The 54,738-nt window shown below is 49.4% G+C and carries 68 protein-coding genes (2 of these 68 cut by a window edge); 30 read left to right on the forward strand and 38 right to left on the reverse strand.

Annotated elements, in window-relative coordinates; genetic code table 11:
* Both P402_RS0109430 and P402_RS0109435 read right to left on the reverse strand, forming a co-directional pair.
* Nucleotides 1–1,028: the 5' portion of a M20/M25/M40 family metallo-hydrolase gene (locus P402_RS0109430; protein ID WP_026828449.1), read on the reverse strand. It extends 103 nt beyond the left edge of the window; the window shows 1,028 of its 1,131 coding nt (coding positions 1–1,028); it begins with the start codon at nt 1,026–1,028; its stop codon lies beyond the left edge, outside the window.
* A gap of 15 nt (nt 1,029–1,043) precedes the next feature.
* Nucleotides 1,044–1,964, reverse strand: a complete 921-nt coding sequence (locus tag P402_RS0109435; RefSeq protein ID WP_026828450.1) for a cation transporter — start codon at nt 1,962–1,964, stop codon at nt 1,044–1,046.
* 224 nt (nt 1,965–2,188) lie between these two features.
* Here P402_RS0109435 and P402_RS0109440 point away from each other — a divergent pair, with 224 nt between their 5' ends.
* The gene (locus P402_RS0109440) at nt 2,189–3,331 is read left to right on the forward strand and encodes an AI-2E family transporter (protein WP_026828451.1); all 1,143 of its coding nucleotides are present in this window, start codon (nt 2,189–2,191) and stop codon (nt 3,329–3,331) included.
* On the opposite strand, the gene P402_RS0109445 is transcribed toward P402_RS0109440, so the two are convergent.
* Entirely contained in the window at nt 3,281–3,847 is a 567-nt protein-coding gene (locus P402_RS0109445) for a DedA family protein (RefSeq protein ID WP_026828452.1), read from the reverse strand. The two genes, P402_RS0109440 and P402_RS0109445, sit on opposite strands and share 51 nt — an antisense overlap.
* Nucleotides 3,848–3,901: 54 nt before the next feature.
* Between P402_RS0109445 and cls the strand changes: the two genes are divergently transcribed.
* Together cls and P402_RS0109460 are read left to right on the forward strand one after the other, a co-directional pair.
* On the forward strand, nt 3,902–5,341 hold the full coding sequence (gene cls, locus P402_RS0109450; protein WP_026828453.1) for a cardiolipin synthase: 1,440 nt from the start codon (nt 3,902–3,904) through the stop codon (nt 5,339–5,341).
* A 497-nt stretch (nt 5,342–5,838) separates the two neighbouring features.
* On the forward strand, nt 5,839–6,348 hold the full coding sequence (locus P402_RS0109460; protein ID WP_026828454.1) for a MepB family protein: 510 nt from the start codon (nt 5,839–5,841) through the stop codon (nt 6,346–6,348).
* 120 nt (nt 6,349–6,468) lie between these two features.
* Here the strand turns inward: P402_RS0109460 and P402_RS0109465 are convergent, their stop codons facing one another.
* The 4 genes from P402_RS0109465 to P402_RS0109480 are packed head-to-tail and all read right to left on the reverse strand — an operon-like array spanning nt 6,469 to nt 9,711.
* Nucleotides 6,469–6,777 carry a PTS sugar transporter subunit IIB gene (locus tag P402_RS0109465; RefSeq protein WP_026828455.1) on the reverse strand — a complete coding sequence of 103 codons (309 nt, stop codon included), beginning with the start codon at nt 6,775–6,777 and terminating at the stop codon, nt 6,469–6,471.
* Nucleotides 6,774–7,103, reverse strand: a complete 330-nt coding sequence (locus P402_RS0109470) for a PTS lactose/cellobiose transporter subunit IIA (protein WP_034769897.1) — start codon at nt 7,101–7,103, stop codon at nt 6,774–6,776. Before P402_RS0109470 ends, P402_RS0109465 begins: the two co-directional genes overlap by 4 nt.
* Nucleotides 7,103–8,386, reverse strand: coding sequence for a PTS sugar transporter subunit IIC (locus P402_RS0109475; RefSeq protein ID WP_026828457.1), 1,284 nt, complete (start codon nt 8,384–8,386; stop codon nt 7,103–7,105). The genes P402_RS0109470 and P402_RS0109475 overlap by 1 nt, the downstream gene beginning before the upstream one ends.
* Complete coding sequence (locus P402_RS0109480) at nt 8,383–9,711, reverse strand: 6-phospho-beta-glucosidase (RefSeq protein WP_026828458.1); 1,329 nt, start codon at nt 9,709–9,711, stop codon at nt 8,383–8,385. The genes P402_RS0109475 and P402_RS0109480 overlap by 4 nt, the downstream gene beginning before the upstream one ends.
* A 188-nt stretch (nt 9,712–9,899) precedes the next feature.
* Here P402_RS0109480 and P402_RS0109485 point away from each other — a divergent pair, with 188 nt between their 5' ends.
* The 5 genes from P402_RS0109485 to P402_RS0109505 all read left to right on the forward strand — a co-directional run bounded on the left by P402_RS0109485 (nt 9,900) and on the right by P402_RS0109505 (nt 14,129).
* Nucleotides 9,900–10,634, forward strand: a complete 735-nt coding sequence (locus P402_RS0109485; protein ID WP_026828459.1) for a GntR family transcriptional regulator — start codon at nt 9,900–9,902, stop codon at nt 10,632–10,634.
* The gene (gene chbG, locus P402_RS0109490; protein WP_026828460.1) at nt 10,631–11,335 is read left to right on the forward strand and encodes a chitin disaccharide deacetylase; all 705 of its coding nucleotides are present in this window, start codon (nt 10,631–10,633) and stop codon (nt 11,333–11,335) included. Before P402_RS0109485 ends, chbG begins: the two co-directional genes overlap by 4 nt.
* Nucleotides 11,336–11,531: 196 nt before the next feature.
* Nucleotides 11,532–12,548 (forward strand): ROK family transcriptional regulator, encoded by a 1,017-nt coding sequence (locus P402_RS0109495; protein WP_026828461.1) that lies wholly within the window; start codon nt 11,532–11,534, stop codon nt 12,546–12,548.
* Nucleotides 12,545–13,723: an MFS transporter gene (locus P402_RS0109500; protein WP_026828462.1), complete on the forward strand. Its 1,179-nt coding sequence runs from the start codon at nt 12,545–12,547 to the stop codon at nt 13,721–13,723. Before P402_RS0109495 ends, P402_RS0109500 begins: the two co-directional genes overlap by 4 nt.
* Nucleotides 13,724–13,748: 25 nt before the next feature.
* Entirely contained in the window at nt 13,749–14,129 is a 381-nt protein-coding gene (locus P402_RS0109505; RefSeq protein WP_026828463.1) for a VOC family protein, read from the forward strand.
* 86 nt (nt 14,130–14,215) lie between these two features.
* On the opposite strand, the gene P402_RS0109510 is transcribed toward P402_RS0109505, so the two are convergent.
* The 4 genes from P402_RS0109510 to P402_RS0109525 form a co-directional block, all read right to left on the reverse strand.
* Complete coding sequence (locus P402_RS0109510; RefSeq protein WP_026828464.1) at nt 14,216–15,166, reverse strand: sensor domain-containing diguanylate cyclase; 951 nt, start codon at nt 15,164–15,166, stop codon at nt 14,216–14,218.
* A gap of 179 nt (nt 15,167–15,345) precedes the next feature.
* The gene (locus P402_RS0109515) at nt 15,346–16,329 is read right to left on the reverse strand and encodes a FecCD family ABC transporter permease (RefSeq protein WP_026828465.1); all 984 of its coding nucleotides are present in this window, start codon (nt 16,327–16,329) and stop codon (nt 15,346–15,348) included.
* Nucleotides 16,330–17,322 carry a FecCD family ABC transporter permease gene (locus tag P402_RS0109520; protein ID WP_026828466.1) on the reverse strand — a complete coding sequence of 331 codons (993 nt, stop codon included), beginning with the start codon at nt 17,320–17,322 and terminating at the stop codon, nt 16,330–16,332.
* A gap of 55 nt (nt 17,323–17,377) precedes the next feature.
* Nucleotides 17,378–18,304 carry an ABC transporter substrate-binding protein gene (locus P402_RS0109525; RefSeq protein WP_026828467.1) on the reverse strand — a complete coding sequence of 309 codons (927 nt, stop codon included), beginning with the start codon at nt 18,302–18,304 and terminating at the stop codon, nt 17,378–17,380.
* Nucleotides 18,305–18,474: 170 nt separating this feature from the next.
* Between P402_RS0109525 and P402_RS0109530 the strand changes: the two genes are divergently transcribed.
* Both P402_RS0109530 and P402_RS0109535 read left to right on the forward strand, forming a co-directional pair.
* The gene (locus P402_RS0109530; RefSeq protein ID WP_026828468.1) at nt 18,475–19,236 is read left to right on the forward strand and encodes an arylamine N-acetyltransferase family protein; all 762 of its coding nucleotides are present in this window, start codon (nt 18,475–18,477) and stop codon (nt 19,234–19,236) included.
* Nucleotides 19,237–19,250: 14 nt separating this feature from the next.
* Nucleotides 19,251–19,730 carry an NUDIX hydrolase gene (locus P402_RS0109535; RefSeq protein WP_026828469.1) on the forward strand — a complete coding sequence of 160 codons (480 nt, stop codon included), beginning with the start codon at nt 19,251–19,253 and terminating at the stop codon, nt 19,728–19,730.
* Nucleotides 19,731–19,790: 60 nt separating this feature from the next.
* Here P402_RS0109535 and P402_RS0109540 read toward each other — a convergent pair whose 3' ends face one another.
* From P402_RS0109540 to P402_RS0109550, 3 genes are read right to left on the reverse strand one after another with little or no spacing between them, the layout of a single operon-like run.
* Nucleotides 19,791–20,501, reverse strand: a complete 711-nt coding sequence (locus P402_RS0109540) for a DUF554 domain-containing protein (protein ID WP_026828470.1) — start codon at nt 20,499–20,501, stop codon at nt 19,791–19,793.
* Nucleotides 20,502–20,554: 53 nt separating this feature from the next.
* Nucleotides 20,555–21,472 carry a DMT family transporter gene (locus tag P402_RS0109545; RefSeq protein ID WP_026828471.1) on the reverse strand — a complete coding sequence of 306 codons (918 nt, stop codon included), beginning with the start codon at nt 21,470–21,472 and terminating at the stop codon, nt 20,555–20,557.
* Nucleotides 21,457–22,125: a GntR family transcriptional regulator gene (locus tag P402_RS0109550; RefSeq protein ID WP_026828472.1), complete on the reverse strand. Its 669-nt coding sequence runs from the start codon at nt 22,123–22,125 to the stop codon at nt 21,457–21,459. Before P402_RS0109550 ends, P402_RS0109545 begins: the two co-directional genes overlap by 16 nt.
* Before the next feature lie 165 nt (nt 22,126–22,290).
* Between P402_RS0109550 and P402_RS17060 the strand changes: the two genes are divergently transcribed.
* Together P402_RS17060 and P402_RS0109560 are read left to right on the forward strand one after the other, a co-directional pair.
* Nucleotides 22,291–22,464, forward strand: a complete 174-nt coding sequence (locus P402_RS17060) for a hypothetical protein (RefSeq protein ID WP_200868720.1) — start codon at nt 22,291–22,293, stop codon at nt 22,462–22,464.
* A gap of 57 nt (nt 22,465–22,521) precedes the next feature.
* Nucleotides 22,522–22,764: a hypothetical protein gene (locus tag P402_RS0109560; RefSeq protein ID WP_026828473.1), complete on the forward strand. Its 243-nt coding sequence runs from the start codon at nt 22,522–22,524 to the stop codon at nt 22,762–22,764.
* 74 nt (nt 22,765–22,838) lie between these two features.
* Here the strand turns inward: P402_RS0109560 and P402_RS0109565 are convergent, their stop codons facing one another.
* The gene (locus tag P402_RS0109565) at nt 22,839–24,074 is read right to left on the reverse strand and encodes an MDR family MFS transporter (RefSeq protein WP_026828474.1); all 1,236 of its coding nucleotides are present in this window, start codon (nt 24,072–24,074) and stop codon (nt 22,839–22,841) included.
* 102 nt (nt 24,075–24,176) lie between these two features.
* Here P402_RS0109565 and P402_RS0109570 point away from each other — a divergent pair, with 102 nt between their 5' ends.
* Together P402_RS0109570 and P402_RS0109575 are read left to right on the forward strand one after the other, a co-directional pair.
* Entirely contained in the window at nt 24,177–25,802 is a 1,626-nt protein-coding gene (locus P402_RS0109570; protein WP_026828475.1) for an ABC transporter substrate-binding protein, read from the forward strand.
* Nucleotides 25,803–25,979: 177 nt separating this feature from the next.
* On the forward strand, nt 25,980–27,134 hold the full coding sequence (locus tag P402_RS0109575; protein WP_026828476.1) for a globin domain-containing protein: 1,155 nt from the start codon (nt 25,980–25,982) through the stop codon (nt 27,132–27,134).
* A 298-nt stretch (nt 27,135–27,432) separates the two neighbouring features.
* Here P402_RS0109575 and P402_RS0109585 read toward each other — a convergent pair whose 3' ends face one another.
* Complete coding sequence (locus tag P402_RS0109585; RefSeq protein ID WP_026828477.1) at nt 27,433–28,632, reverse strand: MFS transporter; 1,200 nt, start codon at nt 28,630–28,632, stop codon at nt 27,433–27,435.
* Between the two features lie 230 nt (nt 28,633–28,862).
* Between P402_RS0109585 and P402_RS0109590 the strand changes: the two genes are divergently transcribed.
* Nucleotides 28,863–29,159 (forward strand): hypothetical protein, encoded by a 297-nt coding sequence (locus tag P402_RS0109590; RefSeq protein WP_235188857.1) that lies wholly within the window; start codon nt 28,863–28,865, stop codon nt 29,157–29,159.
* Nucleotides 29,160–29,240: 81 nt separating this feature from the next.
* Here the strand turns inward: P402_RS0109590 and P402_RS0109595 are convergent, their stop codons facing one another.
* Nucleotides 29,241–29,999 (reverse strand): SDR family NAD(P)-dependent oxidoreductase, encoded by a 759-nt coding sequence (locus P402_RS0109595; RefSeq protein WP_026828479.1) that lies wholly within the window; start codon nt 29,997–29,999, stop codon nt 29,241–29,243.
* 83 nt (nt 30,000–30,082) lie between these two features.
* On the opposite strand from P402_RS0109595, the gene P402_RS0109600 reads away from it, so the two are divergent.
* Nucleotides 30,083–30,463, forward strand: coding sequence for a MerR family transcriptional regulator (locus P402_RS0109600; protein WP_026828480.1), 381 nt, complete (start codon nt 30,083–30,085; stop codon nt 30,461–30,463).
* Here P402_RS0109600 and P402_RS0109605 read toward each other — a convergent pair.
* On the reverse strand, nt 30,460–31,530 hold the full coding sequence (locus P402_RS0109605; RefSeq protein WP_026828481.1) for a threonine aldolase family protein: 1,071 nt from the start codon (nt 31,528–31,530) through the stop codon (nt 30,460–30,462). The two genes, P402_RS0109600 and P402_RS0109605, sit on opposite strands and share 4 nt — an antisense overlap.
* A 131-nt stretch (nt 31,531–31,661) precedes the next feature.
* Between P402_RS0109605 and P402_RS0109610 the strand changes: the two genes are divergently transcribed.
* Nucleotides 31,662–32,333 carry a hypothetical protein gene (locus P402_RS0109610; RefSeq protein WP_026828482.1) on the forward strand — a complete coding sequence of 224 codons (672 nt, stop codon included), beginning with the start codon at nt 31,662–31,664 and terminating at the stop codon, nt 32,331–32,333.
* Between the two features lie 207 nt (nt 32,334–32,540).
* On the forward strand, nt 32,541–32,837 hold the full coding sequence (locus P402_RS0109615) for a hypothetical protein (RefSeq protein ID WP_026828483.1): 297 nt from the start codon (nt 32,541–32,543) through the stop codon (nt 32,835–32,837).
* An 82-nt stretch (nt 32,838–32,919) separates the two neighbouring features.
* Here the strand turns inward: P402_RS0109615 and P402_RS0109620 are convergent, their stop codons facing one another.
* The 5 genes from P402_RS0109620 to P402_RS0109640 all read right to left on the reverse strand — a co-directional run bounded on the left by P402_RS0109620 (nt 32,920) and on the right by P402_RS0109640 (nt 36,324).
* Nucleotides 32,920–34,107 (reverse strand): GGDEF domain-containing protein, encoded by a 1,188-nt coding sequence (locus P402_RS0109620; protein ID WP_235188858.1) that lies wholly within the window; start codon nt 34,105–34,107, stop codon nt 32,920–32,922.
* A gap of 129 nt (nt 34,108–34,236) precedes the next feature.
* A complete protein-coding gene (locus P402_RS16425; RefSeq protein WP_026828485.1) occupies nt 34,237–34,521 on the reverse strand; it encodes a holin in 285 nt (94 codons plus the stop codon).
* A complete protein-coding gene (locus P402_RS0109630; RefSeq protein ID WP_026828486.1) occupies nt 34,491–35,153 on the reverse strand; it encodes a M15 family metallopeptidase in 663 nt (220 codons plus the stop codon). Before P402_RS0109630 ends, P402_RS16425 begins: the two co-directional genes overlap by 31 nt.
* Before the next feature lie 14 nt (nt 35,154–35,167).
* Entirely contained in the window at nt 35,168–35,977 is an 810-nt protein-coding gene (locus P402_RS0109635; protein ID WP_026828487.1) for a helix-turn-helix domain-containing protein, read from the reverse strand.
* 149 nt (nt 35,978–36,126) lie between these two features.
* On the reverse strand, nt 36,127–36,324 hold the full coding sequence (locus P402_RS0109640) for a hypothetical protein (protein WP_026828488.1): 198 nt from the start codon (nt 36,322–36,324) through the stop codon (nt 36,127–36,129).
* Nucleotides 36,325–36,437: 113 nt separating this feature from the next.
* Between P402_RS0109640 and P402_RS0109645 the strand changes: the two genes are divergently transcribed.
* Nucleotides 36,438–37,223 carry a hypothetical protein gene (locus P402_RS0109645; protein WP_034769900.1) on the forward strand — a complete coding sequence of 262 codons (786 nt, stop codon included), beginning with the start codon at nt 36,438–36,440 and terminating at the stop codon, nt 37,221–37,223.
* A gap of 21 nt (nt 37,224–37,244) precedes the next feature.
* Here the strand turns inward: P402_RS0109645 and P402_RS0109650 are convergent, their stop codons facing one another.
* Together P402_RS0109650 and arr are read right to left on the reverse strand one after the other, a co-directional pair.
* A complete protein-coding gene (locus P402_RS0109650) occupies nt 37,245–37,598 on the reverse strand; it encodes a DUF402 domain-containing protein (RefSeq protein ID WP_081776639.1) in 354 nt (117 codons plus the stop codon).
* A 196-nt stretch (nt 37,599–37,794) separates the two neighbouring features.
* Nucleotides 37,795–38,211, reverse strand: coding sequence for an NAD(+)--rifampin ADP-ribosyltransferase (gene arr / locus P402_RS0109655; protein WP_026828491.1), 417 nt, complete (start codon nt 38,209–38,211; stop codon nt 37,795–37,797).
* A 352-nt stretch (nt 38,212–38,563) separates the two neighbouring features.
* Here arr and P402_RS0109660 point away from each other — a divergent pair, with 352 nt between their 5' ends.
* Nucleotides 38,564–39,688: a GGDEF domain-containing protein gene (locus P402_RS0109660; RefSeq protein ID WP_026828492.1), complete on the forward strand. Its 1,125-nt coding sequence runs from the start codon at nt 38,564–38,566 to the stop codon at nt 39,686–39,688.
* Between the two features lie 25 nt (nt 39,689–39,713).
* A complete protein-coding gene (locus tag P402_RS0109665; RefSeq protein ID WP_026828493.1) occupies nt 39,714–39,950 on the forward strand; it encodes a hypothetical protein in 237 nt (78 codons plus the stop codon).
* A 58-nt stretch (nt 39,951–40,008) separates the two neighbouring features.
* Here P402_RS0109665 and P402_RS0109670 read toward each other — a convergent pair whose 3' ends face one another.
* Nucleotides 40,009–40,557, reverse strand: coding sequence for a GNAT family N-acetyltransferase (locus P402_RS0109670; RefSeq protein ID WP_026828494.1), 549 nt, complete (start codon nt 40,555–40,557; stop codon nt 40,009–40,011).
* A 112-nt stretch (nt 40,558–40,669) separates the two neighbouring features.
* On the opposite strand from P402_RS0109670, the gene P402_RS0109675 reads away from it, so the two are divergent.
* The 8 genes from P402_RS0109675 (at nt 40,670) to P402_RS0109710 (ending at nt 45,378) form a co-directional block, all read left to right on the forward strand.
* On the forward strand, nt 40,670–40,864 hold the full coding sequence (locus tag P402_RS0109675) for a DUF4177 domain-containing protein (protein WP_026828495.1): 195 nt from the start codon (nt 40,670–40,672) through the stop codon (nt 40,862–40,864).
* A 154-nt stretch (nt 40,865–41,018) separates the two neighbouring features.
* A complete protein-coding gene (locus P402_RS0109680; protein WP_026828496.1) occupies nt 41,019–41,306 on the forward strand; it encodes a hypothetical protein in 288 nt (95 codons plus the stop codon).
* Nucleotides 41,307–41,433: 127 nt separating this feature from the next.
* The gene (locus P402_RS0109685; protein WP_026828497.1) at nt 41,434–42,669 is read left to right on the forward strand and encodes an MFS transporter; all 1,236 of its coding nucleotides are present in this window, start codon (nt 41,434–41,436) and stop codon (nt 42,667–42,669) included.
* Nucleotides 42,670–42,780: 111 nt separating this feature from the next.
* Entirely contained in the window at nt 42,781–43,281 is a 501-nt protein-coding gene (locus tag P402_RS0109690; RefSeq protein WP_026828498.1) for a DinB family protein, read from the forward strand.
* Between the two features lie 318 nt (nt 43,282–43,599).
* Nucleotides 43,600–44,142 carry a hypothetical protein gene (locus P402_RS0109695; protein WP_026828499.1) on the forward strand — a complete coding sequence of 181 codons (543 nt, stop codon included), beginning with the start codon at nt 43,600–43,602 and terminating at the stop codon, nt 44,140–44,142.
* 23 nt (nt 44,143–44,165) lie between these two features.
* Nucleotides 44,166–44,387: a PLD nuclease N-terminal domain-containing protein gene (locus P402_RS16430; RefSeq protein ID WP_012370247.1), complete on the forward strand. Its 222-nt coding sequence runs from the start codon at nt 44,166–44,168 to the stop codon at nt 44,385–44,387.
* Nucleotides 44,388–44,561: 174 nt separating this feature from the next.
* Nucleotides 44,562–44,987 (forward strand): MarR family winged helix-turn-helix transcriptional regulator, encoded by a 426-nt coding sequence (locus P402_RS0109705; protein WP_160168613.1) that lies wholly within the window; start codon nt 44,562–44,564, stop codon nt 44,985–44,987.
* A 19-nt stretch (nt 44,988–45,006) separates the two neighbouring features.
* The gene (locus P402_RS0109710; RefSeq protein WP_026828501.1) at nt 45,007–45,378 is read left to right on the forward strand and encodes a hypothetical protein; all 372 of its coding nucleotides are present in this window, start codon (nt 45,007–45,009) and stop codon (nt 45,376–45,378) included.
* A 40-nt stretch (nt 45,379–45,418) separates the two neighbouring features.
* Here the strand turns inward: P402_RS0109710 and P402_RS0109715 are convergent, their stop codons facing one another.
* The 11 genes from P402_RS0109715 to P402_RS0109765 form a co-directional block, all read right to left on the reverse strand.
* Nucleotides 45,419–45,763, reverse strand: a complete 345-nt coding sequence (locus P402_RS0109715; RefSeq protein WP_235188859.1) for a hypothetical protein — start codon at nt 45,761–45,763, stop codon at nt 45,419–45,421.
* Between the two features lie 14 nt (nt 45,764–45,777).
* On the reverse strand, nt 45,778–45,993 hold the full coding sequence (locus tag P402_RS0109720; RefSeq protein WP_026828503.1) for a helix-turn-helix transcriptional regulator: 216 nt from the start codon (nt 45,991–45,993) through the stop codon (nt 45,778–45,780).
* 113 nt (nt 45,994–46,106) lie between these two features.
* A complete protein-coding gene (locus tag P402_RS0109725) occupies nt 46,107–46,346 on the reverse strand; it encodes a hypothetical protein (protein ID WP_026828504.1) in 240 nt (79 codons plus the stop codon).
* A 105-nt stretch (nt 46,347–46,451) separates the two neighbouring features.
* On the reverse strand, nt 46,452–47,246 hold the full coding sequence (locus P402_RS0109730; protein ID WP_026828505.1) for an ATP-binding cassette domain-containing protein: 795 nt from the start codon (nt 47,244–47,246) through the stop codon (nt 46,452–46,454).
* Nucleotides 47,243–48,037 (reverse strand): ABC transporter ATP-binding protein, encoded by a 795-nt coding sequence (locus tag P402_RS0109735; protein WP_026828506.1) that lies wholly within the window; start codon nt 48,035–48,037, stop codon nt 47,243–47,245. The genes P402_RS0109730 and P402_RS0109735 overlap by 4 nt, the downstream gene beginning before the upstream one ends.
* Before the next feature lie 23 nt (nt 48,038–48,060).
* Nucleotides 48,061–48,906, reverse strand: coding sequence for a nickel ABC transporter permease subunit NikC (nikC, locus tag P402_RS0109740; RefSeq protein ID WP_051525147.1), 846 nt, complete (start codon nt 48,904–48,906; stop codon nt 48,061–48,063).
* Complete coding sequence (locus P402_RS0109745; protein WP_026828508.1) at nt 48,903–49,847, reverse strand: ABC transporter permease; 945 nt, start codon at nt 49,845–49,847, stop codon at nt 48,903–48,905. Before P402_RS0109745 ends, nikC begins: the two co-directional genes overlap by 4 nt.
* A gap of 15 nt (nt 49,848–49,862) precedes the next feature.
* Complete coding sequence (gene nikA, locus P402_RS0109750) at nt 49,863–51,476, reverse strand: nickel ABC transporter substrate-binding protein (protein ID WP_026828509.1); 1,614 nt, start codon at nt 51,474–51,476, stop codon at nt 49,863–49,865.
* Between the two features lie 104 nt (nt 51,477–51,580).
* Entirely contained in the window at nt 51,581–52,426 is an 846-nt protein-coding gene (locus P402_RS0109755) for a hypothetical protein (RefSeq protein WP_026828510.1), read from the reverse strand.
* Between the two features lie 71 nt (nt 52,427–52,497).
* The gene (locus P402_RS0109760; protein WP_026828511.1) at nt 52,498–53,061 is read right to left on the reverse strand and encodes a DUF1349 domain-containing protein; all 564 of its coding nucleotides are present in this window, start codon (nt 53,059–53,061) and stop codon (nt 52,498–52,500) included.
* Between the two features lie 40 nt (nt 53,062–53,101).
* Nucleotides 53,102–53,488 (reverse strand): hypothetical protein, encoded by a 387-nt coding sequence (locus P402_RS0109765; RefSeq protein WP_026828512.1) that lies wholly within the window; start codon nt 53,486–53,488, stop codon nt 53,102–53,104.
* Nucleotides 53,489–53,575: 87 nt separating this feature from the next.
* Here P402_RS0109765 and P402_RS0109770 point away from each other — a divergent pair, with 87 nt between their 5' ends.
* On the forward strand, nt 53,576–54,058 hold the full coding sequence (locus tag P402_RS0109770; RefSeq protein ID WP_235188906.1) for a hypothetical protein: 483 nt from the start codon (nt 53,576–53,578) through the stop codon (nt 54,056–54,058).
* Between the two features lie 25 nt (nt 54,059–54,083).
* Here P402_RS0109770 and P402_RS0109775 read toward each other — a convergent pair whose 3' ends face one another.
* Nucleotides 54,084–54,738, reverse strand: the 3' portion of a protein-coding gene (locus P402_RS0109775) for a VOC family protein (RefSeq protein WP_026828514.1). It continues 26 nt past the right edge of the window; the window shows 655 of its 681 coding nt (coding positions 27–681); the start codon falls outside the window, past its right edge; its stop codon occupies nt 54,084–54,086.

Here is a 54,738-nt window from a genome sequence, read left to right on the forward strand (position 1 = left end):
TGAATCTCTTCATAACCGATCGACACATTGACGACGACTTTGCCTTGTTCATTAAAAACGTTAGCATCCGTGCCACCACCACTCCGTTCAAACCGGGCAGGACGACCGATGGTTTCCAGACAGTGTTTGGCATGTGCGAGCAACGGATGGTCGTCTTCAAAATGATAGCCGGTGATGAGCGGTGTCGCCTTGAAGTCGAGTTTAGCGCCGAATCGTGTCACCTCCTCGTTTAAAATCGTTTCGATTGCTTCGACCTGATCGAGACACTTTTGATGATTAAACGAGCGGACTTCCGCGACGAGCTCGAGGTGTTCCATGACGACATTCATCGCCGTCCCACCCTTCACCTGACCGATGTTCGCCGTCGTTTCGTGATCGATTCGCCCCAGTTTCATCCGGCTGATCGCTTGGGCCGCGACTTCAATCGCCGAAATCCCTTTTTCCGGCTCAAGTCCGGCATGGGCAGCGCGACCGGTCAGACGGATATCCAAGCGATACATCGACGGGCTCGTCGTGATAATGCCGCCGACCGGTCCGCCGTTATCGAGGACGTAACCAAATTTCGCCTGCAGCATCGACATATCGACCGCCTTGGCACCAAGGAGCCCGACTTCTTCTCCGGCTGTCAGGATAAATTCGATCGGACCGTGCCGAATCTGCTGTTCTTTTAAACGTTTGACCAACTCCAGCATGATAGCGATTCCGGCCTTATCGTCCGCGCCAAGGATCGTCGTTTGATCGGACTGAATCCGTCCGTCCCGTTCAAGCGGATGAATGCCTTGACCGGGAGACACCGTATCCATATGTGACGAGAAAAAGACCGGTTCGATCGACGTGTCTCCGTCGAGCCGAGCAACGAAGTTATTGGCGCCCAGTCCCGTCTTTTCTTTCGTCGCATCTTCGTCGATGGTCAGACCAAGCGCCTGAAAACGCCCGATCAAGTCCTGTTGAAACGGACCTTCCGCATAAGATACGGAGTCGATTTTAACCAGTTCCATGAATTCTTGGATCAGTCGTGTCGTTGACATCGGAGTCCCTCCTATTCATTCCGCCCATTTACGATTAGCCGTAAACGCGACGGTGAGCCACTTGGTTTGCGGCAACCATTCAAGTGCCGCGTCGATTTGTTCACGTATCAAATCTTGTTCCAGAATCGAATCGTAGCGGTAGTTTTTGGCGACAATCAGATCAATTTCGATGAAAATCAGACTGCCTGTTTTGGAAATCCGGAGGTACATATCGTCGACTTCGTATTCATCGACGATTTTGGCGACACTCTGTTTGATGTCAATCATCAACCGTTCACTCGTCGACATCCCAAGCATTTCCCGCATCGCTTGAACCATCTCCTTGACCGGATAACGAATCAGAAACAAGACGATCAGCATCAGCATGACCGGATCGACGTACCGGGCGACGTTTTCAAAAGACAACCAAGTCGCAATTCCAGCGATTCCGTAACCGGCGACTGCACCGATTCCCATGATGACGGTCAGACGCCACTGTTCGACTTCCGCTGTCGCTAAAATCGAACGTGCGGACCGATTGAGTTGCTTCAGGTGGCGGTATACGACAAGCGCAATCAAGGCACTGATTGTCAGATAGCCGATGACAAATCCCAGTTCGACCGGATCACCACCCGACCGAATCGTGTCGATGGCAGCGACAAATGCGTAAATAAGTAGGAGAAAGACGATGAGATATTGAAAGAAAACAAGAATGGGTTCCAATGATTCTTTGCCAAACGGGAAGTGGACATCATCCTTGACGGTGATGAACCGACCACCTCGAAGCGAAAAAACACTTAAGACGACACTCAGCAAGGCATAAAGTCCGTCAAACAGAACAAATGAGGAAGAAAGAAGGAATCCGGCGGCAATGCCAAACACCGATAAGAAAAGAGAACTAAAGATGGAACGTTGCAACAACCGGTCTTCGATGACCGGATCTTTTACTTGCGCCAACCGCTTCACCTCCCATAACGGAAGTGGCTATCAGGTCTGCTAAACGATGACAGCATGACACATCTCTGAACAATGAATCGAAGTTAGTTTATGATTACCCCATTTTTTAAGCAAATAACATTTAAATGTGAAAAAGCACATATCTTTCAGAATTTTCACGCTATTTTCAGCAATTTCGGGGAAAGGATACAACATGCCACTTATTTTCGAGGGAGGAGATTGCCTTGTCCGGATTGATTTCCAATCGTTCCTTTCGTATCGGTCTGTTCATCCTGCTTGTCCTTGGCATCATCTATATGGCACGACAGGTCGACTTTCTCTTTTACCCGTTACTCGTCCTGTTTACGACGATTTTCACCCCGTTCATCATCGCCGGGATTTTATTTTACCTCTCCGTCGGTTTCGTCGATTCACTCGAACGTCGTCTGCGTTCGCGCAAACTGGCAATTTTCATCGTCTTGATTTTGTTGCTTGCGCTCATCATCGTATTTCTTTTGACGTTATTCCCGCTGATCACGAAACAGCTTTTTGCGTTCATCAGTGCCGTACCCGGTTTTGCTGAACGTCTGTACACACAATCCCTGTCGCTTTATGCCAAATACGGGACGTCGATTCCGTCACTCGAGAGCCAGTTTTCATCGGTCGAAAGTTCGATGAAAAGCGCGACTACACTCCTCGGGAACGTCTTTTCCTCGATTGCCGGCTCTGTGCTTTGGCTGATTCAGTTGATTGCCTCGACCGTTTTCACGTTATTCATCGCACTTTTTTTATACGTCTTCATGTTGGTCGACGGAAAAAAATTACCGAATGCGCTGGTCCAGTTCATCCCGATCAGTTACCGCAAGGAAGCCCTGCTGATTTTAAAAGACATGAACGGGACGATCCGCTCTTACGTCCGGGCGCAACTGATCGTCTGTACATTCGTCGGGAGTCTCGCGACACTTGTCCTATGGTGGCTTGATGTCCCGTACTTCTTACCGCTTGGTCTGTTCATCTTCGCGACGAATATCATCCCGTACCTCGGACCGTTCCTTGGCGCTGCGCCGGCTGTCTTGATCGGCTTCTTGGATGAACCAATCAAAGGCTTATATGTCATCATCGGCATCACGATCGTCCAGCAACTTGATGCTAATGTCATCTCCCCGCTCGTTCAGGGAAAATCCTTGAAGGTACATCCGATTACGATTACGGTCGTCCTGCTCGTCGCCGGGCAACTGGCGGGAATTCTCGGTATGTTGCTGGCCGTCCCGTTTTACGCCGTCGCGAAGGTCACGGTGCTCAACATCATTAAACTCGCGCAACTTCGGAAAATGGCGTTACGGACGGACAAACCAGTTCCGGATCGTGTCCCGGAAGATCCAACCTAACAAGCAAGAAAGGATTACTAGTCCGGGCAACAAGATGACACCGCCATGGGTCGCCCACCATGTCGAAAACCGATTCAACAGACCATAGACGCCGAGACGATTAACGAGAATCGTCCAGAGCAACGCATAGACGCCGGTTCCGGCTAGCGTCACGAGCACGTAGGGTCGAAACGGATAGGCGAGCAGTCCTGCCATGTAATGAATCGGACGCCGGACACCCGGCAGAAAAAACGACATGGCAATGGCGACCGTTCCTTTCTCCTGCAGAATCACTTCGGCTTTCGCAAGATGTTTATTGGTCAATAACTTTTGAAAGAAGGGAAGTTCGCGAAAAATACGGGGAATGCCGTAAAACAGATTAAAACACACGAAACAAGCGGACCAGACGGATAAAAAAATCAGGATGAGTGCTTGATCCTGGCGTAACCAGCTACTGATTTGGCGGATGACCAACAAATCATCCGAAATCGGGATGAACAAGATACTCGAGATGAACCGGATCCATTCCGAAAACATGCTGTCTTCCCTCCCATCGAAGTCATTCTTTCTGAAAACGAGGTGTTCGTATTGATGGACTATACCCTAATCTTGCCGGTTTTGCTCTATGTTGTCCTATTTGCTAACGTCGCTGCGGCAATCGCCATCCTGTTTTTCGAACGGCGTGACGTCAGTGCAACCTGGGCCTGGCTGATGATTCTCTTTTTCTTACCTGTCATCGGCTTTTTGATTTACTTATTGTTTGGCCGGTCGTTGAAACAAGAGACGTTTTATCACGTCCCGGAAGCACGCCGGTTGGCGCGCGAAGAAGAGCTTTTGGTGCAAGCAAACGACGAAGTCTCCCGCGAAGCACCGCTTTACCCGTATCGGAAGTTGATTCAAGCGAATCGCTCGTCAGGAGCCCTGTTGACGGAAGCAACCGATGTCCGGACGCTGTTCGACGGTCATCAAAAATTTGATACGTTGCTCGCTGACATACAGAGTGCCCAAGTCGAAATCAACATTCAATACTTCATTTTAAAACGCGATCCGCTCGGCGACCGTCTACTGAACGCTTTGTTCGAACAGGCAAAACGTGGCGTCAAAGTCCGTATTCTGTATGACGCCGTCGGCTCGTGGAAACTAAAAGCGAAGGACTTCGCGACGTTCAAACAAGACGGCGGTGAAGTCCGCTCCTTCTTCTCTTCGCCGCTCGGTATCTTAAACCTGCGGATCAACAACCGGAATCACCGGAAACTCTGTACGATCGACCGGCAAATCGGGTATATCGGCGGCTTTAACGTCGGATCGGAATACCTCGGAGAAGACGAACAGTTCGGCTACTGGCGGGATACACACCTCCGGGTCCTCGGCCCCGTCGTCGAAGAACTCGAGTTCTATTTTGAACAGGACTGGGACGCCGCAAGCAACGAGCGGACGGACTGGTCGACTGCCCCGATTCCGCCGCTTGAAGTCGCGACGGACCGAGTGCCGGTTCAAATCGTGACGTCCGGTCCAACGTCGGAGACGGAATACTTGAAAAACATGCTGATTCAGATGATCCACACGGCGGAAAAATCAATCTACATCCAGTCGCCCTACTTTATTCCCGATGCCAGCTTCATGGATGCCTGCCAGATTGCCTTGGCTTCCGGTGTCTCCCTCAAAATCATGATTCCGAACCAGCCGGATCATCCGTTTGTCTACTGGGCGACATATGCGGCGGTCGGCGAATTGATTCAACATGGGGCTGAAGTCTACACGTATGAGATTGGCTTCATGCATGCGAAGACAATTGTCGTCGACGGGAAGATCGCATCGGTCGGGACGACGAACATCGACGCCCGCAGTTTCCGGTTAAATTTCGAGATGAATGCAATTTTGTACGATGCGACGATTGCGGAAGAACTGGAGCTGCTCTTTTTGTCCGATGTTGCCGACAGTGCCTTGCTGACCCGGGAAAAATATGCCGCCCGTCCGCGGATGATCCGCTTTAAGGAAAGTATTTCGCGCCTGTTGTCGCCAATCTTATGATGTTTTGAAAAGCAACATCCTTTTAATAACTGACAAGATGGACGACGAATCATAAACTAACTCATTTATCGCTAAACATACTCATTTTGCATGATTTTGAGTATGTCTAGCGCATTTGACTATGTTTAATGCGTTCATTTTCCTGTTAAACATGTTCATTTGCTATAAAAATGAACATATTTAATGGAAAGAATCATAAACATCTTAAACCAAGAAGAACAACCTTTTTATGTCGCTTTTTAAGAATCGCTTTCACCTCACAGTTCCGACAGGACAGCATGGAAATGCAAAACGCATTCCAACAAAGAGCATCAATCGTCCCGGAAACCTCCGCCCGAAAGTCGGTATTTCTTTTTTTGAATTCGTTTTAGAAAGTCTCATCGATAATCTCCTTTATACTTGAAACGTTATTTTATAATAAATTCAAACATGATTCATGATATGTAACTCTATACTAACTACAGACTACTCAAATCCGTTTAGAGGTGAACTTAAAAGTGCAGGATTTTTTTGAAATATTGAATTATGTAAATAAAATCATTTATGAACCAAATCGTTTACCATTAGATATGGTTCAAGAAGAACCACAAAATTCGAACTATGGTGCTGGAACTTTTAAAATATTTTCCAAAACAGTTCGTTTTCGGGTAGCACATGTAACGCCTACAAAACTAGGGCAGTTTGTTGTTTTTTGGGAAAAAGACAACAACAATAAGAATCAGCCCTATCCATATGATGAAGCCTCTGATTTATTAGTCATCACGACTTTTAAAAATGATACTGAATTCGGGCAATTTATTTTTCCAAAAGAAGTGCTTCTTAAACAAAATATCCTTGCATCTGATTCAACAAAAGGGAAGATGGCGATACGCGTATATCCGAGCTGGGATACACCAACTAGTAAACAAGCAATAGCAACTCAAAAATGGCAGATACCTTACTTTATTGATATGCATGACGCTGGTGATTTGTTGAACGATGAAATAGTTAAACGTTATTCGCTTTAATTTCCCAACAAACTTGAAGCACTCACCTATACGTATTTGTAATGCGTTTATTTCACAAAAAAATACGTTAGCAAATCGACAGGTAGGTCAAACCCAGTCTAATTGCTAACGCCGTTAAAATTATGCTTCAGTCAGTAGTGCTTGTGCCTGTTCGAGGACCAAGTCCCCTTTCATCAGACCATAGGCCATCTGATTGATGATCGCGACGCGAACCCCTTTTGGTTCTGCTACTTGGCGAATCTTTGTTTCTAAATACCGGACTTGTGGTCCGATTAAAATCACATCCGTCTGATCCAAATGATGCGATAATTCACTTTCAGGAATGGCTTCGATCGTCACATCAAGAGCTTGTGCCTCAGCTTGTTCACGCATTTTCCGAACTAAGATGGATGTCGACATACCGGCCGAGCAAACGAGTAAAATATTCATGATTTTTCCTCCAGTCGTGTGAGTCGCGTATACAGTTCGACCATCTCAGATGCTAAATCTCTGACGGTCATCGCTGTCATCAAATGGTCTTGGGCATGAATCAATAGAATCGATAACGGTGTTTCAAGCCCTTTTGCTTCGTCCTGCAGTAAGGTCGTTTGGGCACGATGCGCCTGTAGACTTTCTTGATTGGCTTCTTCCAGTTTGGTTTGTGCTAACGAGAGGTCTCCTTTTTTAGCAGCCTGAATGGATTCCATTGCTGCCGAACGGGCATTACCTGCATGAAGAATCATCGTAAACGATAGGATTTGCAGTTCTTCTGTCATCAGCTTGCCATCTTCCCTTCTGTTTGTTTTTTCATCGCCCGGACACCTGCTGCGACGAACGGGACATAAATCGCTGTCGCAAGCGCCAAGTTGACGACTTGTAGTGCGATTCCGCGCCAACTCCCGCCTGTCACGAGATAGCCGCTGATTAAAGGCGGTGTCGTCCATGGTAAAATCGCGACGGTTTTTGGAACCAGTCCGGTCGACAACGCGACATAGGACACGATTGTTAATGTGACCGGTACCAAGATGAATGGAATCAACATGATCGGGTTCAAGACGATTGGTAAGCCGAAAATCACCGGTTCGTTGATATTAAACAATCCAGCGGGTGTCGATAACTTGGCGACTTCGCGGTAGGGATGATTTTTCTGTTCACGGATGACAAAGAAAATGGCAAAGAGAAGAGCCAGCGTCGTACCGGAACCCCCTATGAATACGAAGGAGTCGAGGAAAGGTTTCGTCACCGTATTTGGGACGTCGTAAGCAGAAGTTCCGCCCTGGAATGCTTCCAGGTTCTGCTGAATCAATGGCAGATAAATCGGTTCGATGACGGCTCCGATGATGTTTGTTCCATGTAAGCCGAAGAACCAGAGGATATGGTTTAAAAAGGCAATCGCAATCGCAGCCGGAAGTGTGTCTCCAAACCCTTGTAACGGTTTTTGGATACTGTTGAAGATGACTTCAAACAGGCTCGATTCAATGGCAAGTGTCATGAATAATTGGAATCCGCCGACGAGGATCAAAATCAACGTTGCCGGAATCAATGCTTGGAACGAGCGGACGACACCATCCGGAACCCCATCCGGCATCGAGATCGTCAACCGTGTCTTCAGTAAGATGCGAAACAGCTCGGTCGTCAAAAGAGAAAGAATGATGGCAACGAATAGTCCTTGCGCGCCGAGCCAGGCAAAACTGAGTCCCCAGTCTTTCGTGACCGGAACGAGAATGATATAGGAGGCGACGGAAATCAGCCCTGCCGACAACGGGTCGACATCGTAACTTTTAGCCAGGCTGTAGGCGATCGAAAAAGCCACCAGCAATCCTAAAACTGCAAACGATCCGTTCCAGATGTTCCCCCCTAACCCCTGCCAGTTTCCTTCTCCAAACAGCCCGTTCATCCAACCGACGAAATCAAGACTGCCGATGGCGGGAAAGTTATTGATTAGTATCGCGAGAGACCCGACGATGATCAGGGGCATAATGGCGACGAATCCATCCCGTATCGCGACGAGATGGCGTTGGGCCCCGATTCTTCCTGCGATTTCAATGAATTTATTCATGTCCGTTGCGCCTCCTTGGATTGAAATTGTGGTAACCATGCTGCGTGCGCAAGCAACATCTCCTCGAGTAGCGGTTGCGCCCGCTTTTCATCTTGAATCAATGGATTCATCAAAAAGGCTAAGTAAGCGTCTTTGGTTGATCCGCTTAACGCGGCTTGAATCGTCAGTTCTTCCATCTGCTTCATCTGCAGAATCAATCCTTTGACGGATAATGGTAATGGTCCGACCGCGATCGGGAGCGGACCTTCTTTCGTAATGACGGCGTTGACTTCGATGACGGCATCGACCGGTAAGTCGGAAATCGCCCCACGGTTTAATGTATTGACGGTCTGGATGTCTCCTCGGTTATTGTGAATCGAATCCATCAAATAGCAGGCAGCATCACTGTAATACGCGCCACCGCGTAATTCGAGTTCAGCCGGTTTTTCGTCCAACTGTTCATCCTGATAGGCTTCGAACAATGTCCGTTCGACTTCCTGGACAATCTCGGCTCGTGTGCCGTTCGTGTTGTAGGTGGCGAGGTCCTTCTCGAGTGTCTCGGCGGTTTGGAAATAGTACTGGTGGTAGGGATTTGGCAACATGTTGACGGCTTGCAAGAAGGCATCGGACCAACCAAGACTGACGATATTCGCCGGTGAAAAATCAAGCTGTTTCGACATCAGTCGCTGCATCACCTCTTCTGTTCGGTCGCTTCCGTCGACAAAAACCCGGCGTCCAAAGACGAAATGGTTTAAACCGATAAACTCGATCGAGACGCGCTTGACATCGACGTGTAAGACTTCGGCAGTCGAGTTCCGCATGTTAAACGGAATGTTGCAGACGCCGATGACTTTCTGATGCGGACCGTGCTTCAATAACGCTTCCGTCACGATGCCGGCTGGATTCGTAAAGTTAATCAGCCAAGCATTGGGACAGATTTCGTGCATCTCTTTCGACAGCTCGAGCAGGACGGGAATCGTCCGGAATGCTTTGAAAATCCCGCCCGCGCCATTCGTTTCCTGACCGATAAAACCGTGTTTCAAAGGAATCCGTTCATCGAGTGCCCGTGCCTCCAACCCCCCGACGCGGATTTGTGTGGATACGAAGTCTGCTCCTTCCAGTGCGTGGCGCCGATTCAAGGTGGCGCTTAAACGAATTGGCAAGCCGGACCGGCGCAGCATCCGCTCCGCAAGCCGGGTAATGATGTCCAACTTGTCTGTTCCGGATTCAATGTCACATAAGACGATTTCAGAAACCGGAAAGGATTCATACCGTTTGATGAACCCTTCGATTAATTCAGGTGTATAACTTGATCCACCTCCGATGATGACGACTTTGATACCCATGATAACAACCTCCCGTTTTTTTGTAACCGCTTCCTCTTTTTCTTGATTGTAATGTATCATACAAAAAGAACAAATGTAAATACAAATTTAAAATGTATTAATACAAATACATTCAATTTGTTATAACATTTGCATTCAGTTGTTTGTTATCGGTACAATAAAAGAAAACTCGTGAAGGAAGGTTCGTCATGGAAACCAACCAATCGCTACATTCTTATATCAAAGAAGAATTGTTAGATCGCATCAAATCGGGACTCTATCAAGCCGGTCAGCAATTACCGACCGAATATGAGCTTTGTGAAGACTTTGATGTCAGCCGGACGACAGTTCGTGCTGCCTTGAATCAACTGACCCTCGAAGGGTACTTGATTCGTCAGCAAGGGAAAGGGACGTTCGTCGCCGATCAAAAAGTACGCCAAACCTTATCCGATACACCGGACACCTATACCGAACAACTTGCCGTCCAAGGCAAACGAGGGCATGTTGCAGCCGTCGATTTAACAGTCGTTCCGGCAAATGCTGCAATCGTCGCAAAATTGCATGTCACGCTCAATGATCCGATTCAACGGATCGAGCGGATTCGCCGGGCCAATGACGAACCCACACAATATGAAATTTCCTATATCCCCTGGCACATTGCGCCAGGCATCACAAAAAAACAATCGGAACATTCTCTCTACACGACACTGCGAGAAACGTTTTCGATTTCCGTCGCCAAAACGACCGAATCCCTAGAAATCACGTTGGCAGATGAACGCATCAGTGCCCATTTGGATTGTGAGCTCGGCATGCCGTGTTTTTATATTGAAACCGTTGCCGAGAACAAGGACGGACAGCCAATCGAATATTCCCGCTCTTATTTCAGAGGCGACAAGACGAACTTCGTCATCGAACGGCATTATGCTGCGGGTGACGCCTTATGAACATTCTCATCAATGCCGATGATTTCGGATTAACACAGGGCATAACAGACGGCATCATTCAAGCACATCAAAGCGGAATCGTGCATGCAACGACGATGATGATGAATGGACGGGTCGTCCCCTATGCCGTGCAACAAGCGAAACGATTCCCGGAACTGAAGGTCGGGGTTCACCTTGTGCTGTCTTACGGACGACCACTGACGACGACCACCACGACATTAACAGATGCGTCCGGTCAGTTCCGCTTTACAAACCAGTACACGGAACAGACCCCACCGGCAGCAGAGGATGTCTTGACGGAATGGTCTGCCCAAATCGATGCTTTTTTGGCAACTGGTCTGCCGCTGCATCATATCGACAGCCACCACCACATCCACGGCTGGGAACCGTTGCAGGAGGTCGTGTTAGAATTGGCGCGTCGTTACGATGTCCCGGTCCGATTTGTTTCAACACTTGAAGACCATCCCGAACATGCGCTGACCAAAACGTTGTATACCGGTTTTTATGGCGCAGGGATTTATCTGGATTTGTGGGAGGAATTGCGTTCACTCGATGCCGATTCGGTCGAAATCATGGTCCATCCGGCTTACGTCGATGCCGATCTTCAAGACGTCAGTTCTTATACGGATTACCGCGAAAAGGAGCTTGCCCTATTGACTGCCCTCACGTTACCGGACGATATGACGCCGCTTACGCGATGATAGATGGTAAGGCGAAGCAAAAATCATTTTCTACACACGAGGGTGGCAGATCACAAGTCTGCCACCCTCATTGTGTTCAAAAAGAATCAGTTGGTTGTCCGATCGTTTCAAAAGCATTTGCCATTTTTCTCTCCGCTTGCTACACTCAATTCGACCACTTATTAAAATATTTTAAAAAGTAGAAAGGAGACTACCTATGGCTGGAACCAATACCGATTTAGTAAGACAACTCCGGCAAGCGATCCTGTTTCAAAGAATCCGGACGATTCCTGAACTGAGTCGTATGTTGTCGGCCAGTTTTCCGACGGTCAAAAAGCATTTGGATCTCTTGATCGCACACGGTGAAATCGACGAACAGGTATCGGAGCTTTCGAATGGCGGACGTCCAGCGAAACAATACCAGTACCGGGCGGAATACGCCGAGGGACTTGCCCTCTACCTTGAACTCGATGCGATCGGCTTTCAGATCTTCGATGCGATCGGGACAAACCTATCGTTTGGCACGGAACCGGTCGAAAAAAATCAACCGCACGTTCCGGCTTTAATCCGCTTGATTCACCGATTACTTGAACAGAATCCGCGTATCAGCTTTTTGAGTGTCGGCGTCGCGGCATCCGTCGAAAACGGACAGGTCTTTTTTGCACCGGATTATCCGTCCCTGCAACAAGTCAATCTGAAACAGACGCTTGAATCCGAGTTCCGGCTACCGGTCGTTGTCGAAAATGACATGAATGCGGCTGTGATCGGATTTCACGAAGCACATCAGCGCAGTCAACAGTCATTGATCTATTTGTACTTAGGGAAAAATGGTCCCGGTTCCGGGATTTTAATCAACGGACAGCTCGTCCGCGGCAGCAGTCATTTTGCCGGTGAAATTTCCGTCGTCCCGCAATACGACAAGAAAACATTCGGACAGGCGATCGCTAAGCGGCAAACCGCCTTGGACACCCAGACGATTGATGCCATCAGCCGCTTGACGACGACGTTCGCTGCGACGCTGAATCCGCATCTGTTGATCTTTAACGGGGAAGAACTGACGGAACACGATCTGGAACAGATCCGAATCAAGACAGCCGAGTATATCCCGGAAGCGCATATCCCGCTTTTGATCCGGAGTAACTGGGAAACCGATTATCTGAACGGTTTGACTAGACTCGGCTTGCAGCTTCTGACCGAACAACCTTTATCAGCGAACAGGAGGACATCTTCATGAGTGGTATCTTGTTACTCAGCATCATCTATCTTGCCTTCATCAGTTTAGGATTACCGGACTCCTTGCTCGGCGTCGCCTGGCCCGTCATGCGGACGGAATTCGGTGCCGATCTCGAAGTCGCCGGTTGGTTGTTCATGACGATTGCCGGCGGAACGATTATCTCGAGCCTGTTCAGCGGTAAGATTCTCAACCGGTTTGAGACGAGTCATGTTACAGCGTTTTGTGCCGCGATCACAGCGAGTAGCCTGCTCGGTTTTTATTTCGCTCCGTCGTTGATCTGGCTGTTTCTGCTCTCGATTCCGCTTGGACTCGGAGCCGGCGTCGTCGATGCTGCCCTCAATCATTTTGTCGCGACCCGCTACAAAGCCCATCATATGAACTGGCTGCATTGTTTTTGGGGCGTTGGCGCAACGACCGGTCCGTTGATCATGGCGGCGATGATGAGTGAATCCGGTGACTGGCGCAGCGGGTATTTGACCGTCGCCTTGACCCAGTTTGGACTTGCCCTCGTGCTCCTTCTCAGTCTACCGCTTTGGAGACAGGCACCGGTCGCTGTTTCGGACGTACCGGACGATTTGTCGTTAACTGATACTGCGTCCAAACGATTGGTTGGTCTGCCGTTCGCACTCGCTTCATTTGTCCTCTATTGCGGCGCGGAAGCCTTGATTGGTTTATGGGGCAGCAGTTATCTCGTCCAAGTAAAGTCGTTTTCGGTTCAGACGGCCGCGACCTGGATTTCCGTCTATTACGGCAGTATTACAGTCGGGCGATTTTTAAGTGGTTTCTTATCGCTCCGTTTAACGAACCGTCAGTTGATCCGGACCGGACAAGGAACTGCCTTAGTCGGCAGTCTGTTGTTTTTCCTCCCACTGGATGGTTTGATGTTTACCGGTTTCATCTTGATTGGACTTGGACTCGCTCCGATTTACCCGGCGATGTTACATGAGACACCGGTCCGGTTCGGACGGGATGCAGCAAAACGCTTGATGGGGATTCAGATGGCGTTCGCTTACAGCGGCAGTACGTTTTTACCGCCCTTGTTCGGTGTCCTCGCTTCGCTCTTGACGCTGAAGCTGTTCCCGGTGACAGGATTCCTGATGATTTTGTTCCTGCTGCTCTGTTCCGAACGTCTCAATCGTGTTCTTGCCAAACGGGCGTTGTCCCGCGCTTCCTAATTCTTCAGAAAAGGAGTTTGCTCTCATGAAAATTGAACATATCGCCCTCTGGGTTAAGGATCTTGAACAAATGAGAACCTTTTACGAAACGTACTTTGATGCTCAAGCCAATGCGTTGTACCATAATCCGACAAAAGGTTTTTCGTCTTATTTCCTGCACTTTAAATCAGGAGCCCGGCTTGAGTTGATGCACCGGACGGATATCGACCACGAGGCACCGCGCGACCGATTTGGTTATGCGCATATTGCCTTTTCACTCGGCAGCCGGTTCGCCGTCGATCAGTTGACGAACCGACTCGAACAAGACGGCTACACTCGCCTCGATGGTCCCCGTCTGACAGGAGACGGGTATTATGAAAGTGTCTTTCTGGATCCGGAAGGGCTGACGATTGAGCTGACTGTCTGATGCCATACAAAAAAACACCATCTGTCTGACGCCCTTCTCGCGAAGCGGACGTGAAGACGGATGGTGTTTTTGATCTGTCCTGAAGGTCAATCGGTCAGTGCCTCAAACACCTTGTACCTGTTCTTGCCGGACGACTTGGCCTCGTATAACGCGATATCGGCCTGCCGCAGGAGATTTTTCAAACTGGTTTCCTCCGCCGTATACGAAACAATCCCGATACTCGTCGACAATTCATATTCGTTCCACTGGCTCAGACAGGCGAGGACTTCGTCTGCTTGACGAAGCAATACTTCCTGACTGATGCCGTAAGAAAAGTGGAGCACGAACTCATCTCCCCCCAACCTAACGGCGCACGCTGCTTTTTGTCCTGCAATCAGCGTTTGCAGACGTCTTGCCACTTCTAGTAACACCACATCACCCGCGTCATGTCCATAAACATCGTTGATTTTCTTGAAACCATCCAAATCAAGGAAAAAGAGCGCACCCGCCTCGCGAGGTTGCGTATCGAAGCGGTTCATCAAATACCGTCTATTGTAGAGATCGGTCAATGGATCGCGCCAAACGAACCGTTCCAACTCCAAATAATACGAGAACAGACGAACAATCCGTTGTAACAGTTTGATACTTTTGCCTTCAAACAGACTGGCTTCATCATTGATGGCACATAACGTCCCAAATTTTTCACCGTTCGTCAGCGAAATCGGAATCCCTAAATAAGACTGGACGTTAGCCCCTTTAAGGATCTCTCTCATCCCGTCGAGACTCGGCTCTTTCGTTACATCTTCGTATACTAGAGGTTGCTTGGTTGTAAAATCGATTCGGTTGCAAAGGGAATGATTCAAATCGATGACCATCCCTTCCGCAACACGCATACTAGTCTCCTCATCCGAGAGTTTCAGGATCAGTTGCTCCCCATTCTCGATGGCGGATAGATAAAACAGTTGCTCCGGTAGAATTTCTTTTGCCAAATCCAGTAAATCATCCGCTAAATCGTCAAATTTTGTGTACATCTTCAATTCTTCAAATTGTATGTTCATTCGGCACCTCGACATGACATAGTTTTCAAATACTCCATTTGCGTCGTTAAATGCAAGTTATAAAGTCATTTTACCATAAAAAGGATGACAAGACAGAATAGGCGTGAAAATCGGATTGCAACAAAGAACCCCCGAACGGATGACATGTGACCGTTTGGAGGTTCTTACATTGGATAGCGTCACGCCCGTTCTTTCCGCAACAGGTACAAGAAGTACGGCACACCGATGATTGCCGTGATTAATCCGGCTGGAATCTCAAGCGGCGGATGGATGCCGCGTCCGAGCGCGTCCGCAACGACAAGCAGTCCACCCCCGACGAGGACAGCCATCGGAATCAACAGATGATGCCGGTGTCCGATCAAACGTCGTGCCATATGCGGGGCGACAAGACCAAGAAAGCCGATCGACCCGACCATCGCGACCGCGACACCCGCTAAGGCGACGGCAAAGGCGAGGAATACATACCGTGTTCCCTTCATCCGTAATCCGAGACCAATCGCTGCGTCTTCACTGAGCGATAAAATGTCGAGTTGCCGGTGACCGGACCAGATGACGAGTCCAAGCAACAGGAAGACCGGTGCCAGAACGTACACTTCCGTCCAACCTTTGCCGAACAAGCTGCCGGCCAGCCAGACGAGCGAATCATTGGTCTGGAGAGGAAACTTGATCAACAGGTATTCCGTTCCCGATGCACAAATCGCACTGACGGCGATGCCGAGCAAGGCAAAGGAACTGTTTTGCAGTTTCCCGTGATCCGCAAGCAGCATCAACGCGACCATCACAAGCGTTGCTCCTATTAAGGCGGCAAGTGGCGTCAAGACAAGCGGACCATCAGGGATCAAGGCAATCGTCAAGACGGCGAATAACGCGGCCCCATTCGTCACCCCGATGACATCGGGCGAGACGAGCGGATTGCGGATAATCGCCTGTAACAAGACACCGGACAAGGCAAAACAACCACCGGCGAGGAACGCGAGGAGCGTCCGCGGCAAACGATAGTTCCAGACGATGAAGGAACCGGCGCCGTCTCCTTGAAGAGCCGCGACGATTTCACCCGGCTTCAGAAACACGGAACCGATGCCAAGCAACAGGAAACTGAGCACGGTGACAAGGAGTGACATGAGGCCTAGACCGAGCCATGGTTTTTGACGGAGTCTGTTCATTTAGGCAATCCCCCTTGTCTGCCGTTTCGCTAAATACAAAAAGAACGGCGCTCCGAGTAATGCGGTCACGATCCCGACCGGTGATTCATACGGATAGGCGATGAACCGGGCGAGGACATCAGCATATGTCAGCAACAGACCGCCGCACAATGCCGAAATCGGTAAGACATAGCGGTAATCCTCACCGACCAACCGCCGGACGATATGCGGAACCATCAGACCGATGAAGCCGATTGCTCCGGCGACCGCGACCGTCACCCCGGCCAGCAGGACAACAGCGACGGCTGCCATCATCCGGATCCGGGTGATGTTCTGCCCCAGTCCGACGGCTACATCTTGACCGAGTTGGAAAATCGCCAGCGACTTGGCCAAGCTGAATGCTAAGATCAAGCCGATGATCGACCAGGGTAGAATCAACTGCACTTCGATCCATCCACTGTCACTGATTGAACCGGATAACCAGTACAGGACATTGGTAATCCGGTCGTTGAATAAAATCAACCCTTTCGTCAAGGACGTCAGCAACAAGTGGATCGCCATCCCGACGAGGGCCAGCTTCAGACTCGTCATGCCGCGGACGGAGGCAAACGAGAAAACCAGTAATCCGCCAATCATTGCACCGAAAAAGGCGAAATAGACCAGATTCGCTGTCCCGAGTGCCGGGAACAGCAACAAAGCGAGGACGACAAACAGCGACGCCCCGGCGTTGACGCCGAACACTTGCGGCGAAGCCAGCGGATTACGTGTGACCGCCTGCATCAAGGCACCGGCGACGGCTAAGTTTGCCCCGAGTAATAAACCGAGTAACAACCGCGGCAAGCGGAGTGTCGTCAAGACCAATGTTTCTTTCGAAAGATTGCCGGATGACCATTCCCGAATTGCTTCGAACGGTTGAATCGTCGTGACACCAAGAAACAGACTGAGGTAGGATCCGAGTCCGATCAGGACAAGGAGTACGACGAGCAAGCGGATCAATCGTGTGTGTCGGATCATCAACTGATCCTCCTTTCATCAACAAAAGCCAGATTGCTCTGGCTTTGTCTGTCGTTTACTTGTTTTTTTGATTCAGCAGTTGAATCGCTTCATCGACGATTTGTTCCGCGGCGTCGAGTCCACGGTAACGGGTCCATAAGTCCCGATTGACTTCGTAGACTTCCCCTTTTTTGACGGCTGTGATCTGATTCCACAGCGGATTCTTTTTCCACTCATCGAGCAGCTTTGGATCCGCTTCTGCCATGAAGATGACGTCCGGATCCCATTTGACGATCTGTTCGAGCGTGATCGTCACGGTTGGTTCCGCTGTTTTCGTAATGGCATTGTCAATCCCCATTTTTTCGAGCAATTCGCCGTCAAACGATGTTTCACCGTGTGCCGTCAACGAATCCGACCGGAAGACACCAACCATGATCTGGCGTTGATCGTTCGGATCGACTTTTTGTTTGGCTGCTGCGAGACGCTCCTCGTGTAGCTGGAGACGTTGATCCATCTTGTCCGTCTGACCAACCGCTTCCGCGATGCTCTTAAACGACGCGATGTTTTCCTGATAGGTCGCGTTCCGGCTCTTTAAAATGATCGTCGGTGCGATTTGCTGCAACTGTTTGTAGATTCCTTTATGCCGGTTGAAATCACCGATGATCAAGTCCGGTTTCAGAGAACTGATGACTTCGAGATTCGGTTGTTGGCGTGTTCCGACTTCCGTAAAGGAAATTTTCTTGCCGAGCAGACCCGACACATCATCTTTATTTTCTTGCGCGATGCCGACCGGTTCGATCCCCAGTTCGTCAAGCGCGTCGACGAATGAGAATTCCAGGGCGACGACGCGTTTCGGATTGTCCGGAACGTTTGTTGTCCCCGCTTCGTGCGTGACTTTATGCGTCTGTTTCGTCTCTTCTTTCGCTTGTCCGGCGCATGCCGCAAGCATCAGACAACTGACCATCAAGACGGCTAATGCCCATGATGTGCGTGTACGTGACATGGTAATGCCTCCTTTTAAGTTCGGAATGAGAATCATTCTTAATTAATCCTGTTTCAGCATAACAAAGATTTATTCGAAACAAAAGACCAAATCTTATTTCCAGATAACATATGTCATTTTTTGGACGGATTGTGCGATAATGAAAAGACGAAACAAAGGAGGAATTTCCGTTGTCATCACTCATAAAAGAGATTGCCGTTCAGATCAAGTATCCGCTCGGACATATCATCTCGTTTGACGATTTACCCGCGTTACTCGAAGCGTTTGCTTATCATCTTCCGTTTGATAACCAGGCGGTCCTGTCGAAACGGACTGCCCCGTTTAATCCGGATCGTCTCGAGCAGACATTCGTGACGGATCGGACTGGGGGCGTCTGCTACGACTTGAATTATCTACTATACGAAATCTTGCGGATCAAAGGGTTTGATGTCGCGCTCGTCAAGGCGACCGTCTTCGATCAGGAAAATGACAGCTGGTCCGCGACGGGTCCGACACATGTCGCTGTTTTGCTCCGGCATCAAGGAGACACGTATATTGTCGACACCGGCTTTGGCGTTAACCTCGCGTTACGTCCGATTCCGTTGACCGGCGAAACAATCAGTTCAGCAAGCGGCAGCTTCCGGATTGCGCCGAATGGTGCCGGCTATCAACTCGAGATGTTGCGGACCGGCCAGGACGACGAGTTTGTCATCGGTTACCACTTCTATACGCAACAGACCGTATTGCCGGAACAATTGTCGTCTATCGAACAAGTCATCCAGGACCATCCGGCATCTCCGTTCAATAAACGTAGTCTGCTCGCGATCCGGACACCGGACGGACACCGCATCCTGACGCAGCAGGCCTTGACGACGTGGACGGACGGCAAAAAAACGATTCAACCGGTCACCTCAGACGACCAGTACGTTGCTTGGAAACACGACTTCTTTTAAGGGAGAGATGATGCTTGTACCGTTATACATTGTGTTTGATCCGGAAAGCCGATCAGTGGTTGTTGCTAAACCGTCAAAAACAGCCTGCGATGGGCATGTGGAACGGGGTCGGCGGAAAAATCGAAGCCGGTGAATCGCCGGCGGAGTCGGTCATCCGGGAAACATATGAAGAGACCGGCATCCGCTTGACCGATGTCCACTTAGCCGGAACGATCCTTTTACGGGCGGATGAGACGGTCGGGATTTACCTGTTCCTCGCCGACATGCCGGATGAGCAGATGATCACGACGCCGCTCGCGACCCGTGAAGGCATTCTTGACTGGAAACAAACGGACTGGATTCTTGACCCGGAAAATACCGGTGTCATCAGCAACCTGAAAGCGTACTTGCCGTATGTCATAAAACAAAAGACAGCACAGCTCCACACGTTCGATTACGCCGGTCATCAACTGCTGGATCATCAGATTTCGCCGCTCGAACATGTTATTCAGTAAAAAAAGACGTCCGACTGCTTACTGACAACACCTGTCAATAAAGCAGTCGGACGTTTTCAATTAATTCAAACCAAACCATTCCAATCCGGTCACGATCAAAGCGACCATCACAATACCGGGCAAGAGATTCGCGACCCGGATTTTCGTGATTCCGGCGAGATTTAAGCCGATTGCTAAAATCATCACCCCGCCGGTCGCTGTCATCTCGACGATGAACTGTTGCAGGATGGCATCCGGAACGAATTGGGTAATCGCAACAGCGCCGAGTGCAATCGCCCCTTGATACACAAGTACCGGAATGGCGGAGAATATGACGCCGATCCCGAGCGTCGAACTGAGGACAAGTGCCGTGAAGCCGTCAATCAGTCCTTTTGTATAGAGGACGTCGTGATCTTGGCGCAGCCCACCGTCCAATGCTCCGAGCACCCCCATCGCCCCGATGACGAAGATTAATGTCGCGGTGACGAATCCTTCGGCGATGTTTGACGGTCGCCCCCGTCCGATTTTGAGCTCAAGCCATTCACCGACCCGATTGAGTTTTTCGTCAATCCGTAACCATTCACCAATCGCGCCGCCTAAGACGAGACTGCCGATGACGATTAAAAAGTTTTCGCTTTTCAGCCCCATCTGGACACCGAGCACGACGACGGCGAGACCAATCGCTTGGACAACGGTTTCTTTCATCCGTTCGGGAATTTTATGGAACAGCAAGCCAAGTAATGTTCCGACAATGATTAATCCTGTATTGACGAGTGTTCCGGTTAAGACCATACTTTTCCTTCTTCCTGTATAAAAAATTTAAATAAATTTGGTAATTGAAATAATTATACTTCGGGTAATTCTTTTGACTGGGCCTGCTTTAAACTGTGAATCGTCATCCCGAGCATCACGAGCAGCATCCCGAACAACGCGAGACCGGTCGGAAACATGGCGTGTAAAAACACCATTTCCCCGAGGACGGTGAACAGGATTTCAAACGACTGCGTTGCTTCGACGGCTGCGAGACGGACCGGTTCCGTCCGGACGAGTGTCGTCGCATAAAAGAACAACGATGTCGCGATGACGCCGGAGAACAATGCGACCAGTCCCGACTGACCGACTTGTCCCGCGGACGGTAAGCCGACCTGCATGTAGGCAATCCCGGATAACACGAGCCAAAACGGCAGACTGGCCACCGTCATCCCGAGAATCCGGTCAAAGACATCGAGTTCGTCCCCGTACCGTTCCATCATCTTCCGGTTGCCGAGCGGATACGCGATCGCGGCACAGATGACTGGAAGGACGCCAAGCAACAACGTCGTCAGCGACACCCCTTCCGCGACCGACAGTTGCATCAGGCAGACACCAATGACGATTAACAGCGAATAGCGGAGCGATCCCCACGGAATCGTCTGTTTAAACAGCGGTGCCAGCAACGGTCCGGCCAGAATCGTCACTTGCCACGTTCCGGCAATCAGCCAGCCGGGTGAATAATCCGCGGCCAGGCAAATCCCGCTGTAAAAAATGCCGAAGCCGATCGTCCCGTAGGTCAGCCAAAACTGTGGCGCTTCCCGGAGCGCCGACCAGACACGACCGAGCCGGCGCCGGTAGGCGACAATCAGAATCAATAACGGCAACATCAGATAAAACCGTAAAGCGGCACTGTAGATCCAGTGTCCCCCACTCCCTTGCATCGATTGATTCAAAATGAAGGTGACGGCAAAAAACATCGCCGCGAAAATCCCGATTATGATGGGTCGCATGGGGTGTCCTCCTCCAAGGAAGCAATCAGGTGACGTCCGAGACCGTTCCAGTTGTGTTCGGTCGCACGGACGAGTGCTTCGATCTTCCCGTTTTGACAGGCTTCGATGATTGTTTGATGATCCGTGACCGAATCATGTCCGTGGCGGCTGAACTGGGCATATTCAAGCCGGCGGATCAGCGGGGTCAAGCGGTTTAACGTGTCCGTCAGTTGACCGTTTTGACTCCGTTCAAGGAACAGCCCGTGAAAGGCGTCATCAAGTTGCAACGCCGTTTCAGCATCTTCGTGCGTAATCGCGTCCTGAAACGCTTGATTGAGTTCAATTAGACGGGTGATATCCGCTTCCGATAAGGGAAACGCGAGACGTGCAGCAAGCGCATGCAGTGTCGCGACGATCGGAAACGTCTGCCGTACCTGCGTCGCGTCAAGCATCGTGACGTTCGTCCGTGATCCCCGTTTCGTAACGACGAGTCCCTCCTCCTCCAGTTTCTTCAACGCTTCACGGACCGGTGTCCGGCTGACGCCAAACGTCTCCGCGAGTTGCTGATCGTTCAGTTTTTGACCCGGTGACAAGGTCAAGGTGATGATTTGCTGTTGCAGTCGTTGATACACTTCTTCACTTAAGGAAGTTCGTTGAATCGGTTGATTTTTCATACAACTAATATATTACATATCAATTAGTAATGTACAGATTTTTCCTGCTAATGTGATGAACGATTATTTGGAGTGCCGTTACAATATTTAAACCGCCTTGAAGTCACACCCCATTTAATTTACAATTATTTGGTAGCTGATTCTTGTCATATGGAGGGTTAATCGATGTCTAGTCTCGGATTATTTCTAATCATTATCATCTCAATTGCCATCTGGATTACCGTCTCCAAAGAAGTCACAAAGGATTCTGAGGACATCAGTCGTCCGAAGCTGTTGACGTTGCTGACTGCAGGATCGATTTCGACCATCATTCTAGTCATCACACTTGTTCAGTCTTGAAAATCTTCTGACCTTAAAATAGTTGTAGCAACGCTTTAAGAAACGGGGCATATCATAATGAACGTGAAATCCTTTCTTCTCAGCTTCATCCTGATTTATCTGCTGCTCAGTCTCCCTGCTGTCTTCGGAATCGGCTACGTGATTGACTGGGTGCCGGAAGCGACGCTCGGTCAAAAGTTCAACGGTTATGTGATCGAAGGGCTGGGAAACCAGTTCCTGCTGAAAAGCTTATGTGCCGTGATTGCAAGTCTGGTCCTGAGTCGTCTGCTGTCTAACCGAAGAGCAGGAAAACGTATGTAATGCCACAAAAAGACGTCCCGCTCTGTTTGAGCAGGACGCCTTTTGCTATATTTCTTCCTTAGGGACAGCGCCGCTTAGGAAGCCTGTTGTTTCTCAACGACTTTTTCTTTTCGGAACAAGCCGAGGTAGACCAGTCCGAGTCCGAGACAGACAATCAGTCCAATGTAGACACTCATCATGAACGGCGCGAGGATCGCTCCGAGAATGAGCGTCGAGCGGGACAACAGATCGGCACCGGCATGTGATGTTCCGGCAAAGGCCGAGTAGGCACCGCGTTGGTCGGCCGGCATCATGTTGGCTTTTTCCGCGTTCAGCGTCGGGGAATAGAGCAGCTCCCCCATCGTCGCGATGAAGATGAATGTCAATAACAGTGTCAGCGAATTGGCACTCGTCACGGTGGCGTAGCCGATGATGTAGAGGACCAGTCCGCCGACCAGTGCCTGTTTATTCGTAAAGCGATTTGAGAACCGTTGAATGAAGAACGTCAAACAGACGACAAGGATTGTATTTTCAATGTTGATCAAACTGAGCATCCGGACGCCGTTGACGGTCAGGTCACCGATCGTAATTGTGTCGAATTCGTCCGCCAAGCGGACGGCGACGTAACTGCTTATCGAAAATTCGGCGGCGAGAATACACATCGAACCGAAGACCACTTTAACGAACGGCCGGTCACGCCAGGCGATCTGATAACTTTTTCCGAGATCCAAAAATACATTCCGGAGCGGTTGTTTCTGCCAGACGTGTTTCGATTCGTCGAGCAAAAAATGATAAGCGACCGGTAACAGCAAGGACGTACACGTCAACAGACTGAATAAAAACAGCCGGTTGCTGACGTAAAGCCAACCGCCGAGCGCCGTTCCGAGGGCAATCGACAGATTGATCAGCCAGTAGTCGATCGCATAGACCGCGCGCCGGTTTTCCGGCGTCGTCGCATCGATGATGATTGCACTCATCGCCGGCCGGCCGATATTGCTTGTCACCGTGAAGATCGCATAAGCAATCGTAAAGAGCAGCATTTGATCGCTGGCGAGACTGATCGTCATCACTAAAAACATCAATCCGGTCGCCGTCGTCGACAGGACGAGCAGGCGTTTCCGGGGAAACCGATCGGCGAGATAGCCGCCGATCAAGCCAATCAGGAAGCTGATAACCACTGTCCCGATCAAAAAGATTCCGGCAAACACTTTGTTGTAGGCTTGGACGAACAGCAATGCCATAAACGGCATGATGGCGAAGGAAATCGTCCGGTTAAAAAACGATGTAACCAGTCTGACTTTAATTGGTTGAGGCATTTCTTTCCATTTCATATTGTCACCTTCCATTCTCTACCTGTATGATAAACAAGACAAGTACATAAAAAAATGGACATCGTCAGAAAAAGATGTCCCCTTTTAGAATGGAGGAACGAGATGGACGCGTATCTGTTCACGTTATGGAAAACCTGCCGCGAAGGCTCCTATTCGATTGCCGAACTGGCCGAAACAATCCATTTAAGCCCCAAACAAACGAAACGCTATTTGAACCGTTGGCAGGAAGACGGTTGGCTCGCGTATACGAGCGGTCGGGGCCGCGGACATCTGACGGCACTCGTCTGGCTGCGTCATGTCGAACGCGAATATGCGAAACAGATGCTCGAACGGATTGAACGGGAGTCAGTCGATGCCGTGACGGAAGAACTGAGCTGGGACTGGTCACCGGCGCAAACGGGACGCTTCATGCGAAAGCTTGAGCAAAAGTTCGGCTATACACAGGAATTGTCCGATGCCCTGCTGATTCCCCGCAGACGTCCCTTTTTGACGACGAATCCGCTCGAAGCGGCTGACATCCACAGTGCCCACCTCGTTCAAAACGTCTTCAGCCGATTGTTTGCAATCGACGCCGACGGCAAACTGCAGGGCGAACTGGCGCACCATTATGCCTGGAACGGACCCGTCCTGTCGCTCCATTTACGAAAAGATGTCCGCTTCCATGACGGATCGCTCTTGACGAGTAAGGACGTGACGAAAAGCCTCCGGAAACTGGTTGCCTATCCCGCTTATGCCAAATCGTACCGGCATGTCCAACACATTCAATCCAATGGACCGTACCAGGTTGATATCACGTTGGACCAGCAGCGCCATTCGCTGCTGCCCAAACTGGCGACGATCCATACGAGCATCGGCAAGGACAACGTCGGGACAGGACCGTTCCAGCTGGCACAAAATGACCCGAAAAAGACGATTTTGTCAGCTTTTCCGAACTATTACGGCATCCGCGCCCTGCTCGACCGGATTGAGTTCATTCAAATGCCCGATGCCTATGATCCCGTCTACCGGACATCACGGTCAGACTCCGGTGAAACGGATACGATCTCGACTCAGTCCGGGTTTGGACTCGTCTTTTTGAATCCGCGTCCTGGTGGTCCGTTCGAGCGACCGGAAGCGCGGCACTATATTCACCGGTTGATTGCCGCGATCCGTCCGGCGATCCAGTCACTCAATGAACGGGGTTTTCCGAACGACCGCGGGTTTCTTGAACAGTTCAGTTCCGTCCATCCGCTTCCGGAGGGTCCTGCCGTTTTGTTTACACAACCGCTCCGGATCAAGCTGACTGACTTCACGGACAAGGTGACACGCTGGTTATGCGAGACACTCGACGCGCACGGAATTCCCTATGAGTTCGTACCGATCGGTTTTAAAGCGAGCATCACCGATTTTCATGCCTTTGACACGATTGATCTCGCCGTTCACGCAGAAGTCTTTGAACGGAACTTGCCGGTCGCCTTTCATCAGTTTTTAACGAATGATTTTTCCCCGCCAGCGAAGATGTTCCGGCAGATGCCGGAGATGGACAAATGGATTGACCGGTACGATGAGACGCCGTTCGAAGACTGGATGAGGTTACACCAGACGGTCGAGCGGCATTTGATCGACTCGTCTTACTTCATTCCGCTCTATGACGATACCCGAATCATCCCGTTTCCGATTGAATTACAAAATATCACGATTGATTCGTTCGGCTACTTCGATTTCTCAAAACTGTGGATTTCTTCTTAACCTCCGGTGTCCTCCGGAGGTTTTTGTCGGTTGCTTGACGAAATGATGGCATCCTTGTGACAAACATCACGTACTATTTTAAATCTAGTATTTAATCTATTGCATTAAAAACAGATGTGACGGATACTGAACTCGAACCTGATCTGACCATCCATCATCCGAAAAGGAAGTGTCTTTATGTTAACGTCATCGACCATCACCATCATCAAATCAACCGTCCCGGTGCTTGCCGAACATGGTCACAGCATCACACGTGTCTTTTATCAACGCCTATTTGAAAATCATCCGGAAATGAAACATATCTTTAATCAGTCGAATCAAAAAAATGACCGGCAGTCCCAGGCTCTCGCGACAGCCGTCTACGCCGCAGCCGCCCACATCGACCGGCTTGAAGAACTGAAACCGACGTTACTGCCCGTCCTCCATAAACACCGTAGTCTGCAAATCAAACCGTTCATGTACGACATCGTCGGGACGGAACTGATTGGTGCGATCCAGGACGTCCTCGGTGACGCAGCGACACCGGACATCCTCGACGCCTGGACCATCGGCTACGGGGAAATCGCCCAGCTGTTCATCTCGCTCGAAGCGGAACTGTATCAACAGGATGAACAAGCAACGGACTTTGAAGGGTATCAGCCGTTCGTCATCGAAGCGATGACGACAGAATCAAGCGACATCAAATCGTTTACGTTACGCCGGGCAGACGGACGACCGCTTGCTCCGTATCAAACCGGTCAATACGTCACCGTCCGCCTGCAAGCTCCGGACGGTCTTTGGCAAAACCGCCAATACAGTCTGACGACGGTCGCAAATGGATCGTCGTACACGATTGGTGTCAAACAGGACGGGTCCGTCTCGAACCAATTGCACGGGTTGTCCGTCGGCGATAGCGTATTGCTCAGCGCCCCGGCCGGTTCGTTTACACTAACAGACGCCCAAACCCCGTTTGTCGGACTTGCCGGTGGGATCGGCTTGACACCGCTCCTCGCGATGGCCGAAGCAGCGCTTGAAACAGGGCGTAAAACGACATTATACGTTGCCGTCCAGGACGATATCGACCGGCCGTTTGCCGAACAATTGGCCCGGTTTGAAGAACAGGGAGCAACAATCATCCGCTATGCGGAACGCAATGCATTGCCAGGCACGACACCGGGACGGTTGTCGATGGATGATGTAACGAACATTGACCGGACAGCCGACACGTATGTGTGCGGACCGGAAGCGATGATTCAGTTCGTCCGCCGCCACTTTAGCGGTCAGCCGGACAAGCTGCATTTTGAAGTCTTCGGACCAAGTCTCGCGCTCGATGCGCCGACTGCCGTTTCGTAACATTCTCTTATCAATGGTAAAAAAACGACGCTACCCTTCCTTGCTGGTAGCGTCGTTTGCTGTTAACTTCATCGTCAACCGTTTCGTTCGAACCGGTTGTATGTACGTGCTTATTTTTCAAGCTCCGGTGTCATCCGGCGCCATAAGACATTTAACATGACCGTCATTCCACCAATCGGAATCAAAAACATCAACGCAAGCATCGCCATTCCATCCATCTTCTGCATTCTCCTCTGTAAGCGTTTTTTTAAGTATAACGCCTCCCGCTTCTCCCGCCCTCCGCCTGAAGGCCGATTTGTCATCCGACTTCGTCCCGTCGCACTTCCGCTGCCGGTGTTTTACGCTGAAGTCGTAGGATCAGCAGGATCAGCAGACCGCTGCCGGAAAAGAACAGAAACACGGTATCGATGGCAAACATGGTCGTCAAATACGCGGACAACCCGAAGAACAGCGCCGAACTGAAGGTCGAAACGGCGACCATCGTCGAACGGATCCGTCCGAGTAAGGCATCCGGTGTCGTCTGTTGGAGTAACGTCGAAAATGGAATTCCGAACAGACTAAGTGCCATCCCGAGCAAAAACATCCCGCTGAAAGCAAACGGCAACGTCGTCGTCAGTCCGATCAGCAACGTAAAGCCGCCCTGCAGGACCATCGACAGGTAAAACATCTGCATCAGGTCAAGCCGGTTCGCAAGTCTCGCATACACGAGGGACATCCCAATCCCACCAATGACAAGGGCCAGTTCGAGCATCGAAAATGTATTCGCTCCGCCTTCAATGACATCTTTCGCAAACGGTGCGAGTAAGGCGTTGACCGGTGTAATCATCCAGTTCGCGAGGATACCGAAGACTAAAATCCGGATCAAGCGGCTGTCGCGTGTGAGATAGGTAAATCCTTCCCGTAAATCAGTCCAATAGGTCATGTCCGGTTTGTCTGCCGCTTCCTTCCCTGACGGTAACGGGAACAACAGGAACCAGGCGATCAGGTGGACAACGGCTTCCATTCCTAAAATCACCGTGATCGAAAATCCACTGATCAACACACCACCCGCCAGTAAGCCGGCAAGCGTCCCGACCCGGTCGAGCGTACTCAAATAGGCATTGGCGACCGGCAACTGCTCGGACGCGACGATCCGGGTGACGACTTTAAACGCCGTATTGCCGCCGATGACTTGCAGTAACGTCTGGAAGGCGAGCAGACAGAATAACGGCACAAGTAGGGTATCGGTCTGTGTCAGGATGAACCAGACGGCAATGAGCAGGAAAAAGCGAATCAGGACGGTCGCTTTCAGCAGGCGGACCGGCTCGATCCGGTCAATCCACGGTCCGACCAGACTCGAGCTGATGAAACGAATCACAAACACGGCACCAATTACCAACGAGACGGCTGCCGGCGACAGCAGCTGGGCACACGTCCAGTAGATCGCAATATAGGAGATACTGGCTCCGACGACAGCAATCAGGTCGGACACATAAAAATAACGAAACAGGCGGTTCATTCCAACTTCCCCTCTCATGACCGGATTCATCCGTCATTTTCTCTTTCATCAGTTTACACTTTTTTACATAATCTGGACAGATTCCTTTCCATACTTTACAGCCTTCCGTTTTCCCGACATCTGTTCGTCATATTTAGTTCATCTTGTTATCGACTTCTCATCGGACTGTAACGAAGATTTTGTGATTCGTCCTCTATACTGAAAACAGAAGGAAGTGAAGAGCCATGAGAATGCATACACGTACAGTCACCCATCATGAGTCGACGGATCATCCATCAGAAGCACGGCTCGGCTATTACTTTTTATTGATCGTCTTGCCGCTTGGTCTGGCGCATCTCGCCCAGTCACTGATCCCGTCAGTCGATTCCCATCAATCGTTTTTATTGTCCACGCTTACGATCTGTGCGATCAGTCTGTTTTCGATTCTCGGAAGTCGGACCGACGGCAGTCCTAAAACTACATTTTTCAGCTACGCGCTGTTTTTAGTCGTCAGCTTAACGTCGACGTTTGTCATGCCGCTGATTTGAGATGAACTACATAGTCGCCTCATCCGCCTCAGACACAAAAAAACCAGTTTCCGCTATCCGGAAACTGGTTTTTTGTCTGAGTTAGTTGTTTGCACCGACATACGTGAAGAGTGGTCCACGCAGTTCAAACGAATAATCTTCGGCGTTGACGATGCCGACGATTTGATCGCTGTCGAGCAACTGATCGAGGAACGTCGCCATTTCAGCCGCTGTATGGTACTTGGCGACGTTTTTGCTGTAATCAAATCCAGCTTCCCCCCGCGAACGGTCAGCGAATTCTGTTTCTGTCGCAGCAGGCGCGAGAACTTTCGCCCGCAGTTTTGCTCCGGAGTTTTTCAGCTCCTGCGCGAGTCCTTCCGTATAGGCACTGACATAGAATTTCGTCGCGCAGTACGTGACCGCGTTCGGGACAATCCGGTAACCGCCGCCGGATGAGACATTGAGGACCGTTGTCCCTTCGACGTCATGATAATCATGGACATAACGGCTTGTTAAGACGGTCAGTGCTTCGATGTTCAGACGGAGCATCTTCTCGACTTTCGGGACCGAAACGTCTTTGACGTTATCGAAGTCACCGAATCCGGCATTGTTGATCCACGTCTCGATGTCGAGATCTTTTAAGGAATCATACAATTCATGGACGTTTTCCGATTCCGTTAAATCAACCGAACGCAAGATGACATCACTGTCCGGTGCGAGTGCTTTGACTTCGTCGCGTAACTTTTCCAGTTCATCCGTCCGGCGGGCGACGAGAACAAGCGATTTTCCTTTTTTGGCAAGCACTTTTGCTGTTTCATATCCGATTCCTGAGCTGGCCCCTGTAATGACTGTGTATTTCATCTGTAATTCCCCATTTCTGTTTGGTATAGTGAAAGTCTACAAGTTAGAGTCAACTCTAAGTCAAGCAAGAAAGGTGCGAAAACATGTATACAATTTCAGAAATCAGCCAGTTAACCGAAACGACGCCCCATACAATCCGGTATTACGAAAAAGAAGGGCTGCTGTTTCCGACACGGACGGCAAGCGGGATCCGCCGTTATGACGAGACCCAACTGACGTGGCTCCGTTTTGTCCTGCGTCTCCGGGCGACGCATATGCCGATTGACCAAATCCGACAGTACGTCGAACTGTTCCTCGCTTCGTCCGAGACACACGATACGTCGCTTGAGCGGCTCCGTCTCCTTGAAGCACATCAAGAAAACGTCCGCCAGCAGCTCGCGGAACTCCAACAGACGGAACAGATGATTACGGAAAAAATCATGGCTTACCAACAGCTTCATCCGACCGTCAACAAAACGATTTAAGAAAAGACTTGCCGGAACCGTTCAAATCCGGATTCGAGTGTTTGCGGATCAAGTTCCGCATAAGCATCACCGACACTGATTTCTGTTGAACAATACCCGTCTTTATCGACAAGATAACCTACAAATCCAAGACTTGTTTCTTCCTGGACCTGTTCTAGTTTCGGAGAAACGTCTGCCGCCTGACCATTGAAGTGCAGATGGAACATGTTCGACACCGGGACTTCCGGTGTCGTATGGATGCCCGGCAACGCATTGAACCGGGCTGCCAATTCTTTCGCATCCGTGTAATACTGCCGCATGCGGTCCTTTCGCAGTTCATAATAATAATCAGCCGAAACGATATATGGATACAAGCTGATCAAGTCCCCGCCGTACCGCCGTTTCCAGATCCGCGCCGTCTTGCAAAACGCTGACGGTCCCGCGAGAATCGCCCCGGCAATCCCGCCGAGTCCTTTATAAAACGAGATGTAGACACTGTCGAATAAGCCGGCAATCTCAGCTGCTGTCTTGTCGTAATACGGTAACATCTCAAACAGCCGTGCGCCGTCGAGGTGCAACCGGATGCCCCGTTCGCGGCAATACCGGCTGATCGCTTCCAGTTCGCGATATAGCGGGGCGACACCGCCGATTTCCCGTTGCGGCAGTTCCAGCAGCAGACAAGCGATGTCCGGTAACGCTTTGATTTCGTCGAGCGTCATCAATCGGTCAGCTGCGCCGACAAGAATCGTTTTGATCGGATGCAATTCCTTTAAACCATCCTGTTCATGGATTTCGAGGTGACAAAGCGGATGGTAGGCGACGGTCCGGTTATCCGTCTCGTCCGACCAAATCCGTAAGGCGACCTGTTGCGCCATCGTGCCGCTCGGGAAAAAGACGGCGTCCTCCATTCCCAGTAGATCCGCAAATTTTCGTTCGAACGGTTCGATGATGGATCCCGTCCCGTACTGGTCACTTACCGTCTCATCTGCCACACCTTCAAAAGCGGTTTTTAATACTCCAACGTTCCGTTTCCCGTGCCCGCTGATCTGTCCTGTTGCTTGTTGAAAGCTTGTGCGTAAACGATTCATCTGATAACCTCCATTTTTTTAGGAAATAATGACTAATTTTTGAAAAAATCAGAACGTTTCCCTGTCGTATTTGCTATACTCAGTTCAGACTAATTCATTAACCGTTTTGACGATATCAAAGAGGTGATCCCATGCAGACTTCATTCCGACTGAAAATCGGCTTGTTTCTTTCCAGTGTTTTACTGATCGTTTTCGTTATCCAGTCCGTCGTCCCTCGTTTTCTGACGTCGTTCGTTTCTCTCTTCGACAGTCGGACGACAAGCTCCTGTACGACACGCTGTGGCGACGCGTCTACTCTTTCGCTCCCGTCCGATCCACTTGTCATAAACTTCGACCCGATCGTCGAGAGCGTCGCGGCGGAACCGGAACCGCTGTTATTACGGACCGGCTTCGATTCTGCAGTTATCGCACCACCGTATCCATTCATCTTCATCTTCCTGGTGTTTGTATCAATCGGACTGCTCGTCTATTACATCAAGGTCATCCGACCGACCCGCTTCCAACCGCTTCTTTTAACTCAATCCCGCGTCGAAGTGATTCATTATCCCCACCAGGAATTGCCGGCAGAGGATATTCGCCAACATATGCTGATGTTTAACCGCCGGCTTCCGCAAACGATGCAACGACGCGAACAGGAGACGATGACCGAATGGTTCACGCGAATCAAGTTTCCGTCGCCGGTCAATCCCCATTACTTAGAAGTCCGTTATGGCGGGCACCTCTCGATCCCAATCCACCAACTGACTTTTTTTAAACAAACGACCGAAGACTTTTTACGGAAAGTCGGACCGACCATCATTTGATTCAGTAGTGCCTGATTCCAAATCAGGTGTTCCTGCATCAAGTGATTTTTTTGTTATCCATTAAACCATTCCCTAATCCACCAGTATTCGGTCTTTTTCGGACAGAAACTGATATTTCTAAAAAAATTTGGGTATTATAGACTATATAGCTAACTAACATCTTATAATTTTTTGAACTGTTTTTGAAAGAGAGCGAGGCGAAACGAGATGATTACAGCACAAGAAGCGTACTTCATCAAAAATGGTCTGAATGAACAGTTTCAAGACCCTCGAATCGACTGCGACTTTTCCATTTTCTCGCTCGAACCGTTTCAACTCCTGTTGCAGGTACATGATGCCGAAATGGATGAATTGAGTACGGAAACCCGGTACGTCCTAAGTCGTAAGATTCGGTCTCAACTGCATCAACTGGACGCAAAAGTCGGCGGCACACCCGTCAAAACTGTGTTCGTTATTTCTGCGCCATTGATTTCCGATCATTCCTATTGTGTGATTTTGCAATGATTCCAAAAACCATCTATTGGTCTCAAAAAAGCTCTGATCCCATTTTCGAATGGAATCAGAGCTTTTTCTTTTGAAGAAGCGTTCAACTCGCTTCATAGCTTGAAATCTGATTACGACCACTCGACTTGGCACGGTACAGGGCTTGGTCTGCCAGGACAATCAAATCCCCTTCCGTCAAGGTTTCATCCGGTCGTGCAACCGCTAGTCCGATGCTGACGCTCAACTGACAAAGCGGTTCATACGCACTGTGTTCAATCTTCAACCGGAGGATTTCACTGCGGATCCGTTCCGCGACATGCGTGATTTGCCCGACGTGCTCCGTCAAGATGACGGCAAACTCTTCTCCCCCGTACCGGGAGACGAGTCCAAACTCACCCGCCTGTTTTTTTAATGTAGCGGCGACTTTCTGAAGACACCAGTCGCCTTTCAGGTGACCGTACGTATCGTTGTACAGTTTGAACTCGTCGACATCAATCAAGATCAGTCCAACGTCCGTCTGTTGTTCCCGGGCTGCCGTAAACGATGCTTCCAGATGTTCATCAAACGCACGCCGGTTCGGAATCCCCGTCAAGGCATCATGCAACGAGCGGTGAATCAATGCCTGTTGGCTGCGCTCGAGTCGGAATGTCTGCAGGAATGCCATCAGCAGCAAGACGGCCACACTGACAACAATGACGATGACCCACTTGGCAGACGCCGACGCCTGTTTGGAACGATCGGTCGCTTCCTGGATGATTTTGTCGATATCTTGATTGATTTTTGCATTGATTGGTCGAAACTGATTGACGTAGTCCATCCCGCTGTAGCGTTTCAGTGTTGCCCGTTCGATTTGATTGCTTTGGATCCATCGAATCTGCTGTTCATAAAAGCCATCCGTCCGTAAAATCAACGGGATTGCTTCTTCTGCCAGCAACTGTTTGAGAATCGGATGGCGTTGATCCAGCATCTTCAATGTGGCGATCGTCTCTTTCAATTCGGCATTCGTATTTTTAAATTGTTGGAACGTCTGATCATTTTGATTGAGTAAGTAACTGCGGACCGTCAACTCTTGATCCAGCAATAAAGGGAACAGTTGCGAAGCGGCATTCGATATCGGAATCGCTTCCGTTGTGATCCGGTCGTTCTCTTGTTCAATTTTCAGGAATGCATTGTAACTCCAGATACTGGTAAACATCAATGAAAACAATGCAAGTAACAGGTAAAATTGCAACGTCGATAATTTCAAGTTCAGTCTGACCTCTTTCTTTTCCGTCGGCAGCGGCTGCAACATGCTGACGATACGGGACGCTACCTTATTATCGGTATCTTGGGATCAAACCATTAGCGCTCTACTCGAAATATTGCCCGTTGTCTGCACATTTCAAACAAATTACCAGTTGACATGGCACATTCAGACTGACTATTCCTGTCCGTTCCGTTGAACGAGGTCGTTCCATTCCCGTAGCGTGACTTGCGCGTGTTGCGCCGCCTCGGTCATATTGTTATTTTTCCACCAGGCATAAATCAGACTTCCTGCACCGAGGAGCGCCGTCAACGCGGTTTCGATCTGATTCGTCTCAAACGGTAAAGGCGTATAGCCGAATGCAAGTAACGTTAAGTTCACGAAACTGTAGAGCGGGACGACGAGCCGGATGAGGGCAATCGACCGTTCTTTCATCGTTGAAATCCAAACAGATGACGCCACGTAACCGGACCAACGACACCGTCTGCCGCTAACCGGTGCTGCCGTTGAAACTGTTCGATGAATTGTGTCAACTTCCAATCAAACTGACCGGTCAACGGCAAGCGGAGCCGTTTTTGAATCAGCCGGATCAATGTCCGGTCCATCCGCTCTGCTCCTGCAAAGAGCGGTCGTCCGGGATAACGGGGACCAAGCAATGGTTTCGGCTGACCATTGACCGCATCATAGAGTTGAAAATGCGGATAATCCGGAAAGCTGCCCCAGTCACCGCCCCATTGCATGTGATAACGTTTCATCGCGGCAACGATCTGCTTCAATCGTGGATCGGGTGGTGCCAGAAATTCCGCCCGTTTGCCGCCGTCCGCGTAGACAAATACATCGACGGCCACACCGAAGTTATGATTCGATGCGCCTCCTTTCGCATAGGTGACGATTTTTCCCGGACGGGTCCGGCCGATTGCGTACAAGGCATCCTGTTCCTGTTTCGTCCGGAAGGCTTGGGCGACGCCGACCGGCAATCCTTCTGCCGCCAGTTCCGTAATGACGGCGCGGGTAATCGCGATGACGTCCGGGTCCATCTCTTTCTTCAACTTCCGGTCCGCCTGTTCGAGTAACCAGTCAAGTGATGGTATCATAAAGTCCTCCTTCATCAGATAAGTTCTGCCAACAAGACCGCGAGTTCTCCTTGATCGGGAACGGTTTGTTCAAAACGTTGTTTTTGCTCCGCCTCTGCTTGTTGCTGTTGCCGGCGTTCCCGTTCGACCCAGTCCGGTAATTTACCGTGTCCTTTTCGGCGTGACGATCGCGCAACAGAGGTTCGGCGACGGGTTTCATGCATCTCGATTTGTTCCTGCGTCAACAAGTTCCGCTGTTTTAAACTGTTGATGATGACCTTGATGTAGTTGAAGTTACGGATGTTCGCTGCCGTTGCCTGCTCAATTGCATGATGCAGGACGGCGGGACTCGTTTCTTTTAACAAGGTTTCCAGTTGCCTGCGGATTGATGGCGTGACACGACCGATTTCCGTCTCAAAATGGTGAATGATTTCCGTCAAGTCGTGTCGTAGTGATGGTGGTTCTTTTTTTAAAGATTGTTTCTTAACCCCTTTTTCTTTGGTGTCGACAGGCGTCTCCCCGGTTGCCGTCTCTTGACCGGGGTCCTGTCGGGAAGTGTCCGGGGACACGGTCCGGATCCGGTAGCCGTTGGACGTTTGTCCCCCGTGCCGGTCAAACCGTTCGGCCTTTTCGATCCATCCCTTTTCAGTAAGGGTCTGGAGACAGTTTTTGACGGTCGTCTTGCCGCAGGGAACGGCGTCCGCGAGTGTCTGATGCGACGGGAACGCGAGTCCGTCCCGTCCGGCATAACTTTGAAGCAGCAGGTAGACCATTTTTTCATGGACGGATGTAAACGCGGCTCCATCGCGTAACAGTTGATGTTCGACACGTAAGTAAGGTTGCATGATGTTGTCCTCCTTTAAGTTCAGGAGGGAATTCCTCCTTTCTATCAAGAAATAACAGGACGATGCACCCGGTTGTTCGGAATTTTTTAGACAACAAACAGGCACGATGTAACCGGAACAATCAATTCCGATTACATCGTGCCTGAGATTTAGAGGAAACGGAGATACAAATACGGCAGTACACTGGCAAGCAGTAAGCTAAAAGCCGTCATACCGATTGTAATGAGAATAGCGTTTGAAATCGAAAGCTGTTGTTTTCGATAAGACAACATGACGGCTTTGACAATCGTAAAGAGCATTAATCCACTTAAGAGAAATGAGCCCATCAGGAGGATCAGCACTTCCATACCGTTCACCCTTTCCTGTTTTTTAGTCATTCGACAATCTTTTCTTGACGAACCGCTTAAGCTTGCTAGACTGAACAAGAGAACGCTTACACTAGATAAAAGGAGTTTTTATAATGGCACGACAACACGCCCTGCTTGCCCGCCTCGACCAAATCGGTCAACGACTGGAACAAACAAATGATGCCTGGTTATTACTCGGACTCGGTTCCGTCGGTCAGGAACTCGAACGGCTCGATACTTATTCCGATCTCGATTTTTTTGTCATTACGAAATCGGGTCAAAAACAACGGTTCCTCGACCGGCTCGACTGGCTGGAGTCCGTTCATCCGCTCAGCTTCATCTTCCAAAACACGGTCGACGGGTTTAAGCTGTTATTCGCCGACGGCATTTACGGCGAATGTGCGATTTTCGAACTCGACGAGATGCCGGACATCGCCTTTTCCCCCGGACGGATCGTCTGGCAGGATCCGACATTCCCGGGTGTCGACTTGACGATTTCAAAACAAACACCACCACCAATCCGGCGGGATACGCTCGATTTTGCGCTGAATGAAGCGTTGACGAATCTCTATGTCGGACTGTGCCGGTATGCCCGCGGCGAACGGTTATCCGGTCTCCAGCTTGTCGAACAGCATGCTTTTTCGAATCTGTTGTCGGTCCTGCATCTGCTCGAGTCGGAAGTCGTCTATTATCCGGACCGGTACGGCAATGAACGCCGGGCCGAGCAACGGTTCCCGGAAGCCGAAAAACGATTTGCCGATGTCCTGCAAGGATATGCCCGGGTCCCGGAATCGGCGCTTGCGTTGCTAGCGTGGCTCGAACAGATTCAGCCGGTCAATCCCGCGATGGCAGCTGAAATTCGGAAGTTGGCTGTAGAATGTCAGAGGAAAAACGACTGACGTAGCAGAGCAGCACTGGTTTCATGACAATCGGTTTGCTCCACTGTTTTGTGGCAATCGGTCAAGCCAGCGTGTCAAAAATCCATCAAACGGAAACGTCTGTCGTTGAATCCTATACTGCAGCTGGTGTAACATCCGTTTCGCTCCTTCGATGACGTCTACCGGATAATGATACAGCTCTTGATGGATTATGAATTCACCTTCGTCGACGACCGCCCACTCACAGGCTGTATTCCGGATGAGATCGAGGTCAAGATCCACAAACCGGAGACCGGACGCTGTCCGTTCCGTCGGCAAACAGATGTTGCAGTAATACCGCTCACCATCCGGTTCGAGATCGAGATTGACGGTATATCCTCCGGCAGATCGTAGTATTCAAGCGACGGTGTGTCACAAACGAAGGTTTGCTTACGCGTGTGATGTACGAACGAACATCGCGGTTGTCCGTAGACCAGCACGTATTGTTTGGTTTCCTGTAACAAAGTCGTTTCCCAGTCGCAGTGAAGCGACCCGTCATATTTAACGGCTTGAATCAAGAGAGCCAATTTTTTCACCTCTTCATTTGTCTGGTTCAATCCAAAATAACATTTTTCCCTTCCTTCGTTAACTGGGCCAAGGAATCCTTCATTTGCTGAATCCTTTCGTCCGAATGCCGCTCCCAAACGCTGAGCTCCGCGACGATGAGAAGCGGTTCCTTCGACCGGTAGGACCGTGTCGGATTGCCGGGAAATCGCTGATCCGTTAAGTTCGGATCGTTTTCAAACGGTCCGAGCGGTTCGACAAGATAAATCCGTTCCTTGCCGTCGCCCTTCGCGAGCTCAGCGCCCCACTTCGCGGCTTCGAGCGTTGCCGTAAAATAGATGTAATTCGACCGTTTCTCCTGATAATTCGACAGGTGGTTGGTCTGCAACTGATTGCCGATGTGCAAAACGGCTTTCGTCCCGTGCAGAAATGGTCCCCGGTCGAGAACTTCGGTTTGTCTGGTCATTGCTGTTCACTTCCTTTTCAGTAGTATTGTTTGTAGTGTAGAACAGAACGAAAAGCAAAAGTAGTCTGTTTCCATATACAGATTCGCGGTATAATTCTAGTAGAGAAGAAGTATAACCCGTAAAAAAAACTCCCGAATATACGTCACGTTCCGTCAGGATCCGTGCGTTCTGTTCGGGAGTTTTCTTGTCTTAGCCGGGTGGTGCTCTTTATCCCGATGCCACAATGGATGACCCTTTTTCAATGATCGACCGTTCACGCTTATCCCGGTTCCGATCGGAGTTGGCCGATAGGCTTTCTTCCCGATTGACAACTTTTGTCAACATGGTATCGTAAAAGTATCACGGTCAAGGATGTGGAAAATCATATTCATCGTCGAGCTGCTCGTCAATGCCTGTATCGCGTTTACCGGGTTTTACATCATTTCAAAAATCATCCATTCGACTCACTTTTCATCGTCTACGACGACATCCGTCATTATCGGACTCGCGACCGGATTACTCGGGGTCGTGCTGATGTTCAAAGGGATTCAAGTCAATGAGTCGTTACGGATGGATTTGCGCCATTTACCGCTTGTCCTGCTCGCTTTTTACGGCAACCGTTTTCCGCTCGTCATCGCCACCTTGATCATCGGTGGTTCCCGGTTTTTATTTGGCGTTACGCCGCAAGCTTTTGTCGCATTCGTCGCCATCATCGCCATCAGTACCGGGATGATTTACATTCACCGTAAATTGTTCAATCGTCCATTTCGGCAAAACCTGTCCCTCAATATTTGGGCGCTGTTGATGATCACATTTGCCGTCCTGATCAACTTAGGATTTACGGATGCCTCGCTTCGTTTATTACTCGCGACCTGGACGATCGGTCTAGCTGTCGGTGTCCTATCAAGTCTGTTGACGCTTGATTTCCAGATGCTGAACCGCCAAGTCGAATTGTACAAACAGTCTGCTGAGCGCGATCACCTGACTGGACTCTATAACCGTCGTGTCTGGGACACCCGGACAGCGGGACTGGAACAGGAAGGACGGATCTACAATGTCCTTGCCCTCGATATCGATCACTTTAAGCACGTCAACGATACATATGGTCATGGAAACGGGGACCTTGTCCTGAAACAGTTCGCGAACATCCTGATGGAAGAAACACGCCCACACGATGTGACGGCACGGATCGGCGGGGAGGAATTCATGATTCTTGTCTACGACCTTGCCCCGTCCAAAGTCAACAAGGTCGCGAACCGGATTCGGGAACGGATTGCAAATGAACGGTTCCAGCTTGACGGATTTCCTGCCATCACGGTCACGACCTCAATCGGAATCGCACACGGAAAACATGTTCATATCCAGCAAATGAACGTGCTGGCGGACGAAGCCTTATACACGGCCAAACAACAAGGGCGGAATCGGACGATTCTGTTCGATCAAGCCGATCAGCAGGATATTGCGGCGTCACACTCCTCAACGGAGACAACGACTTAACTAGAGATGATTGGAGGTTTTATCAATGTATGAACCAAAACGGGAATTCATTACCACTTCGGAAACGATTCTATTCGTCAGCAGCCTGTTCATGTGGTTGTATATCGTTCGATACTTTGGTACGGTCGATTCCGCATGGTCGATTTTACCAGCAGTAACGTTCGTTTTATTTTTACGTTCGTTCATCGGCAGACGGGTCGATTTGAGTTTTAACTGGGCAGAGGAAGAAGAAGCAAGAAAATCCGATCAAAAACAAGGTTGAACTAACAACAGCCCGGCTTCTCCGTTTGTTCAGGAGGAAGACCGGGCTGTTGTTTCATTTACTGCTCGAAATAACGCTCCCGGGTTAAGACCATCAGGATTGAATCGACACGTTGTCCGTCAACTTCGAGATCATCCTGTTCTACACCGGTCACTTGAAACCCTAGTTTTTCATAAACGTGCCGTGCCCGCGGATTAAAATCAAAAACGCTTAACGTCAAGCGTGCAAGCGATGTCTCTTGAAACAAGTAATTGATTAGCAACCGTGTTGCTTCCGTTCCAAGACCGCGGTTTCTGCCGGCTTCTCCAATCAAAATCCGGAAGTTCATGCTGTGGTCGCTTGACTGATAATCATTGACGACGACTTCACCGACGAGCGTACCGGTTGCTTTGTCGATGACTGCCAAATCCAGACGGTCCGGCTGGTCATGCCTCGTCCCGTACCAGGTTTTAAGGGTCTCCCAATCAAAATCTGCTTCACTTCCCGTCAGTTTAAGGACTTCCGGATCTCGCAAACACTGTTCAATCAAGGGGAGATCTTTTGCTTCAAACGGTCGGAGGAAGACCATTTTTCCCGTTAAAACGGGTTTTTTTAGTAGATTATGCATCAACTGACTCCTTTCGATTTCTTTATATATTACGAGAGTAACAGTTTAAATAGGAACCTGGTTCTATTTTCAGGCGTATAATAGTTCAAAAGTGACTCAAGGAGGAAATAATATGTATGAATACCAGTATATCCGGATTGATTTCAAACGATTGTCAGGTGCCCCGAAAGAAGATTATCGGGCAGTCATCAATCAACAAGCCGAAAACGGATGGCGTTTTGTTCAGCTCATCGCTCCAGATTTCGTGACGTCAGGCGTCGGTGTCGGAACCTATTACGAACTCATTTTTGAACATCAACGTTCTTAACATAAACATAGATGATTCCATAAATTTTGATCTAATAGGTAAGCTCGTCGAAATTAAAATTACACTTCCTTACAATTTTGTACGTTTCATTTACAATTCCAATCTTTTATACTGAATGTATTCTTAACGTATTTAAAAAGGAGTAATGTTCTCTATGAAATTCCCCAAATGGCTCCTTTACCTCGGCGCTCTTCCGACATTCGTTTTCGCCTTTTATGCCATCACGAATCCGCCCTTTCGCGCTGATATCGCCGAGTCCTTTCCGATTGCCGCGCCTGTTATCGCTGTCATTCTTACTTTATTTGTCGGTTACTGGACTCTGTTCTTCATTTTTGTGAACGGCCTCCGCCGTCACCTCGACCTAGTAATTTTGTCAGCCCTGTTGCTGATTTGTTTTCTGTTATCGAGCTTGTTTGCGACACTCGATTACTTCCTCACCTAATGGATGTATCCCAGCCATCTTCCGGATGGCTTTTTCCATTTTCTTCTTGCTTTCTTCCTTGCTGTCCCTTAATATCAATTGTAATCATTTTCTATATATTCAAAAAACATTTGGGGGAGGATGACGCATGCGAGGAACATGGAAACACCCTGCTTTGTTGTTATCAAGCGTCGGCATCTCCAATCTCGGAGCGTGGGTGTATTTCATCGCCCTGAATCTGATTGTCCTTGAACGGACGAATTCAGCGTTCGCCGTCTCGATTCTTTACATGCTCGTCCCGATTGCCGCCCTGTTATCGAGTTTTTGGTCCGGTACGGTCATCGATCGCGTCGATAAGCGGAATCTGATGGTGCTGCTTGATTTGTCCCGGGCTGTCTTGATTGCCGTCTTACCGTGGATCGATTCGTTATTCGTCTTGTACACACTGGTCTTCTTGATCAACATCGGCAGCTCATTGTTTGAATCGGCTTCTTTAATCTACATGACGAAACTCGTCTCAAAAACCAACCGGCAACGGTTTAATGCCTTAAAAAATTTCATCCAATCCTGTGGCTTCATTCTTGGACCGACGATTGCCGGTCTCTTGTTCCTCGTCGGCTCCCCGACGTTTGCCATCTATCTGAATGCCGGTGCCCTTGGTTTGTCGGCCCTGATTCTGTTTTCCCTGCCGGATATCGAAAAACAAGCGACCATTTCCGGTGCCGAACGGCTCAGTTTCAGCATGATCGTCGCCGACTGGAAAGAAACGTTACGTTATGCGCACAAACACCGTTACATCACGCTCGTGTATACCCTGTTCTGCGTGATGACGATTTTCATGTCCGGCCTTGATTCACTCGAAGCAACGTTCGCGACCCGTGTTCTTGATTTTTCCGAGAGTACATACGGCTTCCTCGTCAGTATCGCTGGACTCGGTATCATTGCCGGTTCACTCATTAACGCGACGTGTACGAAATGGCTCAGCTTACGATTCCTGATTGGCTTCGGAGCCACCGCGACACCGGTCGGCTATCTCATTTTTGCGACGGCGACGGATTTCAGTTTTGCTGCAATCGGGTTCTTCCTGCTGACGTTTGCCTTATCGTTCGCGAATACCGGATTTTTGTCGTTTTATCAAAACAACGTTCCGGTTTCGATCATGGGACGGTTCTCCGGCGTCATCAATGTCGCGGAATCCATCTTGATCATCGGACTGACGTTATCGATCGGTCTGCTCGCTGAAACGTTTTCAATCCGCTCGACCTATATCGTCTGCTCGCTCGGCTTTTTCCTGATTGGTCTTGTCTCATTACCGATCGTCTTTAAACGGAACAAACAAGAGTTGTATGCGATGGCGATCGACGAAGAAATCAAAGTATCATGAACCACAGGACAACGTGGAACGACTCCTCGTTGTCCTGTTTTTTTATCGTTCAAACGACAAGCGGACATGCTATAGTCAAGAAAATGGATATCCGCTGAAGGAGGGATTTACGTGACGGGAATCGACTGCCTGTTGTATCTGCATCAGGAACTGGACCGGTATACCGAAGATCAGATCCACCACATTTCGCAACCCGGAGTCTGGTCGCTTGGTCAAATGTATGATCATATTTTACTCGTCGCCCATGAATATATGGACGAAGTCGAACTCTGCGCTTCGCTGTCGACCGATACAGCGCACGGTAAAACACCGTTCGGAGAAGAACTGTTCCGCCAGAATGCTTTTCCGCCGATCAAAATCAAACTGCCGGACGAGATGAACGCCCCGCCGGATAATACGGACAGCCGCGACCGCTTAAGACAACGTCTGCTTGAGCTGATTGAACGGATGGAAGACTGGTCGAAACGGCTCGGTCACATCGATCCGCAACGGAAAACAAGACATGGTGGTTTTGGCTGGTTGAATGCAAAGGAATGGTACCAATTGATCGAGATGCACACCCGGCACCATTTCCGACAGAAAAAAGAGCTGGAACACGTTCTTCTCAGCTGACGGTTGCTTCGCAAAAGTACTGCATCCTACACGAAACCCTCCCGATTGCATCATTCAGGAGGGTTTTAAGTTTGAACTAGTTTGGCGCGATGTGAGCAAATTCCGCAATATCAATAAAATGTAGAACTTGATGAGGATCTTCCCTTGAGACTTGGTTCCTCGCGTGCAGATGATCAGAACATCTCCTCTTTCACTTATAGTAAATGTGTCTGATCCTTTTTTACATTTGTATGAATTTGTTAAAAAAACCTTTTATCCAATTTACAAAAAGTGTATATTGAAACCATCTATTCGTTTAAAGGAGGATCTACCTACCTCGTGAAATTCTTTAAAACAACCCGTACCGAAGAATTGTCTTGGATTCCGGAGCAGGAATGGCAAACCGTCTGTGCCAAACGATCCATTCAAATTCAACAGCATCCGAACGAACAACTTATCGGACTGGCTTACAATAATCAACAGCAGGTCGTTCAAGTGACACGTAACATTCATGTGCCACTGTTCAGCTACTACGTCACGTTACTCGAAAATCGCCACACGCATAAAACCGTTTTATCCAAACGGTCGCATATGACGATTCAACATCTCTCGACGCGTCTGTACAGCTCGAGCGAATTTGCTGAATTCAGCTTGCTCGATATCCATGTGCGGGAAGAAGGTCTTGGGGAACGCGGTTTATTGCTCGAGTCCCTGATTCACGATATTCAACATCAATACACCCATTACCGGGTCAGCGGAGACTTTACCGCCATTTCTTACGGTGGCCGCGTCTCTGCCGAATGCTTCACCCGATACGGCTTTACGATTGAACAGGATCGGTTGATTTTGAAAAATTTTCATGACCGATTATTTGTTAGCTAATCATTGCTCAGGAGGTAACTGGTTTGGATCTAATCAACCGAAAGTGGTTCAACAATGTCATCCATCTGCTTGGATTCTTTTTAATGGTCACGGCCTATTGCGACTTATGGAAACGTCCGAAGACACGCGGTCCCAAATGGATCTGGGGCATCCTGATTTTTCTCGTTAATTATCTCGGACCAATTGGTTATTTGATATGGGGACGGCATGTCCCGCCACCGAAAATAACATCACGTGCTAATTAAAAAGCTTCCTTCGTCCGCCCGGTTGATCGGGTCTACTGAAGGAAGCTTTTTTGTCAGGCGCAAGTGATAGGAGAACGATCGATTTTGTGTTAATTTGAATATATGAAAACGCTTGATAAAAACGGCGTTTCTCATTATTTTACCGTTTACACGGTGACAGAAAAGAGGGATCTGATGACTTCACACCTGTCTACTCCATCCTACCGTCATTGGCAGGCCATCCAAAAACTGCATCACCGCTATATGAAGGAAGTCAACGCGGTCCTGAAGGATTGGGGCTTATCGAAATCACAGTTCGATATGCTCGATACGTTATACCGGGAACAAAGCGCGACACAAAAATCACTCGAGACGACACTTGAACTGTCGAGTGGTGCCATCTCGCAAACCTTAAAAAAACTATTCGAACTTCACCTCATCACCCGCAAACGAATCGACAGGGAAAAACGGTTGGTCCTGACACCGTCAGGCGAAACGATCGTCGAGGAATCGTCCCCTGTCGTCGAAGTCATTCATGAACAGTATTTCAAACAGTTTACGATGGACGAGCATGAGTCGTTCGACCGCCTGCTCCATAAGATGCAAAACAATCATATCTAATCAGGAAGGAGCTGTTCTGATGATTCTCAGACATTTTACACACCGCCGCTTTTTACCGGCCATCGTCACCCGCGGCGGACTTTCCGTCAAGGATACAGGCGGAGATTACTTACAATTCGAATTCGATCCTCCAAGTGATCGGCTGTTAAAGACAATCCATGACAGCCGCTCCTCGAATGAACTGCCGTGGGACGAGACTGATACTGTTGCGCTTGACTTCGATTTCGTCAAGATGCAGGCAGCTCATATCGAAGTCCTGGAACAAGTAAAGAACGCTACGTGGAACGTCGAACCCGATTCGAATGTCGGTCCTTCCCGATTCGTCAAAAGCTTTTTATCGCTCGGTTATCTGACGGAAGAATCAAGAGAACAGCTATCCGAATATTACTGAAGAACAGGTCGACTCGACCTGTTCTTTTTTGGGTTTATCTTCAGCTGCGTCGACTGTATATAAACAGCGTCACCGGAAACGTCATCACCTGAATGAACAGCACACACAACAAAGCTGTTAGAACATCTTCGATGATTCCCCACTGCACGAGCATCAGAACTGCAAAAACATACACGATACTCAACGCATACGACATGTGACCACTTTTCATCTTAATCGCTTCTTGCCGTTCGTCATGCGTTTCAGCAGCCGGGAAGACCAAGTCGATCGCCAATTGACTGATTCCGACGAGGATGAGGATGATACTGTGCGGGCTCGGTCCATCAACAAGAGTCAGATAGGTACCGTAGAAAAGTAGAATAACGAACAGTAAACGATTAATCATCGGCATATATTTCATCAGGCATCGTCTCCTTTTTCTTTCGAATCGGGTATAAAAATCGCTTCAATCGGACAATCAAACAGAGCAGCGATTGAAAACGCCAGTTCGAGTGATGGATTATAGCGTTCTTTTTCGATGGAGATAACCGTCTGCCTTGATACACCCAGTGCTTTAGCGAGTTCGCCCTGCGACCACTGACGGGCTTCCCGTAACACCTTCATTCTGTTTTTCATCCCAGCCACCTCTTACTTCCAATAATAGGTAAATCGAATCTTTGTGTCAAGTTTCCTTTACAAGCAAGATAAAAGAAAAACCATCCAATCCGCTTGGACTGAATGGTTGACGATCAGGATGATTTGACTGGTTGAACGGCAGTTTCCTGTTGCTTTTTTAAGTCCTGTTTCCACCAACCGGCGATGTAAAATAAAGCAGCCATTACAAAAAAGGCCATCGGGTAATAGATCAAACCAGGCTGATGCGAAGCCTCCAATGTTAAATACATGTACGTTTCAAAGATTTTAATGACAAACAGCATGACAATCCCGATCGCTACCGCAAGCGTACCCAACAGATAATGTTTATTCATCCTCGTCGCTCCTTCTCCATTTTTTTAAAGATACCACACCCATCCATTATTTACCTTATAATTAAAAAAGCATACAAAAAAACCTCCTTACGATGTAAAGAGGTTCTATTTCCGAATCGTCCGGTACCGTGGATGTGTCGCAAGTACCGCTTGTCGGATCGCTTCGACATGTCCATCCGTCGCTTCCGAAAACGACCGGAGCGTCGGGTAGTGACCGACCAGCTGACCTTGATCGAGAATCACGAACCGGTCGCTCAGTGCTTGCGCCGCCTGCACATCATGCGTGATGAAGACATAGGCGAGACCAAGCGTCTCTTTTAAACTCCGCAATAAGTCGAGAATCAGCGCTTTATTGACCATGTCGAGACTGCTGACGGCTTCATCGAGGATAATCAGCTTCGGATTCGTCGCGATCGCCCGGGCGATACAGATCCGTTGCAACTGACCGCCGCTGAACTGATTGGGGTACTTCGTTAAATCCGTTGCTGATAAACCGACCTGTGTCATCAGCCAGCCTAACCGTTCGTCTAATGCATCGGGTGACAACCGGAGGAAATTCGTCAACGGCTCGGCGATGATCTGTCCCGCTGTCAGCTTCGGATTGACGGCCGCAAACGAATCCTGAAAGACGACCTGGATGTCTTTCCGGTATTCCTTCGACGCTGATTCGTAAATGTCTTGTCCTTCAAACATGACCCGTCCTGCTTTGGGGCGCTCGAGTCCGAGTAAAATCCGACCGAGCGTACTTTTCCCGGCACCGCTGCGGCCGAGTAAGCCAAGACAGGTTCCGGCTTCAAGCGTCAGTGAAACGTCCTGTAATACCGTCTGCTCTGCCTGCCGCGTTAAAAACCGTTGATTGCCGTAGCGGTGGGAGACGTGTTCCAATTGCAACAGGTTCATGCCTTCATCCCTCCTGCTTGAATTCCGTGTTGGGTCAGCAGTTGCCGGGTGTACGGGTGACTCGGCCGGTCGAACAGATCAAAGACATCCGCCTGTTCGACGATTTCCCCATCCCGCATGACGAGGACATGGTCCGCCATCTCGGCGATGACACTCAAGTCGTGGGAGATTAAGAGAATCGCTGTGTCATATGTCGCCCGGACCTTCTCGAGATAATACAGGACCAGTTTTTGATTGTAGACGTCAAGCGCCGTCGTCGGTTCGTCGGCAATCAGGACGTGCGGACGCAGACAGACCGCGAGTGCAATCATGACCCGTTGCAACATGCCGCCGCTCAGTTCAAACGGATAGGCTTTCAGAATCCGGTCCGGCTGATCGAGATTAACTTCCCGTAATGCTTCGACCGCTCGGTTCTTCGCTTCGCGCTTACCGCACCGGTCGTGCGTCCGGATTGTCTCCATTAATTGATGACCAATTGTATAGACCGGTGTGAAGGCACTCATCGGATTTTGCATGATGAAGGCAATCTGCCCGCCGCGGACACGCCGGAGCGTGCGGTCGGACAATGTCATCACGTCCGTCCCTTCAAGGATAATCCGTCCTGACTGACGGATGACCTTTTCGTCGAGCAGACGCAGGAGAGCCAGACTCGTCACTGTCTTACCGCAGCCGCTCTCCCCGACCAGACCGACGATTTGTCCTGCTGCCAGTGAAAAAGAAATATCACGGACGAGCGGCTGACCGTTCGTCGTTTCGATCGTCAATTGTTCGACGGATAATACAGGTTTCATCCGAGTCTCTCCTTTCATTTCGTTTATTTGGTCACACCGAACCGTTCCGATAATGATTCACCGAGCAGATTAACGCTCGCAATGACGAGCATGATCAGCAGACCGGGATATATCATCAGTTCCGGATTCGTCCGGATGTATGATTTGCCTTCGTGAATCATTGCACCCCATTCGGCTCCCGGCGACTGAACACCCAGACCGAGGAACGACATCGCCGAGATATCCATGATTGCCCAGCCCATCTCGAGTGTCCCGATGACAAGCAACGGCGGCAGGATGTTCGGCAATAAGTGCGTCCGGAAGATTTTCCAGTGTGAGGAGCCGTTGACACGTGCCGCAGCGATGAAATTCTTTTCCTTCAGCGTCATGATCAGCCCCCGGAACATCCGGGCGTAGTAGACCCACTGGACGAGCATTAAGGCGATGATGACCTGTTTCAGTCCCGGTCCGAAAATCCCGACGAGACCTAAGACAAGAATCAGACTCGGAAAAGCCATCACCCCGTCACAAAACCGCATCAGCAGTTGATCGACCCAGCCGCCGATGTAGCCGGCCAGTGTCCCGATCAATAACCCGATCAACAGCGATGAGGCGAAAATCAGGACGGCGAATCCGAGCGATACCCGTGCACCGTATAACAGACGTGACAATGTACAGCGTCCGAGATGATCGGTTCCGAGTGGATACGTCCAGGATGGCTCCTGCAATTTCACTGCCAGATTGACGAGATACGGATCATGCGGGGCAAGCCACGGTGCAGCCAGAGCCGCGAGAAACAACAGCCCTAAAAATACGGAACAGCCGATCAAAATCAGCCGTTGATTCGACAGGCGGTCCAGCAGACGCGGTCGTCCAAGCGGAACATTCATCGTCTGTCCCCTCCTTTCCGGGCAATACGTGGATCGATTGCCAGTTGTAACAAATCAACGAGCAAACTGCTGCCGATAAATAATAAAGCAGCCAGGAACACATACCCTTGAATGATTGGCATGTCCCGGTCAAAAATCGCTTCGATGAAATAACGGCCAAATCCCGGCCACGAGAAGACGGTCTCGACGATGATCGTCCCCGTCAACAGTTTCCCGAGGTTCATCCCGAGTCCGGTCAACATTGGCGGAATCGCGACCCGCAAGACATGTTTTCCTAAAATGATGGTTTCCCGAATGCCGCGTGTCCGGGCAAACAGGACGTACGGTTCGCGCATCGTCTCAATGACACTCGTCCGTAACAGCCGTGTATAAAGGGCAATCAGCGGCAACGCAAGCGTGATTGCCGGCAAGATGACGTGACTCGGACTGCCGATCCCGCCGACCGGTAATAAATCAAGCTGGACGGAAAAAAAGAAAATCAGCAGGTAGCCGAGCCAAAATGACGGAATCGACGCACCGATGAAGGCGATCCCCCGGCTCAAATGGTCAAAAAAACCATTCTTTCGAATTCCCGCGAGAAAGCCGAGCGGGATACTGACGAAAATCGCTAACAACAGACTCGACAGCGCCAGCTGGACGGTCGCCGGCAAACGGAGCAACACTTCGTCGAGGACCGGTTTCCCGGAAACGTACGATGTTCCGAAATCAAAACTTGCCAGCCGGACGACGGTCGTCACGTACTGGGTCAAAAACGACTGATCGAGTCCGAACTCTGCCCGCTTTTGCGCGAGCACCTCTTCCGTCGGTTGGATGTGGGCGGCAGACAGATACGCTTCCGCCGGATCGACCGGTGACAAATGAATCATCGCCGTCAGTAATAAAATCGCGAGGAGCAGGATCGGAATGACCGACCCGACCCGTTTCAGAATATAGACGCCCATTCCGTACACCTCCTTTTACTTGATGCCGATTTGAGCGAACGGGCTTTCATCACGGTTCGCGGCAAATTTAAAGTTCGTGACACCGTTTTGATAAATCGCCATCTTTTTCAGATACGAGATCGGGACGAGGGCTCCTTGATCCTGGAGCGACGGCAGAATCTCGGCATACATCTTCTGACGTTTCGTTTCATCAGTCGTCTTCAGGACATCTTTCATTTCCTGTAACAGTTGATCCTTGTTCGGGTAAGCGGAAATCGCTTCTTTAAAACCGAATCCGTCCGTACCGATGATGTTGACGAACGTGTGCGGATCATACGGTGCCCCGAAGTTACTGTACATGTTGATATCGAATTTGTTGTCTTTGAAGCGCTGGACTTGATCCGGCAGCTCGACACCAACGATTTTCAAGTCGACGCCGATAGTCGCCCACTCTGACTGTAACGTCTCCGCCATCGCTTTTTGAACAAGTTCCGCGGCATCATACATCATTTCAATCTGTAACGGTTGCCCGTCTTTTTCACGGATTTTTTTGCCGTTCGGCAGTTTCCAGCCGGCTTCGTCCAGCAACGACTTCGCCTTTTTGACATCAAAGTCCCGTTTCTCGACGTTCAGGTTCGATGTGTACGGCAGGTTCGGCGGCAGGATGAAGTCAGCCGGTGCTTCGAGACCGGACGTGATTCCCTCAACAAGTGTCTTCTTATCAAAGCCGTATTGCAATGCCTGACGGACGCGTTCGTCCGCGAGCTGTTTTTTCTTCGTGTTCATGATCAGTAGACGTGTCGCAACCGGTTCCGACATCGTCGTCTTGTAGGATTTCGTTTCTTTCAGTTGATTATAGGCGTCGACACTGATTGCCCCTTCCCCGAAAATCAAATCGATGTCGCCTTTTTCAAAAGCGAGTACGCGGCTTTCGGCATCGGGAATGATGTCGACCTTGATTTTCTTGACTTTCGGCTTTGGTCCCCAGTAGTTTTTGTTGATCTTAAACGTCGCGTATTGATCCGCTTTGTACTCGTCAAGTACCCACGGACCGGTTCCGACTTCTTGTTCAACGCCTTTTGACGTATCGCCGTTTTTCGGGAAGCCGGCTTCGCCGAGGAAGCGGACCGGGCGGACGACCGCCAGTTCCTGAATCGTCGGATAGTACGCTTCCGACAACGTCATCCGGAACGTCTGCTTGTCGACGGCTTCCGTTTTGTCGATTTTTGAGATAAAGCCAAGCCAGCTATGTAAGGCTTTGTTTTTGAGAACAGCATCAAAGTTCTTTTTGACGATCGTCGCGTCAAACGTCGAACCGTCCGAGAACTTGACATCATCACGCAAGGTGAAGGTATAGGTCTTGCCGTCTTTTGAGATGTCCCATGATTTCGCGAGGAACGGCTCGAGTTTCCCGCCTTCCGCGTAATGGACGAGCGGCTCATAGACCATCGACTGGGCGAACAGTTGCGACGGATTGTAGACATGCGGGTTCATCTCGCCGATGTCACGCGGCCAGGCCAACGTTAACGTATCTTGATCTGATTTATTGTCAGCACCTTCGTTCGGGTTCGAGCAACCAAACAGCAGTGTCGTAATCGAAAGGATGGAAACAGCTTGAATGATGGATTTCTTACGGCGTGAAACGTTCATAGTGGACAGGACTCCCATTCTTATTGATAATCATTTTCAATTGTAAGAGTCCGTGCTAAGAATTGTCAATGGATAATCCGTGAAAGCGTTGATTTTGCGGTGTTTTACGATGAGGTCGAATCATTTTTGTATTGCGTGTAATCTGCCTCAATACATTCGAAGACTTTTCCAGCCCCATAGTAAAGTGCAATGAGTCCACCAATCCACATACTCATATCGGATATTCTTTCTAGCACCAGCGAGAAATTCAATACACTACTGCCTAGTAGAATAATATGAAAACATGCCTTTTTTTGAGCAAGCTGCCTATTTCTAGTTTCACTTGAAAACTGATACTTAAAGTCTGTTCGGTAGTAACACCATTCAAACAGAGTTGTATGCGACGACAAGGATAAAAAGAATACCCAACCGACAAAACTACCAGTCAACCACAATTCGTTCCATTGGAGGAATGGTATCGCGCTGGTCAAGACACCTGTGCTGAATATGAATGGCATGAGAACGAAAAACAAGACCTGATCGATGAAGAAACAGAAACGATTTTTTAAAAAGGTCCAAAACGTTTTTTTGTCTCGATTCGGATCAACTTGATTTTTCTCGTTTGAAGATTCATCTTCTACAATCAAAGGACTAATTGTGAGAAGAAAAATAAGTGCCAAAACGATCAAGGCAATCCCTTTCAGCGAAACGGTATCGCCTCTGTGCAGATTCTCTAAAAATAGAGCAGTCGCATAGAGAATAATTAAAAGATAACCCGCAAACAGAAGATAGTTGCTCCGTCCTTTTCGGTCAAAGACGATTCGTCCACGAACCAGTTTCCGGATCATCGTTTCATACCAACAAATGAAGCAATCCATTGGACGATTTAATTGATGGATGACATACATTAATCGACCGACAATGCCGTAAGATAGGAAGCATACTAAAAAGCTACTGAAGATCATGCCCATTCTATTTTCTCTCCCCTCACAAATAAAGCACTCATAAGATGATTATGAGTGCTTAATTAATCTGATTTTATTTATATTTCGCGACAATCAAATGCCAGTATTTCGACGTCACACCCTTGCCCTTCAAGATTCGGACTGCAGGCATACGGTCCGACTTTCCAGTCCCCTTCCGCGTGTAGATGGGCAATCCGCAATTGTTCTTTCGTCTCACCGTCGATAAAGTACAGTTCGACGTCCTGTTGATTGCAGACGAGCTCAAACGTCAACGGCTGATCAAAGACCGTGTTGTCGATATCGCGCGACGACCAATCGGAGTAGCCGAACGACGTGACGACCGCTCCGAGATGAGATTTTCCGTCCGGAATGAATTCCGCTGAAACTTTTAGCCAGTTATCTTCGTTTAAATAGAGTAGGATGCCTGCCTGGTCATACGTCAGTCGCGGATGCAGCTTCACTTCGATTCGGCAGGAAAAAGACGGTGCCGGAATCGGTTTAAGTAAGGCGTGACCGGTCATCCGGTTGAATTGATAATAGGTATTGCGCCAAAAGTCGGTATCGCCTTCTGTCGTAAATGTTAAGCGTTCCTGCATGTCGATTTCAGTTGGTTGGTTGATCCATTCGTAATCTTGCCACATATCAATTCCTCCTGTTTTATAAATGAGTGTGTTGCATTGGTTACTTGTCGTCCACAAACTGCTCGAACTCCATATGTTCAGGTGCACGGAAGTCATTCTCATTATAACCTGTTTCCTTAAAGCCGTAGCCCACGTAGACGGCAGTATAATCTCCATTTTTTTCTCGAACATTAAAAGCATATGACGTCCGGGAGTCATCATGGAACGTAACATCGTAGCCATAACCGTATTTCGAGAAATGACTTTGCATCTGATACTCGTCTTTTTCTAGCCCATACTGTTGTTCCAGTCGGTCTTCCAAATACAGCTGCCGCAGGATTTTCTGATGAAAGGTATACAAAAAACATGAAACCAATATGAGCACCATCGAAATCAAAATTAAACGTCCAATCCGCCACTTGCCGTTTACTTTCCAAAAGTGTGTCATCAGTGCTCCTTCCCTCCTGTCTCCACGTATGATACGGTACGGATAAGGAAGATATTGTTAATGCAAGTTCCTACTCTTACGAAAGAAGTGATTCACTTGAAAAAACATCTTTTGAGCCTCTGTTTCCCGGTCGTCTTTTTAATCGTTCCGTTCTGGACCGATCAACTGTCGCCCCTGTTACAGACACTCTTTTTCCTGATGTTGTTCATCTCGATTTGTCTGTCATTACATACGGGCTGGACATTACTCAGCCCACGCTTTCCGAACTGGACGAAACGCGTCAACAGGATTCATCCGGCACTCGGTATCCTGCTTGGTCTCGTTCTCCTGACGGCATTCGGTTACCTGTTCTTCACCGTTTTTTCGCTCGTCACGTTTGGGATCATCCAAAGTATCCTGACGATTGTCCTGATGTATATCGGACTGGCGATTTTTGTCTTTCTCCTCAGTTGTTTCGTCGAAGGGATTACGCGTCAATCCAAAGAGGCGTTGTTTCAGCCCGTCTTGATTTTTGTTTCCGTCTCCTATGTCGTCTTGACGACGTTCGGGATTTTACAGCTCATAGCGTAACCTTTAAATCCGTCTTATGACGGGTTTATTTTTCGTGGTGCAAGACACCTTCTGCATCCAGTCGGACGCGTAGATTCACGTCGAGTTCGAGAACAAGCGGACTGGTGATGGCCGGTTTCGGTGAGAACAACCATGTCCGGGCTTCTCGTCCAAGCAACAGATGTGTCCCGTCTTCCGGTGCTCCGAGGAAATTCAGGAAGTCGACGTTAATCGGTTGATGGTAGCGGTGAAAGACACCGAGTTCCGCAAATTTTGCTCCGACACCAGCGACGTCCGGCGTCGTGACGTTCATTTCCCCGATATCGAGAATGTTATGTACACTGAAGCTGTCAAGCGACTTATTCGGATTGACGTCATGGCGGGCAATCAATTCGACGACGTTTTCATCCGGATCATAAAAGTAAACGGAATGGGCATTGATGTTCTCAAAAAAGATTTCGTCTTTCCCGTCCTCGATCAGTAACGGGACACGTTGTTGCAACCAGTCCTTTGCCAGCTGAAACGCATCCCCCGGGACGTTAAACGCAAAGTGGTATTGTTTCGGTTGCTCTGTCGTGTCGAGCTCAAACCGAAGTCGGCTCGTCCCGATCTGCACCGTAAACGCTGTTGCCGTTTCCTCGACGAGCGGAAAACCGAGTGTACCCGTATAAAAGTCCTGCATCAGCTTTATCTGATCCATC

It is taken from the genome of Exiguobacterium sibiricum 7-3 (assembly GCF_000620865.1).
Taxonomy (GTDB): domain Bacteria; phylum Bacillota; class Bacilli; order Exiguobacteriales; family Exiguobacteriaceae; genus Exiguobacterium_A; species Exiguobacterium_A sibiricum_A.

What these genes read in the sequence shown, in the direction of transcription:
- P402_RS0109520 (WP_026828466.1), bottom strand. Translation starts at nt 17,322, where the DNA reads ATGATCCGACACACACGATTGATCCGCTTGCTCGTCGTACTCCTTGTC.
- P402_RS0109595 (WP_026828479.1), bottom strand. Translation starts at nt 29,999, where the DNA reads ATGAAATACACAGTCATTACAGGGGCCAGCTCAGGAATCGGATATGAA.
- P402_RS0109480 (WP_026828458.1), bottom strand. Translation starts at nt 9,711, where the DNA reads ATGGGTATCAAAGTCGTCATCATCGGAGGTGGATCAAGTTATACACCT.
- P402_RS0109720 (WP_026828503.1), bottom strand. Translation starts at nt 45,993, where the DNA reads ATGAAAAACAGAATGAAGGTGTTACGGGAAGCCCGTCAGTGGTCGCAG.
- P402_RS0109525 (WP_026828467.1), bottom strand. Translation starts at nt 18,304, where the DNA reads ATGTCACGTACACGCACATCATGGGCATTAGCCGTCTTGATGGTCAGT.
- P402_RS0109745 (WP_026828508.1), bottom strand. Translation starts at nt 49,847, where the DNA reads ATGGGCGTCTATATTCTGAAACGGGTCGGGTCGGTCATTCCGATCCTG.
- P402_RS0109545 (WP_026828471.1), bottom strand. Translation starts at nt 21,472, where the DNA reads ATGCGACCCATCATAATCGGGATTTTCGCGGCGATGTTTTTTGCCGTC.
- P402_RS0109600 (WP_026828480.1), top strand. Translation starts at nt 30,083, where the DNA reads ATGTATACAATTTCAGAAATCAGCCAGTTAACCGAAACGACGCCCCAT.
- P402_RS0109495 (WP_026828461.1), top strand. Translation starts at nt 11,532, where the DNA reads ATGGCTGGAACCAATACCGATTTAGTAAGACAACTCCGGCAAGCGATC.
- P402_RS0109515 (WP_026828465.1), bottom strand. Translation starts at nt 16,329, where the DNA reads ATGAACAGACTCCGTCAAAAACCATGGCTCGGTCTAGGCCTCATGTCA.
- P402_RS17060 (WP_200868720.1), top strand. Translation starts at nt 22,291, where the DNA reads ATGTCTAGTCTCGGATTATTTCTAATCATTATCATCTCAATTGCCATC.
- P402_RS0109610 (WP_026828482.1), top strand. Translation starts at nt 31,662, where the DNA reads ATGCAGACTTCATTCCGACTGAAAATCGGCTTGTTTCTTTCCAGTGTT.
- P402_RS0109660 (WP_026828492.1), top strand. Translation starts at nt 38,564, where the DNA reads ATGTGGAAAATCATATTCATCGTCGAGCTGCTCGTCAATGCCTGTATC.
- P402_RS0109500 (WP_026828462.1), top strand. Translation starts at nt 12,545, where the DNA reads ATGAGTGGTATCTTGTTACTCAGCATCATCTATCTTGCCTTCATCAGT.
- P402_RS0109570 (WP_026828475.1), top strand. Translation starts at nt 24,177, where the DNA reads ATGGACGCGTATCTGTTCACGTTATGGAAAACCTGCCGCGAAGGCTCC.
- P402_RS0109735 (WP_026828506.1), bottom strand. Translation starts at nt 48,037, where the DNA reads ATGAAACCTGTATTATCCGTCGAACAATTGACGATCGAAACGACGAAC.
- P402_RS0109575 (WP_026828476.1), top strand. Translation starts at nt 25,980, where the DNA reads ATGTTAACGTCATCGACCATCACCATCATCAAATCAACCGTCCCGGTG.
- P402_RS0109630 (WP_026828486.1), bottom strand. Translation starts at nt 35,153, where the DNA reads ATGATACCATCACTTGACTGGTTACTCGAACAGGCGGACCGGAAGTTG.
- nikC (WP_051525147.1), bottom strand. Translation starts at nt 48,906, where the DNA reads ATGAATGTTCCGCTTGGACGACCGCGTCTGCTGGACCGCCTGTCGAAT.
- P402_RS0109445 (WP_026828452.1), bottom strand. Translation starts at nt 3,847, where the DNA reads ATGTTTTCGGAATGGATCCGGTTCATCTCGAGTATCTTGTTCATCCCG.
- nikA (WP_026828509.1), bottom strand. Translation starts at nt 51,476, where the DNA reads ATGAACGTTTCACGCCGTAAGAAATCCATCATTCAAGCTGTTTCCATC.
- P402_RS0109470 (WP_034769897.1), bottom strand. Translation starts at nt 7,103, where the DNA reads ATGACAGAAGAACTGCAAATCCTATCGTTTACGATGATTCTTCATGCA.
- arr (WP_026828491.1), bottom strand. Translation starts at nt 38,211, where the DNA reads ATGACCAGACAAACCGAAGTTCTCGACCGGGGACCATTTCTGCACGGG.
- P402_RS0109465 (WP_026828455.1), bottom strand. Translation starts at nt 6,777, where the DNA reads ATGAATATTTTACTCGTTTGCTCGGCCGGTATGTCGACATCCATCTTA.
- P402_RS0109540 (WP_026828470.1), bottom strand. Translation starts at nt 20,501, where the DNA reads ATGGTCTTAACCGGAACACTCGTCAATACAGGATTAATCATTGTCGGA.
- P402_RS0109640 (WP_026828488.1), bottom strand. Translation starts at nt 36,324, where the DNA reads ATGGAAGTGCTGATCCTCCTGATGGGCTCATTTCTCTTAAGTGGATTA.
- P402_RS0109560 (WP_026828473.1), top strand. Translation starts at nt 22,522, where the DNA reads ATGAACGTGAAATCCTTTCTTCTCAGCTTCATCCTGATTTATCTGCTG.
- P402_RS0109485 (WP_026828459.1), top strand. Translation starts at nt 9,900, where the DNA reads ATGGAAACCAACCAATCGCTACATTCTTATATCAAAGAAGAATTGTTA.
- P402_RS0109765 (WP_026828512.1), bottom strand. Translation starts at nt 53,488, where the DNA reads ATGACACACTTTTGGAAAGTAAACGGCAAGTGGCGGATTGGACGTTTA.
- P402_RS0109705 (WP_160168613.1), top strand. Translation starts at nt 44,562, where the DNA reads ATGACTTCACACCTGTCTACTCCATCCTACCGTCATTGGCAGGCCATC.
- P402_RS0109760 (WP_026828511.1), bottom strand. Translation starts at nt 53,061, where the DNA reads ATGTGGCAAGATTACGAATGGATCAACCAACCAACTGAAATCGACATG.
- P402_RS0109715 (WP_235188859.1), bottom strand. Translation starts at nt 45,763, where the DNA reads ATGATTAATCGTTTACTGTTCGTTATTCTACTTTTCTACGGTACCTAT.
- P402_RS0109590 (WP_235188857.1), top strand. Translation starts at nt 28,863, where the DNA reads ATGCATACACGTACAGTCACCCATCATGAGTCGACGGATCATCCATCA.
- P402_RS0109710 (WP_026828501.1), top strand. Translation starts at nt 45,007, where the DNA reads ATGATTCTCAGACATTTTACACACCGCCGCTTTTTACCGGCCATCGTC.
- P402_RS0109550 (WP_026828472.1), bottom strand. Translation starts at nt 22,125, where the DNA reads ATGAAAAATCAACCGATTCAACGAACTTCCTTAAGTGAAGAAGTGTAT.
- P402_RS0109730 (WP_026828505.1), bottom strand. Translation starts at nt 47,246, where the DNA reads ATGAACCTGTTGCAATTGGAACACGTCTCCCACCGCTACGGCAATCAA.
- P402_RS0109645 (WP_034769900.1), top strand. Translation starts at nt 36,438, where the DNA reads ATGGCACGACAACACGCCCTGCTTGCCCGCCTCGACCAAATCGGTCAA.
- P402_RS0109565 (WP_026828474.1), bottom strand. Translation starts at nt 24,074, where the DNA reads ATGAAATGGAAAGAAATGCCTCAACCAATTAAAGTCAGACTGGTTACA.
- P402_RS0109675 (WP_026828495.1), top strand. Translation starts at nt 40,670, where the DNA reads ATGTATGAATACCAGTATATCCGGATTGATTTCAAACGATTGTCAGGT.
- P402_RS0109755 (WP_026828510.1), bottom strand. Translation starts at nt 52,426, where the DNA reads ATGGGCATGATCTTCAGTAGCTTTTTAGTATGCTTCCTATCTTACGGC.
- P402_RS0109505 (WP_026828463.1), top strand. Translation starts at nt 13,749, where the DNA reads ATGAAAATTGAACATATCGCCCTCTGGGTTAAGGATCTTGAACAAATG.
- P402_RS0109635 (WP_026828487.1), bottom strand. Translation starts at nt 35,977, where the DNA reads ATGCAACCTTACTTACGTGTCGAACATCAACTGTTACGCGATGGAGCC.
- P402_RS0109585 (WP_026828477.1), bottom strand. Translation starts at nt 28,632, where the DNA reads ATGAACCGCCTGTTTCGTTATTTTTATGTGTCCGACCTGATTGCTGTC.
- P402_RS0109620 (WP_235188858.1), bottom strand. Translation starts at nt 34,107, where the DNA reads ATGTTGCAGCCGCTGCCGACGGAAAAGAAAGAGGTCAGACTGAACTTG.
- P402_RS0109680 (WP_026828496.1), top strand. Translation starts at nt 41,019, where the DNA reads ATGAAATTCCCCAAATGGCTCCTTTACCTCGGCGCTCTTCCGACATTC.
- P402_RS0109605 (WP_026828481.1), bottom strand. Translation starts at nt 31,530, where the DNA reads ATGAATCGTTTACGCACAAGCTTTCAACAAGCAACAGGACAGATCAGC.
- cls (WP_026828453.1), top strand. Translation starts at nt 3,902, where the DNA reads ATGGACTATACCCTAATCTTGCCGGTTTTGCTCTATGTTGTCCTATTT.
- P402_RS0109665 (WP_026828493.1), top strand. Translation starts at nt 39,714, where the DNA reads ATGTATGAACCAAAACGGGAATTCATTACCACTTCGGAAACGATTCTA.
- P402_RS0109510 (WP_026828464.1), bottom strand. Translation starts at nt 15,166, where the DNA reads ATGAACATACAATTTGAAGAATTGAAGATGTACACAAAATTTGACGAT.
- P402_RS0109725 (WP_026828504.1), bottom strand. Translation starts at nt 46,346, where the DNA reads ATGAATAAACATTATCTGTTGGGTACGCTTGCGGTAGCGATCGGGATT.
- P402_RS0109475 (WP_026828457.1), bottom strand. Translation starts at nt 8,386, where the DNA reads ATGAATAAATTCATTGAAATCGCAGGAAGAATCGGGGCCCAACGCCAT.
- chbG (WP_026828460.1), top strand. Translation starts at nt 10,631, where the DNA reads ATGAACATTCTCATCAATGCCGATGATTTCGGATTAACACAGGGCATA.
- P402_RS0109615 (WP_026828483.1), top strand. Translation starts at nt 32,541, where the DNA reads ATGATTACAGCACAAGAAGCGTACTTCATCAAAAATGGTCTGAATGAA.
- P402_RS0109685 (WP_026828497.1), top strand. Translation starts at nt 41,434, where the DNA reads ATGCGAGGAACATGGAAACACCCTGCTTTGTTGTTATCAAGCGTCGGC.
- P402_RS0109670 (WP_026828494.1), bottom strand. Translation starts at nt 40,557, where the DNA reads ATGCATAATCTACTAAAAAAACCCGTTTTAACGGGAAAAATGGTCTTC.